Source organism: Bradyrhizobium genomosp. I (2014), from assembly GCF_000261685.1.
In the GTDB taxonomy this organism is placed as follows: domain Bacteria; phylum Pseudomonadota; class Alphaproteobacteria; order Rhizobiales; family Xanthobacteraceae; genus Bradyrhizobium.
In genome coordinates this window covers 1-44,045 of the sequence record NZ_AJQE01000281.1, presented here as the reverse complement: position 1 = coordinate 44,045, position 44,045 = coordinate 1, and the positions used below count along the sequence as shown (strand labels likewise).

Annotated in this window: 36 protein-coding genes and 3 pseudogenes; 19 read left to right on the top strand and 20 right to left on the bottom strand. The window is 57.9% G+C overall.

Translation table 11 applies throughout. The features are described 5' to 3' along the window. Nucleotides 1–4: 4 nt before the first annotated feature. From IC50_RS38500 to IC50_RS43285, 7 genes and pseudogenes are all read right to left on the bottom strand, one after another. Nucleotides 5–292 carry a Nif11-like leader peptide family natural product precursor gene (locus tag IC50_RS38500; RefSeq protein ID WP_039145714.1) on the bottom strand — a complete coding sequence of 96 codons (288 nt, stop codon included), beginning with the start codon at nucleotides 290–292 and terminating at the stop codon, nucleotides 5–7. A 1,089-nt stretch (nucleotides 293–1,381) separates the two neighbouring features. Beyond that, a complete protein-coding gene (locus tag IC50_RS43300) occupies nucleotides 1,382–1,618 on the bottom strand; it encodes a hypothetical protein (protein ID WP_232208683.1) in 237 nt (78 codons plus the stop codon). A 17-nt stretch (nucleotides 1,619–1,635) separates the two neighbouring features. Next, the gene (locus IC50_RS43295; RefSeq protein ID WP_071916585.1) at nucleotides 1,636–2,286 is read right to left on the bottom strand and encodes an NAD(P)/FAD-dependent oxidoreductase; all 651 of its coding nucleotides are present in this window, start codon (nucleotides 2,284–2,286) and stop codon (nucleotides 1,636–1,638) included. Further along, a complete protein-coding gene (locus tag IC50_RS43750) occupies nucleotides 2,243–2,473 on the bottom strand; it encodes an FAD-dependent oxidoreductase (protein ID WP_245289550.1) in 231 nt (76 codons plus the stop codon). The genes IC50_RS43295 and IC50_RS43750 overlap by 44 nt, the downstream gene beginning before the upstream one ends. A gap of 34 nt (nucleotides 2,474–2,507) precedes the next feature. Further along, nucleotides 2,508–2,994, bottom strand: a pseudogene (locus IC50_RS26035) (sugar phosphate isomerase/epimerase); the annotation flags it as partial. 913 nt (nucleotides 2,995–3,907) lie between these two features. Then, nucleotides 3,908–4,207, bottom strand: coding sequence for a hypothetical protein (locus IC50_RS43290; RefSeq protein WP_223153739.1), 300 nt, complete (start codon nucleotides 4,205–4,207; stop codon nucleotides 3,908–3,910). After that, nucleotides 4,204–4,473 (bottom strand): hypothetical protein, encoded by a 270-nt coding sequence (locus IC50_RS43285; protein WP_223153738.1) that lies wholly within the window; start codon nucleotides 4,471–4,473, stop codon nucleotides 4,204–4,206. Before IC50_RS43285 ends, IC50_RS43290 begins: the two co-directional genes overlap by 4 nt. 139 nt (nucleotides 4,474–4,612) lie before the next feature. Between IC50_RS43285 and IC50_RS26025 the strand changes: the two genes are divergently transcribed. The 9 genes and pseudogenes from IC50_RS26025 to IC50_RS25995 form a co-directional block, all read left to right on the top strand. Beyond that, nucleotides 4,613–5,866, top strand: coding sequence for a Tm-1-like ATP-binding domain-containing protein (locus IC50_RS26025; RefSeq protein WP_080703795.1), 1,254 nt, complete (start codon nucleotides 4,613–4,615; stop codon nucleotides 5,864–5,866). Beyond that, nucleotides 5,853–6,650, top strand: a complete 798-nt coding sequence (locus tag IC50_RS26020) for a phosphoenolpyruvate hydrolase family protein (protein WP_028160572.1) — start codon at nucleotides 5,853–5,855, stop codon at nucleotides 6,648–6,650. The genes IC50_RS26025 and IC50_RS26020 overlap by 14 nt, the downstream gene beginning before the upstream one ends. 61 nt (nucleotides 6,651–6,711) lie before the next feature. Continuing rightward, nucleotides 6,712–8,469: an FAD-dependent oxidoreductase gene (locus IC50_RS26015; protein WP_050991092.1), complete on the top strand. Its 1,758-nt coding sequence runs from the start codon at nucleotides 6,712–6,714 to the stop codon at nucleotides 8,467–8,469. A 329-nt stretch (nucleotides 8,470–8,798) separates the two neighbouring features. Further along, nucleotides 8,799–9,275 carry an Lrp/AsnC family transcriptional regulator gene (locus tag IC50_RS26010; RefSeq protein ID WP_038950841.1) on the top strand — a complete coding sequence of 159 codons (477 nt, stop codon included), beginning with the start codon at nucleotides 8,799–8,801 and terminating at the stop codon, nucleotides 9,273–9,275. Nucleotides 9,276–9,348: 73 nt separating this feature from the next. After that, nucleotides 9,349–9,636 (top strand): pyruvate kinase alpha/beta domain-containing protein, encoded by a 288-nt coding sequence (locus IC50_RS39345; protein ID WP_310473378.1) that lies wholly within the window; start codon nucleotides 9,349–9,351, stop codon nucleotides 9,634–9,636. A gap of 1,186 nt (nucleotides 9,637–10,822) precedes the next feature. Further along, a complete protein-coding gene (locus IC50_RS26005; protein WP_035711408.1) occupies nucleotides 10,823–11,926 on the top strand; it encodes a hypothetical protein in 1,104 nt (367 codons plus the stop codon). 40 nt (nucleotides 11,927–11,966) lie between these two features. Next, a complete protein-coding gene (locus tag IC50_RS26000) occupies nucleotides 11,967–12,176 on the top strand; it encodes a hypothetical protein (RefSeq protein ID WP_028143530.1) in 210 nt (69 codons plus the stop codon). A gap of 431 nt (nucleotides 12,177–12,607) precedes the next feature. Then, the gene (locus IC50_RS43745; RefSeq protein ID WP_277996257.1) at nucleotides 12,608–12,742 is read left to right on the top strand and encodes a hypothetical protein; all 135 of its coding nucleotides are present in this window, start codon (nucleotides 12,608–12,610) and stop codon (nucleotides 12,740–12,742) included. A gap of 45 nt (nucleotides 12,743–12,787) precedes the next feature. Further along, nucleotides 12,788–13,654: pseudogene (locus IC50_RS25995) on the top strand (IS1595 family transposase); the annotation flags it as partial. A gap of 198 nt (nucleotides 13,655–13,852) precedes the next feature. Here the strand turns inward: IC50_RS25995 and IC50_RS25990 are convergent. Next, nucleotides 13,853–14,713, bottom strand: a complete 861-nt coding sequence (locus IC50_RS25990) for a DUF3800 domain-containing protein (RefSeq protein WP_049802019.1) — start codon at nucleotides 14,711–14,713, stop codon at nucleotides 13,853–13,855. A gap of 11 nt (nucleotides 14,714–14,724) precedes the next feature. On the opposite strand from IC50_RS25990, the gene IC50_RS42055 reads away from it, so the two are divergent. Beyond that, entirely contained in the window at nucleotides 14,725–14,874 is a 150-nt protein-coding gene (locus tag IC50_RS42055; protein ID WP_162130977.1) for a hypothetical protein, read from the top strand. Here the strand turns inward: IC50_RS42055 and IC50_RS38495 are convergent. Next, nucleotides 14,871–15,650: a KilA-N domain-containing protein gene (locus IC50_RS38495; protein WP_038974990.1), complete on the bottom strand. Its 780-nt coding sequence runs from the start codon at nucleotides 15,648–15,650 to the stop codon at nucleotides 14,871–14,873. The genes IC50_RS42055 and IC50_RS38495 overlap by 4 nt on opposite strands. A gap of 224 nt (nucleotides 15,651–15,874) precedes the next feature. Here IC50_RS38495 and IC50_RS25980 point away from each other — a divergent pair, with 224 nt between their 5' ends. Next, complete coding sequence (locus IC50_RS25980) at nucleotides 15,875–16,252, top strand: hypothetical protein (RefSeq protein WP_035711406.1); 378 nt, start codon at nucleotides 15,875–15,877, stop codon at nucleotides 16,250–16,252. A 46-nt stretch (nucleotides 16,253–16,298) separates the two neighbouring features. On the opposite strand, the gene IC50_RS25975 is transcribed toward IC50_RS25980, so the two are convergent. Further along, nucleotides 16,299–16,859: a hypothetical protein gene (locus IC50_RS25975; RefSeq protein ID WP_131233132.1), complete on the bottom strand. Its 561-nt coding sequence runs from the start codon at nucleotides 16,857–16,859 to the stop codon at nucleotides 16,299–16,301. Between the two features lie 35 nt (nucleotides 16,860–16,894). Here IC50_RS25975 and IC50_RS25970 point away from each other — a divergent pair, with 35 nt between their 5' ends. From IC50_RS25970 to IC50_RS43915, 6 genes are all read left to right on the top strand, one after another. After that, nucleotides 16,895–17,359 (top strand): hypothetical protein, encoded by a 465-nt coding sequence (locus IC50_RS25970; RefSeq protein WP_028143526.1) that lies wholly within the window; start codon nucleotides 16,895–16,897, stop codon nucleotides 17,357–17,359. Between the two features lie 223 nt (nucleotides 17,360–17,582). Further along, the gene (locus IC50_RS39340) at nucleotides 17,583–18,173 is read left to right on the top strand and encodes a DUF6088 family protein (protein WP_081492515.1); all 591 of its coding nucleotides are present in this window, start codon (nucleotides 17,583–17,585) and stop codon (nucleotides 18,171–18,173) included. Beyond that, entirely contained in the window at nucleotides 18,166–19,191 is a 1,026-nt protein-coding gene (locus IC50_RS25960; protein WP_028143524.1) for a nucleotidyl transferase AbiEii/AbiGii toxin family protein, read from the top strand. The genes IC50_RS39340 and IC50_RS25960 overlap by 8 nt, the downstream gene beginning before the upstream one ends. Before the next feature lie 610 nt (nucleotides 19,192–19,801). Next, a complete protein-coding gene (locus tag IC50_RS25955) occupies nucleotides 19,802–20,446 on the top strand; it encodes a type IV toxin-antitoxin system AbiEi family antitoxin domain-containing protein (RefSeq protein ID WP_028143523.1) in 645 nt (214 codons plus the stop codon). Next, nucleotides 20,439–20,858: a nucleotidyl transferase AbiEii/AbiGii toxin family protein gene (locus IC50_RS43920; RefSeq protein ID WP_310473377.1), complete on the top strand. Its 420-nt coding sequence runs from the start codon at nucleotides 20,439–20,441 to the stop codon at nucleotides 20,856–20,858. Before IC50_RS25955 ends, IC50_RS43920 begins: the two co-directional genes overlap by 8 nt. Then, nucleotides 20,855–21,235: a nucleotidyl transferase AbiEii/AbiGii toxin family protein gene (locus IC50_RS43915; RefSeq protein ID WP_369427631.1), complete on the top strand. Its 381-nt coding sequence runs from the start codon at nucleotides 20,855–20,857 to the stop codon at nucleotides 21,233–21,235. The genes IC50_RS43920 and IC50_RS43915 overlap by 4 nt, the downstream gene beginning before the upstream one ends. Nucleotides 21,236–21,307: 72 nt before the next feature. On the opposite strand, the gene IC50_RS41485 is transcribed toward IC50_RS43915, so the two are convergent. After that, nucleotides 21,308–21,484: a hypothetical protein gene (locus tag IC50_RS41485; RefSeq protein WP_154694112.1), complete on the bottom strand. Its 177-nt coding sequence runs from the start codon at nucleotides 21,482–21,484 to the stop codon at nucleotides 21,308–21,310. Nucleotides 21,485–21,710: 226 nt separating this feature from the next. Between IC50_RS41485 and IC50_RS25945 the strand changes: the two genes are divergently transcribed. Further along, nucleotides 21,711–23,285 (top strand): hypothetical protein, encoded by a 1,575-nt coding sequence (locus IC50_RS25945; protein WP_035711403.1) that lies wholly within the window; start codon nucleotides 21,711–21,713, stop codon nucleotides 23,283–23,285. Here the strand turns inward: IC50_RS25945 and IC50_RS25940 are convergent. The 9 genes from IC50_RS25940 to IC50_RS25890 all read right to left on the bottom strand — a co-directional run bounded on the left by IC50_RS25940 (nucleotide 23,268) and on the right by IC50_RS25890 (nucleotide 42,828). After that, nucleotides 23,268–23,690 (bottom strand): hypothetical protein, encoded by a 423-nt coding sequence (locus IC50_RS25940; RefSeq protein ID WP_028143521.1) that lies wholly within the window; start codon nucleotides 23,688–23,690, stop codon nucleotides 23,268–23,270. The genes IC50_RS25945 and IC50_RS25940 overlap by 18 nt on opposite strands. Then, on the bottom strand, nucleotides 23,687–23,929 hold the full coding sequence (locus IC50_RS25935; protein WP_028143520.1) for a hypothetical protein: 243 nt from the start codon (nucleotides 23,927–23,929) through the stop codon (nucleotides 23,687–23,689). Before IC50_RS25935 ends, IC50_RS25940 begins: the two co-directional genes overlap by 4 nt. Before the next feature lie 297 nt (nucleotides 23,930–24,226). Continuing rightward, nucleotides 24,227–24,520, bottom strand: a complete 294-nt coding sequence (locus IC50_RS42050) for a hypothetical protein (RefSeq protein ID WP_161966256.1) — start codon at nucleotides 24,518–24,520, stop codon at nucleotides 24,227–24,229. 237 nt (nucleotides 24,521–24,757) lie between these two features. Beyond that, entirely contained in the window at nucleotides 24,758–28,075 is a 3,318-nt protein-coding gene (locus tag IC50_RS25925; protein WP_028143518.1) for an HD domain-containing protein, read from the bottom strand. Between the two features lie 749 nt (nucleotides 28,076–28,824). After that, on the bottom strand, nucleotides 28,825–30,192 hold the full coding sequence (locus IC50_RS25920) for a hypothetical protein (protein ID WP_035711401.1): 1,368 nt from the start codon (nucleotides 30,190–30,192) through the stop codon (nucleotides 28,825–28,827). Next, entirely contained in the window at nucleotides 30,189–36,461 is a 6,273-nt protein-coding gene (locus IC50_RS25915) for an AAA domain-containing protein (protein ID WP_035711399.1), read from the bottom strand. Before IC50_RS25915 ends, IC50_RS25920 begins: the two co-directional genes overlap by 4 nt. Nucleotides 36,462–36,471: 10 nt before the next feature. After that, nucleotides 36,472–37,116 carry a 4Fe-4S single cluster domain-containing protein gene (locus tag IC50_RS25910; protein ID WP_035711416.1) on the bottom strand — a complete coding sequence of 215 codons (645 nt, stop codon included), beginning with the start codon at nucleotides 37,114–37,116 and terminating at the stop codon, nucleotides 36,472–36,474. Between the two features lie 2 nt (nucleotides 37,117–37,118). Continuing rightward, nucleotides 37,119–38,948: an AAA family ATPase gene (locus IC50_RS25905; protein ID WP_035711397.1), complete on the bottom strand. Its 1,830-nt coding sequence runs from the start codon at nucleotides 38,946–38,948 to the stop codon at nucleotides 37,119–37,121. A 1,027-nt stretch (nucleotides 38,949–39,975) separates the two neighbouring features. Further along, complete coding sequence (locus tag IC50_RS25890) at nucleotides 39,976–42,828, bottom strand: TrlF family AAA-like ATPase (RefSeq protein ID WP_081492514.1); 2,853 nt, start codon at nucleotides 42,826–42,828, stop codon at nucleotides 39,976–39,978. A gap of 880 nt (nucleotides 42,829–43,708) precedes the next feature. Between IC50_RS25890 and IC50_RS25885 the strand changes: the two are divergent. Further along, nucleotides 43,709–44,045, top strand: a pseudogene (locus IC50_RS25885) (transposase); the annotation flags it as partial.

Below are 44,045 nucleotides of genomic sequence, written 5' to 3'. Positions count from 1 at the left end.
TCACTCAGCTCTGATTCCGGGTACTAGCCAACGCAGTGGTATGCACAATGCTGCTCAAGCCCGCACCGCTTAAATCCTGCCTGCCGCCGACAATCGCGTCGACCTGCATCAACTCGTGTCGGCCTGGCGCTCGGATGCTGCTCCTAATCTCGTCAACCGTGAAATCGTAGCCGTGACTTCTTCCGACCGCTACAATCGGTGCAAGACCTGTAGCACTCTGCTTAAGGTTTTCGAGCAGACTACCCTCTTTCGTTAGATCCTTGACAAACCGTTCTACCTCAGCCTGCGACATAGCCGGGCCTCTGCTGTTGCTACCTATCCGTCGCCTTGGAAGCGATCGGTGATCATGCCGTAACAAAGCAATCCGCATACCAAACTGAAGTTGCCGCTTTTGCGCTTTGTCCGACCGTGCGTATCGTCAACTTGCCGACATTGGTCTCGAACCTAACAAGCGCTCAGTGTCGAAGTCGCCGCTGAAATGTCCGCTTCCTCCAAGCTCGCCCTGACACGAGCGCCATCTGCATCACGCTGAGCGTCAATAGCAGCCGGGACAAAGTTGGCCGTTCGTATTGCCTCGCCTGAGATGAAACACGCCGCTTGATCGATGTAGCTCCGGTTGTCAGTCGGAGGTTGCATCATGACGCGCAGGATCGGAGGCGCCGGGGACGTCGCGAAGTGCCCATTACACGCAGTGGCAGCCGCAGTCCCGGGATCACCGGCACGGCCGCTCCTTTAGCCGTACGCGGGATGATCGGCTCGGCCGCTTTGCGTCTGAGCGATTTCGTTCTTCATCTAATTAGGTGAACAGTTCGCTCCGCGCTTGCCGGAACTCTCACGTAGGTCGCGCTCTCGTCTGTTCTCGCGCTGGCGCGACTATGATTAGCGGCCCGAGCATGGCTCAAATTGTAAGGCAGAACGACTGGTCGCGAGTAGAGATCGAAATTCACATGTTCGGTGCAAGACTGGGTCTGGCCGCGGTCCGCATCGCCTGGACCTCCTAACCAGCTTTACCGCCAGATGAATGCGATGCACGACGCAAATCTGCGCGCCGACTGCGAGGTCGGGCGGAATGAGACGTTGCTCGGAGATGATCGCATCAGACGTGGCAGATGCGGCCGCCGGTTTATCTCCCTTGCTTGACCTTTGTCAGCTTCTCGAAAGCCAGCCTCTTTAACACTCGAACTTGGCCTCTCGATGACGAAGCCACCCATGTCTGAATTCGTGACGAACTTCAGCTCACTCCCTGGGGGAGATCTTCAAGTGGCCTTTGTTCTCATAATAGAAAGGGGAGCTTTATGGATCCGAACCCGATCGATAATGCCCGTTCACCAGAATCACCAACGGCGCACGTCTGGACACAGGAAGATCATGATTTGTTCAGTCAGATCATAAATGAAGCTGGACCGATCATCATCTGCCGCACCTGAGGAAGCGGTAGATGTCTCATTTGCCGGGACTGAAGATAGTTGCCGCTCTCGTTGTGGAGCAAACAGTTCTCCGGCTCCGCCAGCAGATCGGGCACCGTCTGGCAGCCATGATTTCCAGCGGCAACACTCAGACCGAGCACCTCTTCGAAAGTCGTGCCCGGAACAACGAGCTCAGGCGAAAGATCAAAGATCTCACGGAAGCGCCGGTTTACAACTCGCAGCCGCCCCCACTATCGTAGAGGCAGAGACCCTGAGACATGTGCGTCAGCGCCGCATCCAGTCTCAGGTTCGTCGCATGCAACTCGGCTTTCTGATGCTTCAAACTGGTGATATCGCTATAAACGAGGATAACGCGCCCCTCTTGGGTCGGACTGCGGCTGACTCGTAGCCACCGTCCATCTGGGAGTTGAGCCTCGCTCGCCAATCCTTCGACGTCGTCAAAGACCTCACGTTGGGTAATTTCAGCTGCGGTTGATTCATCGCTCGGTACCTGGTCGGCTCGCAAAAGATCGGAATGGATAAGCTGCGAGGAGCAGCCGATGAATTCGCTCGCTCGGGAATTGATCAATGCTATCTGTCCGTTCGCATCTGTTTGTAGGAGCGTAGCCTGCGGGCCCAAGGTATCGATGCCCGAATCATGGCAGTCAGCAGCAGCCGCTCTGGAGCATGAGACGACAGATGTCCGCAGTGTCGCCGCATTGGCTCCTTCGGCGATCGGGATGCTCAATTTCCGAGGTCGGGCTCCCGTCGCCAGCATGAGCCGGTGATACGCTATTGCTGATCCGTTTGAGAGCGTGACAATACTGGCCGCGCGATCAATTGAAATCACTTCGCTGCCCTGGCGATAATCGATCCCCAAGCTCGGCAAGGCGTTCCGACGTGACAATCAATTTTGGTCCAGGGTTGACCTCGTCGCTCAGGACCGCCTTCGACAGAGGTGGGCGCTCATACGGCAGCGTACTTTCATTGCCGATGACCACCATGCCAGCAGCCTCCCGCAGAGCGACGGCAGCGGCGTTACCAGCTTCGCCCGCCCCAACGATCACTATCGTGGATTGGTTACTCACGCGACTAAACGATTTACGGGTGACGACTGCTCATCGTTCGCCGCCTCCTCAAACAGATTGCGCGCACCAGGGATTTGAGCAGGACAGCTTCCTGCCAGCGGTCCGTGGTGTCGTTGCCCAGCCGATCGCTAATTGCGTAAGGCTGTGGGCCAAGTTCGCATGCGAAGGTGAGGCGGGCATCCGCAGCAGCGCGTCTTCCAGCTCTTGAATCCGTATTTCGACCATCCAAGAAATAGGTCCAGCCAGATCTTGTGTTGAGCGAACGTGATCTCGACCTGTATCTGCTCGCGAGACGCAACACGGCCATGAAATGCCCAAGTGCGATCGAGCACTCGCCGCACCAGCGCTTCGTCCTCGTCCGAGATCGGATACCAGAATTCGCAGCTCACCAAGAAGTGCGAGAGATCGGCAAGCAGGCGCATCTCCGGAACCTGATCCATCAGGTCGAGCGTGAAGAGGAGATCCGTCGTCATCCTGTTGCGATGCGTTTCGAAGTAGATTACCCAACTTTACCCGGATGCTGAGTTCGTGCGCTGTGACCAATCCGACATCTTTTGAATAATAGCGAGCGGGGGCCAGAATTCTGCTCTTATCTCTTCTCCGCTGGCAGACCGGTTCGTCTGCTTTCTCCCAAGACTTGAGCCGCTGCCGGAGAAATCCGGCGGCGGTCTTTTTTGGGGCGTCATCATGCCCACTTGGCAGTCGAGATATCGAGGTGATTGCAGCCGGTCCGATGGACGGATAGCGTAACGATAGTCGTGCCTGACACATCCCGCCCGTTGCGCCGTCTCATGTAACGAAAAAGACGGGCTACGAAGTAGATCATGGGACGGAGCAGCACCGGAAACGATGTGATAAGTGGTTCAGGCTCATCCGAGGCCCGAACGGCGAGTTCATCGAGCTGGAAGCGCGCGCTGTCGCGGCCTCCCGATGCCGTGCACCCCCGCTGCAAATCGCTCGGAAATCTGTAATCCCGTGGGGTTCTTCAGCGGCGTCACCACGATCGCCTCCATAGAATAGCAATTAGCGACGGGGCCGCATCCAACTTTTAGCTAATGCCTATTGCAACGCCAGCTGCGATTGATTCCGGCGATATCGACGAGATCACCTCGCGAGGCAGCCCAGCATTGCCAGTCCCGAGCAGGAAATGCACAAACTGCGCTGAATTCCCCCTAGATCGTGAACCTGCTGTTGACGCTCCCAGATACGCATATCAGGTCGTCCTGAGACCGCTGTTGAGCGCGTCCTCACCAGCCAAACGGAAAAATGCATTCTCTCGAGCGACAACGATTCACCGAAGGCTTGAACCCGCACAGACTTCATCGCGGAAAGGCGGCCAGTCTTCTGGGGTCGTCAAGACAAACCCATGCTCGGGAAGCTGCGGATCACAGACAGTCCCGCGCGTCACTTTGCTCAAGTTGGCCGCTTCGAAGTCGTCCCATCCAAAAGCGCGGCCATTGGAAATGACGATCCGTGCTGGCCAAGACTTACCAGCTCCATCTCCTCGCTCATCGTCCGTGTAAGAGCCTCTGCTGGTAGATGGATGAGTCCGTCCAGATGGGAGCCAAATCGCTTCTCCGCTGCAGTAATTTCAGAATCGCTCGCGACGGCAAACAACGCCTTGAAGCCAAGGCTTATGAACCATTCCTTCCGCCGAAGTTCGAGCTCCTGTCCGGCATCAACAGGTACGCCCGCCGCCGACCGCTCGATCATAGATGCGCGCGGAAATTGGCGACGCCGGTGATGCCGGCATCCTTCAACGATTCGGCCCTATCCTCCCAGCAGGCGAACGGGTCGATCATGATTATCGCCGCATAGAGAGCCGTCGTTGCCTGGTCGAGGGTTAGCAAGTCTCGCAAAAGACAGTCGTTCCAGTCCAGGATTGGCAGGGTCGCCATGACCAGCAGGAAGCCTTTTGGAAGGCTGCGCAAGGAGGGCGCGTAGACTTGCAATTGTGCGCCTTTAGCTATGTCCGACATCTGTGTAGCAAGTTTGCCGCGAACTCTCGCTCTCAACGTTTCTACCCAATATTACCCATTTGGCCGCCTCACCAATCTTATACCCGGGTAGAGCCGGGTCTAGACCACCTATAGTTAGGTATGATCTGGGAGGAAGATCGTGTCTCACCATTGTACGGACGACCAGAGGTCGGCCCGTGATGGTAACCTGTCCGAACTAGCGACTGGATCCGCGACTACGGATGCGGTCGCGATCGTGGCCACGCTGGATACCAAGGGCCGCGAGGCGTCTTACCTTGCGGACATTATCGAGGCGTGCGGCCGCAAGACCATCCTGATCGACGTCGGCACTGGGAGGGATGGCGGCGACAAACCAGCCGATGCGAAGACCCCCACGGAACTCTTGAAGCAGATTGCTGAAAGGACGCGCAGTAAGGTTGGTGACCTCCTGGGGGCAGGAACGATCAGCGCGATTGTCGGGGTTGCGGGGGGTAGGGCAAGCGCGGTTTTCGGCGAAGTTGTGTCTGAGCTGCCTTATGGCTTTCCGAAATTTCTGGTGAGCAGCGCAAGGCCTGCGCTACTCGCCGAATTGGCCACTCACAGCGACATCATCCTCTATCCGACGCTGGTCGATCTGTTCGGCATCAATGTCTTTACCAGTAGGGTGCTCAAGAACGCGGGGCGGGCCATTGCGGCCACGCACTATGCTCCCGTCAAGCTTGGACGAGACAAGAAGATCGTTGCGATAACGGCCTTCGGCGTGACCACGCCGGCCGCGAATCAATGCGTAGCGCGGCTTGCCGACGCCGGTGTAGACGCGATCGTCTTTCCGGCTAACGGGGCGGGCGGCCATAAAATGGAGCAGCTGATCGCGGCTGGTGAATTCGACGCCGTCATTGATTTGACCATAACGGAGCTCGGAGACGAAATCGTTGGAGGCACCGCAAGCGCCGGTCCGGATCGGCTCAAGGCAGCGTCGCGGCAACAGATTCCGCAAGTGATCGCGCCCGGTGCGATCGATATGGTCAATTTTGGCCTGCCATCGAGCGTTCCTGATCAGTTTCGGGGTCGCCAGTTCTACGCCCATACGCCTTACACGACGCTCATGCGCACAACTGCGTCTGAGAACGCGAGCATTGGCCGGCTTACGGCAGAACGGCTATCGCGTGCCAAAGGACCCACGATGGTCCTTTGGCCGGCGAAAGGCGTATCCGATTACGACCGCCAAGGAGGCATCTTCTACGATCCCGACGCCGACAAGGCTTGGCTGGATGCGGTCAAGGGACATCTCTCCGCGCACGTCATGGTCCGCGACCTGAACTGTCACATTAACGATGGCGAGTTCGCCGAGGCTGCCACGGCATGGATCCTGGAACAACTCACGCAAGAAGGTGCATCCCATGCGGATGTTTGACCGAACCGAAATTATTTCCAGGATCGAAGGACAGGTGACGGAGCGAAAAGCAATTCTCGCGGCAGGAAGTAGCTGCGGCCTGGTCGCGAAATGTGCCGTTCTTGGAGGTGCCGACATGCTGGTGGTCTACTCGACCGGCCTGTCGCGTCTGATGGGGCTTCCCACGAGCCGGATTGGCGATTCCAACGCACGCACGCTGGAGCTTGCGGCGGAAATTCGTAACGTGGTGTGTTCCGTGCCGGTAGTTGGCGGTATCGAGGCTTGGGATCCTCTCCGGCTCGACCTCGATGCTCTCTTGGACAAGTTCTGGGCTGCTGGGCTCTCCGGCGTCATCAACTATCCGACGATCTCAACCATGGGCGACAACTGGCGTGACCGCCGCGGCCGCGTCGGCCTTGGCTTTGAACGTGAGGTCGAACTGATCGCTCTCGCGCGAAAGAAGAATATCTTTTCGCTCGCCTATGTCGCAAGCCCTCAAGACGCCAAAGCGATGGCAAGTGCAGGGGCCGACTGCATCGTCCCACATGTCGGCGCAACGCGCGGTGGCCTTGTCGGTCATGAGGAGGGGCAATCCCTTAAGGAGGCGATCCGGCGCATCAATGAGATCAACGCGGCGGCGCGAAGCATCCGGTCGGACGTGCTCTCGCTTTGCCATGGTGGGGCAATTGCCGAGCCTGAAGATACGATCGAGGTCTATCGGACGACCGAGTGTGTTGGCTTTGTTGGCGCATCCTCGATCGAAAGAATTCCAATTGAGCGGGCAGTGAAAACAGCGGCGGCGTAATTCAAAGCTGTCCCGCTTCCGCAAACTCATTGATGTTCACTGCAACGTGCAGCGAGGCCGCATGAACGCACCAAATGACCGAGCTAAGCCGGACACGATCGCTTTCGCCTCAAAAGGAGGGACGAGAGCGGATCAGGACTGGGAGACAGATGTCCTCGTGATCGGAAGCGGTGCGGCCGGGCTGTCGGCGGCGCTCTATGCGGCAAAGGCCGGACTGCGCGTCATTGTATGCGAGAGATCTCCGCGACTTGGCGGAACGACGGCCCTTTCGAATGGCATGATCTGGGTTCCTTGTTCTGCTCAGGCGCGCGCGGCTAACATCGATGACACCATCGCCAATGCGAGGACATACCTGCAGCACGAACTCGGCGTTCATTATCGTGCGCAATTCATTGATGCTTATCTTGAAGACGGCCCGGCGGCGCTAACCGCGCTCGAGATCGGCACGAGTGTCAAGTTTACTCTGGCCACTACGCCCGATTATCACTCGAGCCAACTTGGGGGCGCTGATAAGGGACGGGCACTGAGCCCGGCCCCCTATGATGGGCGGCTTCTCGGCAAGGACTTCGATTTGATTGGTGATCCCATTCGAGTTGTGCTCGGGGGCATGATGATCTCATCGAGCGAGGTGAGAAGCGTTGCGTCGCTCAAACACGTCGTAACTCGCCTGAGTCGCTATGCGCGGGACCGGCTCAGCTTCAGGCGTGGTACTGAGCTCAGCGGTGGGAATGCCTTGATCGCGCGGCTGCTGGTGAGCCTGCACGAGTACGGCGTAGAAATTTGGCCATCTTCTCCAGCGGTCGAGCTCACGCAGGAAGGCGGGCGCGTCACGGGTGCCATTATCAAGCGGATCGATGTTGGCATCCGCGTGCGCGCCTCACGTGGTGTTGTTCTCGCATCTGGCGGCTTTGCCCGGAACGCGCAGTTGAGAACGGACGTCAGTGGTGCACACCAGCATGATGTTACGTTGGCCCACGCCGATGTTAACGGTGATGGCATTGGGCTTGCAACTACGCTCGGGGCCGCCATCGACAAAGATGTCGCATCGGCAGGCTTCTGGACGCCGGTTTCAATCCTGAAACGCGGCAGCGGCTCGCAGGTTGTGCCATACGGCTGGCTCGACCGGGGCCGTCCTGGGGTCATTGCTGTCGGTCCAAACGCCAGACGCTTCGTCAACGAATCGAATTCGTATCACGATATTTGCCTGGCAATGTTTGAAAACGGCTATCCAGCAGATAAGCGATTCTACTTCATCTGCGATCACCAGTTCGTTCGATTGAGGGGCATGGGGCACCTACTGCCATGGCCCTGGACGTTGAGTATCGGTAAATATGTCCGCCTTGGCTACGTCAAGGCAGGTGATACGATTTCTGAGCTCGCAAAGCAGCTGGGACTAGATCCCGCTGTGCTTCAAAAGACGATCGAGGAACACAACGCGCACGCTGCCCAAGGACGGGATCCCCTCTTTAAGCGTGGGGAATCGGCTTTCAATCGCACGCTCGGCGATCCGACCGTCGGAAAAAATCCAAATCTTGGACCAATCAAGAACGGACCATTTGTCGCGCTGCCGATCGTTCCGGCAACGCTTGGCACGGCGACTGGATTGGCGACGGACAGTTACGGAAACGTCCTGGATGCACAAGGCAATGCAATCCAGGGTCTTTATGCTTGCGGCAACGACATGACGTCGCCGATGCGCGGGATTTATCCCGGGGCTGGCATAACAATCGGTCCCGCCATCGTATTCGCATATCGCACCGTCAACGCAATAGTGCTTTCCGCTGATCAGGAGCAAAAAACCGTCGCCTCCAGAGCTTGACGATCTACCACACTCGTCTTGTGGCGGGGAATATGTGCTCGGTCCGGGGCGCGCATCGATAGAAACGTCGGCCCCGACCCGCGACATCCTCGAGGGACGGCCGGGTTCGAGTTTGGTGAGCCCCGGCGGAGGGGGAGATCGCCGCACCAACTGTCTACGATGTATCGCAAAGAGCTGGGCTCCCAACAGGTGTTCCAAGACATATGACAGCGCGAGAAATCGATCGTTCAACAGCTAGGCGGCGTAGTGAGAAGTCGAAAATGTCAGGACAAGCAGCGCAGGCGTCTGCTTCCCCGACGCGATCGCAATCCGCTGGCCGCGAGGCAGTGATGCAACTCGACAAGATCGATTTTCGTCTTCTTGATCTTGTCCAACGAGACAATCGCCTCTGTAGTGAACAACTTGGAGGGAAGGTCGGCCTATCCGCATCCGGAGTTCAACGTCGGCTGAAACGCCTTCGATCGACGGGTGTCATAGAGGCCGACGTTTCCATCATTTCTCCAAAAGCAATTGGCCGTAATGTGACCGCAGTGGTTCTCATTTCCTTGGAGCGCGCGCGTGCCGATACCGTTGATCGTCTAAAGAGGCAAATTCGCAACATGCCTGAAGTGATGAGCGCATTCTGCGTTACAGGTCTGGCTGACCTCGTCTTGCTCGTTACCGTAAACGATATGGAAGATTACGAGCGGTTTGCCCGGCGCCTTACAGACGAAAGTTCAGACATAAAGCGCATTGAAACAATGGTTGTCATGGATCGGTTCAAAGCAGGATTTACTTTGCCAATAGCCTCCATCGCATGGTGTTGAGCGACTGGCGAAGAGGACATTGGCTGGCTCAACTACCGTCGACCGCAGTCCGTAAGGGGCGGCTTTGGTCTTTATGACTAGATCGATGTATCGGTCGCTGATTGAGGCTTCTCGAGATGACGTGGAGAGTTCCCCTTCGCATGCCGTCGCGGCCGCGGGGGCAGATCTTGCCGCTAAAATTGGCGCCAAGGTCATCATCGGGTTCACGGCAGGCGGGACGACGGCTGCTCGGATCTCACGCAGCCGGCCGCCGGTGCCGAACCTTGCCCTTACCCCGGACGAGAAAGCGGCTCGGCGCATGTGCTTGTTATGGGGGGGCACAGTGCCGTGTCTAGCGGTCCTTCTGGTTATGAGGAGATGACGCGGATCGCCTCGGCGGCCGTGCACCACGAAGGCTATATTCGATTGGGCGACTTGGCTTTGATTGTCTCGGGAGTGCCGTTTGGACTTAGAGGCGCGACAAACAATCTTCGCGTTGTCGCTTGTTAAGACAATGCCCTTATCGCGCTGCAGAAGGCCACCCGATCGTCATATGGACCACCTCAGGATTCAGCTGTGACCGGGACCGATATTGCTTGAGTTCGAGGCAGCATCAGCCTTCCAAGCTGAATACGAGGGTTCGATTCCGTTCATACGCTCTAAAGCAATTCAATGAAAGCAGGCTGTTGCATACGCTTTTTGGGCGGATTTTGTTGCTCGCTCTCGATTTTCATACAACCACCGTACAACCGAGCCCAAATCGGCCGATTACTGTAATCGAGTCCTTGCCGCGTCGATGGCGATCCGACGCAGTCGAATCCTTGGCGCGCCGGTATATGGGGGGCGTGACGCGGCGCTCCGCGCGCCAATCCTGGCTGGGCGGATCGGGCTTTTTTGGTCTCTACCCGGTAGTCCAACGCCGGCGCGGACCATCAAAGCCAAGATTAACCCCCGCGGTTAGTCGCCGATTTCGCCGTTGACAGCTGGACACTCCTCTCAACGCAGAACTCTGGTGGCTCGCCGTAGCTGAAGACATGTCTGCAAAAACGAGACCCAAGAAGGCGGATAAAGGTTCTTCGCGCCCTTCTGCAAAACGGCGCCGACAGTGGCTTGCCTCCATCGAGCCCTCCATCGCCACGCTGGCCCCGCGCAACATTTCCCAACTGGACCATTGGCTCAGCTGGTCAAGGGTATCTTGGAGCGCATTAGTGAAATGGCGGGCGCGCTCGGGGCCTATGAGGCGCTTCTCGCAGTACTCATCCTCCCGGCATCGTTGCGTTGCAATACGCGAACGCGATAACGTTGCGGCCGATCTTCAGCTTGATCGCCCTCGGTGCCGTCCTGCCACTCGTTGCTCGGCTCATCAAGTCGCGAGATTGATCTAACCGGGATAGAGAGCAGTACGGCGTTTTTGACGAAACCGACCTGCGCTGCGCATTCTGGTCTGGGCGTCCCGCAGATGGCGTCAGGCCGTCGCGTGGCCTGGCCCTCAAGGAGTCGCGTCGCCAAATGTGATACGGTGACAACAATCCGGCAATTTGCCAGAGTGCAGATGTCGGAGGGGAATAATGCAATTGACAGTCGAAGTGGTTACGGTCATTGCCGGCGCGACGTCTGTGTTGGGAGTGCTCGCGCTCGTTGCGTATTTTTATCTTTATCAGAAGGTGCGTGCGCTAGAGGGGTCGGAATTCAGGTCTGTCCGACAGGTCGTGGAAGGCGACGGCATCTTCAACGCCGACCAGGTGATCGAGATCCTCCAGACGTTCGGTAGCGATAGCGCAAGGCTCGCTGCGCTCAAAGAACTCGCCAAAGTCCAGAAGCACTCGGCCGACGGCGCGTCGCGGGTTTACAGCAAGATCAAGAGCCAGATCAGCGTTACCGAGCTCGAAAAGCAACGTTTCACACATATTCGGCGTCTGACCGTCAGTGCAGCGCCGTTCTTCTTCCTGATCGCATTGAGCACTGTTACCTACGGCGCCTATTCCAACCCGGAGATTGCCACCGCGATCAGGGAGTTCATTTCCGGTAAGGGCGGAGGTTCGGGGCCGTCGCCGTCACCCAGCCCCAAATTGCAGCACCTCGGAACGGTCACTATCACCCCAAAAATCCTGGCGAAGTCCCAGGAGACCTCGACCCACCCCCGCGTTCAGGTGAGCGGCAAGGGTCAGAATTCGACTTATCCCGCGCACTTCGCCATCGCTCCCGACCTGGCCAAACAGGGATGGAAGATCGATGTCGAGAAACTGGTGGCCAATCGCGATTGGTGGACACAAGACAGGGGCGAGGGGGGTAGCAGTTGCACGGGTGTCGACCGCAACACGATCAAGGACACCGAGTTCACATTCAATATTCAGCTTGGACGCAACAAGGACATGTTTCACGAGTGGGACGCCTATCAGTACTGCAATCTCAACGCCGTGCCGCTCATTAGGACGATCGAACGCCAGGACGAAGCCAGTCCGGTCACGCGCGATTTGTCGTGGAATGCAGACGAACTTGTCGTGCTTCCGGATAATACCGTTTCGTACGTCATGAAGCTCGCCGTCGACGGCTATCCAGAGCGGATACTGAACGAAAGCTCCGCATCTCCCTTCGACTTCCTCGATATCAAGCGAGAGAACAACAGGATCCTTTTTCAACCCAAACCAGCCTCTAAGAACTCGAAGGGTTGACGACCCGTTTTTTCGACCTCTCTTTGAGGGCGCGATAAGCGTGATCTTCCGGCACGGTCAAGATTGCGGGCCGCTGATCGATGATTGCCGCGAGCTCGAATGTGACGGCATCGAACAAGTTGGCGAGAAGCGCATCGCCTATCATCCGAATCTCGGAAAGATTCTCGAAAAGGCCCGCCATCTCGCCGTGAGCAAGCTTGTTTCGGCCCTCGCGGTACACCCTGTTCACAGCATCTGCGACGCCAATTGAGCCTAGCGGAGTCGGATCAGGGAGAAGGACTCGATGAATTCTTCGTAATGACGGCGGCAGGCCGCCGGCCACCGATCGTTGAAGTTGCTCATAAATCGGTCGTGTCTTCGTTGGCAACCACAATTTTGTCTTTGCAATGAATGGAGTCTGAACGACTGAAGCGCTCGCCGTTCAGAAATGTTCCCGAATACTCCGCGGCTCCGTCCGAACCGGAGGACCTGATGTCCCGACCATGTCGTGGGCCTCAGCAAGCAACGGGATGAAACTATGAACAAGCGCATTGCATAGCTCTATCTAACCTCGGCAGCGATCTTTGGGTTGGTGCTCAACAGCCCTTCGGCGTTCGCCTGCGGAGGAATCTTTGATGCAGCCTGCAACACCGCCCATGGCGGCCTCAGTCAGACAACGTCGCGAAACAGACGGCGAAGGTCGTGCAGGATGCCGCCGCCACCACTGTCAAGGCGGTGGACGACACGGGCAAGACGGTCGAGAAGTCGGCCCATGACGGTGGTCACACGCTCGAAAAGGCCGCCCAAGTGGGGATTATGTACTTTACAAACCCATGAAACCTGATACCTTCAACTGAAAGGTTGAAGTTATTTGATTTTCCCATGTCTGTGCTCAGCAACCCTTACTTCCACCACGAGAAAGCGGCCTTCGCTCATCTCGAAAAGCTGTTGTGGATCAACGGGGTGGTTTGCCCGCACTGTGGCGTGGTCGATAAGGCTGGTCGCCTTAAGGGTGTAAAGGGCAAAAACGGCAAGGTCCGGCTCGGTCTGTGGAAGTGCTACGAGTGCCGTAAGCAGTTCACCGTGCGGGTCGGTACGGTCTTCGAGTCCGCCCATATCCCGCTGCACAAGTGGCTACAGGCGGTTCACCTGATGGCGTCCAGCAAGAAGGGCATTTCGGCCCATCAGCTCCACCGCACTCTGGAGATCACCTACAAGTCGGCGTGGTTTTTGGCTCACCGCATCCGCGAGGCGATGCGTGACGGGAAGCTTTCGCCCATGGGCGGCAATGGCAAGACCGTGGAAGTCGATGAGACCTACATCGGCCGTTTGCAGGGCGTTGCGAAGCCTCGCGGCGGCGGCGCGCATAAGAACATCGTCATGACGCTTGTGGAGCGTGGCGGCTCGGCCCGCAGCTTCCATATCGATGCCACCGCTCTCAACGAAGTGACCAAGATCGTTCGCGAGAATGTCAACCGCGAAACCGTCATCAACACCGATGAAGGCCGTTGGTACAATCAGATTGGCGCCCACTTCATGAGCCATGACGCTGTGAACCACAGCCGAGAGGAATACGTGCGCTACAGCGCCGGTGACACGATCACCACCAACACCGTCGAGGGCTACTACAGTATCTTCAAACGGGGCATGAAGTGCGTCTATCAGCACTGCTCAGAGAAGCAATTGCACCGCTATCTCGCTGAATTTGACTTCCGCTACAGCAATCGTGTCGCGCTGGGTGTGGACGATTAGGAGCGAGCGGAACTGGCAATCAAAGGTGCAGCCGGTAAACGCCTCACCTATAGGTGCCTAGTGAAGCCGGTATTGGGTCGTAAGTATTTGAAGTTGCGAATCAAATGATTCGTAAAAATCTTCTTGACGAATCAATGAGATAGCCTTATATGGTTTGTGGGGCATAGCCCGGGAGGTCGCCGTTACGGCGGCTGCTTAAGAGCCAGTCTTGCGACTGGCTTTTTTGCTTTTTGCCCTCTCGCGCGCTTTTTCGACCATTTCAAAGCAGCTGTATTTAATGCCGAGGTGTGGGGTTTCTTCTTCGGACAACAAGTCATCGATGAGCTTCTTGCTTGTTCTGAGCATTTGGTAGGGCGTGTAGTTCGGGTCGTACCCGCCCCGAGCCATGGGATAGAGATACACGTCGGCGATCTGCATCAGCGGTGACTTTTTCGTCCGGAATCTCAAATCGTAGAGGGTGTCGGCCAACTCTTCCTGTGTCATCGGCGCGTACTTCTTCATGTTGCCGGTGTCGAATGGCATCCCTTTGGTTCTGAGGTCGGAATAGTACTGCCGAACGTGGCCGTCGGCAGTCTTATCGCCCTCCTCGACAAAGACGCGCAATTTACAGCCCTCGGAGCGGGCCCGTTTCGCGGCTCTCTCGCAGATAACGCTAAAGGCAGTCTGGCAAAGCTGCCATGTCTGCCTTCCGTACTTCTCTCGATACCGTGCATTATACCCGGGCCGATCGATCACAGCGGCATACCCGATAACAGGAATGCCAGTTAGCAAGTCGCCCAACCCGCGCATGAACTTCCCGCGCTCCTCGGCGGAAAGCGTCCGAAGCCAGGAGAACCGCTTGTCCCACAGCCGAATGTCGTATGATCTGAGCGGGTATGTAATGCCCCAGGTTTCGCAGAACTTTGCGTGCTGGGTGACAATTTGGCCGTCATCCTCTTCCTTCATGAGAATGCCGCCCAATGCGAACCAGTCTTTGTACGTAAGATCGTCGGCAATCTTCTTGTCAGGATTCCGCGTTCCGGAATCATCCATATATAGGCACATTACCTTAGGCATCGGTGGATCTCGTGACCAAGAAGCAACTGGAAAAGTTCAAGCAAGCCGCCCGCGAGTTAGAGACGGACGATGATGAAAAGCGGTTCGACGAGCGACTCGGCAAAATCGCTCGGCAGAAGCCCGCCGAGCGCCCTAAGCCGACCGATAAGAACGGCGACTAGGTATTTGTGAGTCGGGGAGCCTTTCGCGCCTTCCGGTCGGCTTCAATGGCTTCGCGGATCGCTGAGGCGCTTCGGCCGCTCGCCTCGACGCATTCATCGTTTCCAAGCCTAAGCTCCTCTTCGATGCGCTCGGCAGCGAGGGCTTCGGCGGCCATGACGAACGAAAGCTCGGCGACCGAAAGGTTGTCCCGCACGTTCACCTTCGGAGCAAGGCCGCGTAACTCGCGGAGCTGGTAGGACTTGCCGCCCAGAAGCTTGAGGTAGACCGCTTCCGTACAGTCCATATAACCGCGCCCGGTCACGTAATGGGCCTTGAGGGTGTCCGTGTAGGTTACCCGCTGGGAGCGGGATAGCGCCCGCGCACCAGCCCAACGGTTTTCCTCCGCCGTCGCCCGTTCCAGAATCTCGTCAGCAAGCGTGGCATCGCCAGCACGGTAGCGAAGCCAAACTTCCCGAACCTCAAGTTCCAGCTTTGGGCTCAGGTAGCCAGCGTATGCGGCGGCAATGATCGGATGGGCGTAGGTGCCGGTACTGCCTCTCCCACGCTTGGAGTAAATAGCTGGAATTATTGTCTTATTTTCTTTCAAAGAAGAAATTCTGATCTTTTTCTCAAGCTCAATGATCAGAGCGCTGGCCATGCGGCCACGCCGCCATTTGGCCGGAACCTTACTGTCGGGAGCTTTGGCGGCTCGCCAGAGATCATCGAGACAAATAAGCCCGTATTCGTCCTCGAAAATCTTGCTGCCCCTGATCACGATAGAACGAGACTGATTCACCACGAATCTCCAGTTGCACTCAAACCCCCGAATGCAACTTACCCGATTCCTGCCCGGGTTCCTCAGTCAAACCGCGTGTATCCACCAAAATGGGTGTGCGAAGTACATAATCCCCACTTCCCACTGGCGGAGGTTGGCGCTGCGCACTATGCCGACGGCGGTCTCGTCGCCAATGCCCCTGACCAATGTGCCCTGCACGAGGCAACGCACTTTCTGAGCAAGATGTGTGTCAGATCTCGATCCTCAGCACCGGCACCACTTCGACCGGATTTTCCCTCAAGCGATCCCTCGGTCGCGATCTCGGCAGCGCGAAATGGATGATGCGAGGCCGGCTCTTGAGAACGATCGTTTCCTCACAGCAGCAGCTCGTCGATTACATGCTGCGCCACAACTGGGCGAACGCTATCTGCGAATCGATGCCACCCAATCGGAAGAGCAGCAGGCAGATTTGGCCCTGGATGTTGCTCGGCGCGAACGCTCAAGGCACGTTGCTTGGCCTGGCGGAAGGTAGCTTCCAGAAGGTTTCTGCTGATAATGCACTTCAAAAATTTCTGACTCACAAGCCCGATCCGCCCGACTTTCCCGGCGTGACCTCGGCTTAGATTGAACGGCGAGCGCTCTAAAGTCGGTACCCGGAAGACCAAGTTCTCATAGGCGTTTCTTGAGTTGGATCGATCCCTTGGTATTGCGATCGGTCCAGTAATGACCGCTCATCTTCTTCGGCGGCGTACCGATGACGCGGTAGCGGAATGCGCCATAGTGGATTTCGGTCTGCGTGCCGCGAGCGAGAATGTCGGGGTCGCTCTGGTAAACGCCAATCACTTCATAGACACCGTCATTGTGACGGATCAGCCGTCCAGCAAGCTGAAAGGATCTGTTTGTGTTGGGCTCTTCGCCTGTCACCAATCGAACCGATAACGATGTGTAGGTTTGCGTAATCGTGGCGGTGCCGGTGATCGTCTTGTTCTCTCGGCCACCCTGTTCGGCGTAGGAGGACAATAATTCAGCGCCCCACTCGCCGGAGAGGTCGGGTGTCTTGTGAAAAAGCCGGAACGGCCAGTGCCGCCACAGTACCCGGTCGAAGGCCGTCAAGAGGCCGGTAACGACCGCGACCGTGACCGAAAATGGCTTGGCGTAATCCCAGGATAGGTCTACTCCGAAGTACAGGAGTGAAATTGCCCAGACCGCGGCCGCAACGATGATGATCACTGAGATCGAAAAGCCTGAAGGCATGTCCGAAGCAAATGTCTGAGGAAATGGATATCGAAGCGCTGCTTCGGAAAGTACATTCTGAAGGTCTTCCTCGCTACCCTTTGCTGGTCGTGTTCTTCACCGGAAGCGAAGAGCCGCCGGATTGTGTTTCGATGCTTCGCGTTCCGATGCTGAGTGGAGGCTTTGTCTTTGGCGAGGACTTTGGCAGCCGGGTTCGGCAAGCGATGGCGGATAACGAGAGCGCCCACGATGGAGCGGTTGCGTTCGGCCGATCGAGGAAGTCCAGCTCCTATAAGTGCGCGGGCTGGTCTTACCGCATTGTCGCGACAACAGCATCTGGTGCGGCAGAGGCAAACAGGGGCGCGGCTTACAACAGCGCAATTTCGTTGTCGCTGAGCCGCGGTGTCGATCTCGTCTGCCTGTTTTCCCGGGATCTGGAGATCTTCGTGGGTGGGAGGCGGGCAATCCTCGTTGAAGGTCGGCAGTTCCTATCATAGGGAAGCGATTGCGGTTGCTCCGCCGATAACCAGGCCGTTCTGAATGGTCCCGGCCCCAGCACGTTGGACGGGGAGGGCAGGAACCGCCTTTTTGCCTCCAAAAAAAGGTCCGAATCGGTCTCAATTAGGGTAAATCCTTGATTTGACGTCGAAACCTTTTTGAAATCTAGCTCTTGCGGGGTGTCAGAAGTTCTCCTATGTTTCTGACACTGGAGTGAGAGCCATGATCGCCCTTAGCACCCGGATTTTGGAAGTCACCAAAGAACTGCCCGAAGGCGCACCGATTGCTGCCAAGGCGCTTTTGCACCTTGGAAAGCGTGCTGCTGTCGATCAGGCCCTTTCGCGTCTTGCCGAGCGAGGAAAGCTCCTGCGCGCGGGGCGAGGGGTGTATCTGCGTCCGGTCGAAAGCCGTTTCGGGGTTAGAGCTCCGTCGGTCGAAAAAGTCGTTGAGGAAACCAAGGCTCGCAGCGGTGAGACCATTGTTTCTAGCGGCGCGGCGGCGGCCAACCATCTTGGTTTGACAACGCAGGTACCTGTCCGTCAGGTTTACCTTACCTCTGGTCCTTCCCGCGAGCTCCACCTTGGCAAGCAAGTTGTCCAGCTCAAGCATGCGCCGCTTTGGCAGCTTACGCTGGCGAACCGTCGTGCTGGTGAGGTGGTGCGTGCGCTTGCCTGGCTTGGTCCCAAGACGGCAGAACGAGCATTGCGGTCGGTCAGTCAGAAACTGACACCGACCGAAGTGAGGGAACTTAAGTCCGCGGCGTCTTCATTGCCGACTTGGCTTGCCAGGCCGGTAAGCGAACTGCATGTCTGACAGGTTCCTAAACCTGTCTGACGCCGAGCGCCGAGAGGCGCTCGGCGTTGCTGCTTCCAATTCAGGACGTCCGGCACATCTCCTTGAGAAAGATGTCTGGGTTGTTTGGTGCTTGAACGCACTCTTTTCCTCTCCACTGGGAGAGCACCTCGTTTTCAAGGGCGGAACGTCCCTTTCCAAGGCGTACGGCGCGATCCGCCGCTTCTCAGAGGACGTCGACCTTACCTACGATATTCGGGCAATAGCCCCTGATCTCGTGAAAACAAGCGAGAGCAATCCTGTCCCTCAGACCCGAAGCCAGGGCAAAAAATGGAGCGACCAGGTCCGAGAGCGACTTCCAATTTGGGTGAAAGAAAAGGCGCTTCCCGTTATCAATCAGTGTCTGGAAAACGACAAGCTGAGTGCAAAGGCGGAAGCCGATGATGACAAAATCTTCGTCCGATACGCTCCCTTGGAGACGGGCAATGGCTATGTGAGCCCCGCCGTCATGCTTGAATTCGGCGCAAGATCCACCGGCGAGCCGAGCGAGCTTCACGACGTGGTTTGCGACGCGGCCCAGTATCTTGAAACTCTCGAGTTTCCCACTGCCCGGCCGAAAACCATGAAAGCGGAGCGCACCTTCTGGGAGAAGGCGACCGCCATCCATGTTTTTTGTGTCCAGGGCAAACTGCGAGGCGAGCGTTTTGCTCGCCACTGGTACGATCTGGTGAGGCTGGATGACGCGGGGATCGCGGACGCCGCATTAAAAGACCGAGAACTGGCTAACACGGTGGCAGAGCATAAAACATGGTTCTTCTCTGAAAAGGACCTTGCCGGTGCGATGATTGACTATCACAAGGTAGTCAATGGTGCATTGAAGCTCGTCCCTGAAGGGGAAGCGCGAGCCGTTTTGGAACAGGACTATCAACACATGGTCGACGACGGCCTCTTGCTGGATGAGCCAGAGATCTTTGATACGCTAATGCAACGGTGTGCGGACATCGAAAGCCGCGCGAACAGACCAGCCTTGAAAATCTAGAGATGGTCGGAGTTCATGCGCTGAGCTCGATCAGTTATCGTGCAGATCACCTAATTGGCTCCGCCGAGTGCGAATGTGATCGATGTCAATCAAATGCGCCTGCCGAATAGTCTCCGACGAGACGACGCCACGATCGGTGCCCTATCGGATCGCCGCCGGTTAGTTGGGAAAGATGTGGAGCATGCTCGGCAGGTTACCGACTCAGCCGTGCCTCGACCGGGCCGATCGCAGGCGCAAGCTTTAGAGCTGAGACAATCATAAATTGTAACGATTGTTGCGTTCCGGTCGCAGACTCTGCCCGCCTTCGGGCTCTAAGTTGGTGAAGCATATCAGGCGCGCGGGGCCTTCAGTCCGCGACATACGGTATCGCCGATCGTTTAATGGCAAGGCGCATCTAGATGGGTCGCCAAAATTGCCTCCACCGCCCAAACCTGCTGTGGCCCGAGGGCGGGACCGACGATGATTTCCTCGATGCCGCAGTTGTTGGGATGCGAGGTCGAATTGAATACATACCTGGGAACTGGGTTGTTTACCTGTTGCTAGCGAGGGGCGGGAATGATATGGAATGTATGATATATAGTAAGTATATCCGACAAATAAGATCAAAGCCGTGGCCAAGTCAATTTCGACACAACAGGCCCGTGCCATCGAACTCCTCAAGGCGCGCGGCATCGCGCGCCCCTCCGAGCTTGCCACGGCTGGCGTCACCGCCGCGACTATCGCGCGCATGAAGGAAAAGGGCCTCGTTGTCCAGCTCGGACGCGGCCTCTACCAACTGCCCGATGCGCCCATCGACACGCATCATTCCCTCGCAGAAGCCGCCAAGCGCGTGCCCAAAGGGGTCGTCGCGCTAACCTCGGCCCTCGCCTTCCATGAGCTGACCGACACCATTCCTTCGATGGTCTGGCTCGCCATCGGTCCCAAAGACCGCCAGCCCCGTCCAACCAATCCGCCCATGCAGTTCGTTCGCTTCAGCTCGGAACGCCTTCAGGAGGGTGTCGAGACCCATACGATCGAAGGTTGCGCGGTGAAGATCTTCAGCCCCGCCAAGACCGTCGTCGATCTTTTTCGCTACCGACGCAGCGCCGGGACACGCTATCGTCATAGTACCGGCCTCAACCTCGCGCTTGAAGGCATGCGTGAGGCCCTGCGAACCCCCAAGGCGAAGCCTTCGGAGATAGCGGATTTCGCGCGCAAGGCCGGGGTCTGGAAGGCCATGCAGCCTTATATGGACGCGATGATCGCCAATGGCTAACCCACCCAAGCATGTCGCGGCCTCGGTTCGTGCGCGGCTGCTCACGCTTTCCAAGGAGCGTAACCAGCCGTTCGACCTTCTCCTTACCCGCTATGTGCTTGAACGGCTGCTATATCGCCTTGGCTCGACGGATTACCGTAACCGCTTCGTCCTTAAGGGCGCGATGCTGCTTGCGACCTGGGTCGACAACCAGTTCCGGCCAACGCCCGACCTCGATCTTCTCGGCTCGGGCAATCCCGACCCCGACGCGCTGTTGGCAATCTTCAAGGAGATCGCCGCCGTCGACACAGCCGACGGCGTCATCTTCGACCGGCCAGCTTCACCGTCGACCGCATCCGCGACGAAAACGAATACGGCGGCGTCCGGATCAAGAGCAATGCAGCGGTCGATAACGCCCGCGTTCGCGTCGTGATCGACATCGCGTTCGGCGACGCCATCGAGCCCGGCGTGCAGGAGACCGACCTGCCGGTCCTGCTGGATTTCCCGGCGCCGAAGCTGCGTTCCTATCCGCGCGAGACCGTCATTGCCGAGAAGTTCCAGGCGATGGTCGCGCTTGGCCTCGCGAATAGCCGACTAAAGGACTTCTACGACGTCTGGGTGTTGATCCGCTCCTACAAGTTCGACGACGACGCCCTAGCCCGCGCCATCAAGGCGACGTTCACTTGCCGCAAGACCGAGATTCCGACCGCATTGCCGGACGCGTTCACCGCGGCCTTCACCGAGGACGCCGGCAAAAAGGATCAGTGGGCGGCGTTCACTAAGCAGGTCGCGGTCGACCCGGCCCGCTGAAGGATGTGGCAAAGACGCTCGCGGAGTTTCTGATGTCGCGCGCAGAGGAAGCTCGCACCCTGAAGGACGGGGCTAGGGAGACCTAGCTGGGTCGACCATGGTGCTGCTAATGACGCCGATCATCGTCATCGACACTAGCAGCACCAGCAGCACCAGCAGCGTGAGCATTGCCGTTCCCGTGATTACCGTGATCACCTTGATCGCCAGCAGCACCTGCTGGATGATCATGCCCATGCCGATCATCGGCATCACGCCAGCCGGTTAAAAAACCGCTGCCAATCGCGTGCTGAACTACCGGCTCCGCAACCGCCTGATCGCGATATCCACACCGTAATTCGGATAGCCAAAACGGCCAACGAGCCTGGTAGGCTGGATATCGAGAACAGATTCGCCGTAACCCTAATATCTCGAGGGATGCCTGACTGTGAGATTTCGGAATCTTGAAAAGTACCAGCGGGGCAAATCGGGTAGCACCATGCAGCTCGGAATTCCCTTGCCGCAAACGCCGGACGGCCGGGTGTATCGATACTCGCCCAACGAACACGCGCACCCGCGCCATTTCGTCATGGGCAGTCGAGTCGAGGGCTTCTCGTTGCCGGAGGCGATGACACCCCGCATGTCGCATCAACCGGGCGTTCCCGAAACGGTTTGCCCCTACAGCGGCGTTGTCGCGCCCGACAACGACTTCACGCATCCTGACGATCTCGCTGCCGCGAGAAAGATCGTGGAACATGCGGCGCGCGCAGACATGCAGGAAGCGATCCACGGGATGTTTGAAGATCTCGGGCGGAAGTTTTCGGGAAGCAAATCGATCAAGATCAAGGCTGGTCCCCGGCCCGTACACAAGCCGGTGCCCCGCTTCGTGCGCAGCGATTTGCTACGTGAATTGATCTGCGACGAGTGCGGCCGTGACTACGGCGTTTTCGCCATTTCGCTGTTCTGTCCCGATTGCGGCGCCCCGAACATCCATCTCCATTTCGCCCGCGAAGTGATGCTGGTGCGGGATCAGGTCAAACTGGCCCACGGCCTTGGCGAGGACCAGAGCGAGTTGGCCTATCGGCTCCTGGGCAACGCCCACGAGGACGTGCTGACCGCCTTCGAAGCGACGCTCAAGACGGTCTATCTTCACAAAGTGGCAATTCGACCAGCTGGTTCGCCGGACGCAAAAACGGTCGGCAACGCGTTTCAGAATATTGGCCGCGGGCAACAACGCTTCGCGGAGTTCGATTTCGATCCCTATGCCGTGCTCTCGCCGGCCGCGCTTGCGGTTTTGACACTGAATATTCAAAAGCGCCATGTCATCGGGCACAACCTTGGCGTTGCGGATGCAGCTTTCGCCGAGCACGCCGCTGATTCCCGGCTCGGCGAGACCGTGCCGCTCGTCGGCGACGAAATCCTGCAATTCGCTGAAATTGGTCAGATGGTCGTCAATGGTCTGGACGCCTGGCTGGCCAATGGCTCGCCGCCACCGGTGGAAAATTCGACGACGAAAGCCATCGTCGCGCCGCCTACAAGGGAGACTGCTGCAGTGAAAATTGGCGAGCTAGGACCGCTCGCGGTCAAGATCGGTCTGTGGATCGCCAAGGAATCGACCCACGGCTATAGCGATTTCATACCAGAGGACGAGTTGATTGCCGCGTTTCCTGATGCCTCGCTTGATGAGCTGGCTTTCGCCGTCGCTGAATTGTCGACGGATGACTTTATCAATACAACCTCGTTCGTCGCCAAACGGCTGCCGCGCATGACCAGCAATGCCAGCCTCTACATCACGTTCGATCCCTACGCCTTGGGGGGCGATCCTGCCGTCGACGTCGTGACTCTCGTCGATGCGGTTCTGGCCAAGAAGGGAACCGTCGGCGTTGAGGAACTGCACAAGGAAACGGGCTGGCCGCTCCGGCGCTTCAATCCGGCTTTCGCCTATCTCATTTCGCAGATTGAGGAGCGACGCGTCCTAAAGGGCGGCACGAACGAATATCCGGCCCGAGGCTTCTATCTCAACGATCAGGACCGGGTGGAGCTGCACCGTTTCGCTTCACGCATGCGGCCCTAAGCGGGCACCGGGCAGAGCGATCCGAATGGCCAATGCGCCGCTTAGGCTTTCGATGGCGGACAAAAAATGCCGGCTGACAAAGCGCGGACGCACGAAGAAACTCTCGCGTATGCCTCGATCTCCTCCGCGCTTTTTACGTAGGTCCTCCCGGTCACGCGGCCGCGCGACGTTGCGAGGCGGCCTGGAAACGCCTCTGCTCCCGATTGTGGCACTCAGGACGGCCTTGACCCAAAGAGCCAGGCCATCAGCCTTCAATCGAATGCGTTGCGAAAGATTGTAGTGCTGCTCGATGACTGGAGCGAGCCTCTCGCGCGCCTCCCGGCTGGAATCCGAGTTCGGTTGCTTGTGGGCAAGTATCGCGCTGGCGGCGCCGCCCAGTCTGCGGTCATCCAGGAACGTCGTCATCGTTGTCCTGCAATCGTGCGGGCTCCAGGGACGAATTCCAAAGCGCTCGAACAGGTTCGGCCTGACCTTCGCCGGGCGCGGTTTTGGTTCCGGACCTTTTCCAGGTCGCGGAGTTCGATGTCGCGCACCATCTTGTTGTTGATCGGTCCGAATTCATCAAGCCTGAGGTAGCGCTCGTACGCCTTGCGATAGCTGACCCTCAGCTTCAGCTGCTTCTGTTTCAGGGATTCGTCGGTCAATTGCTTCCATGTCCAGGACGGACGCCTTCGCCTTATCCTGGCAAGCCAGCAGTGGTCGAGCCTGGCCTCGACGTCACGATCGCGAAAATTGCTGCCGTCGCGAGCACGACAAATTGGAACGTATTTCCGACACTGGTGAGGCGGTCCGGATGGTTTGCGATCAAGCCATCCGAGATGCTCGTACCGAGCGCCTCGTTCAGCCATTGACCAAAGCCGATGTTGCCGCGCAGAAAAGGATGAGTTGCAGTTGCATAAGTCTCGGCGCAGGGGCAGCACGAAAATCGATGTCGGAGACGTTCAGGCTGAATCGACCCTATCGAAGGGAATCGGAATTTTGTTGGCATCTGCTGCGAGTGTGCCGGTCTCGTTGCCTTTGAGTGTAATTGTGTAAGCAGCTTGCCAGTCGATCAGGAAACGGCGATCGGTCCTGTGAAGAAGCTGTTCCCGGATGGCGTCGGCGAGTTCGCAGTGTATTGCGCCGATCAATCGGTCCCGAGGAAGTGCCTGCTGGCCGGTCAAGTCAGGCAGTTGAGTTCCGCAGGCCGCAAGTGAAAATGCTAGCAATAGCGAAAAGACTTTATCGCAATGCATGTATCAGCCCCCAATACTTCAGCTAGACGTTGAGTTGAATTAGGTAAAGAGCTTGCTTGGCATGGATGACGTCGCGGGCGGTATCGAACGAGTTCACGCGTTCTGCAGCCAATCGGACTGAAAAAGGGAGGCGGAGCGATCAGGTGTCGGATCCGCGAGAGTTGTTGGCCGGCCGCCGCTAGTCCCTCTTCCTGGGTTCGAAGGGCACAGCGATGCCGTTGGATCATGCAAGGTTCATCAGGAGGCGGCGGTTGTGGACTTCAATGGCATTTTTTCAATGCGGCGCCAGATCTCATCCGCGATCTCGCGAAGGACTGGATCTGAGATCCGCTCCTTATTGCCAGTGACGAACTGTCGTCGATTATCGAGCGTTGGAAAATGGTTGGCATAGACTAGCGCCTGGAAAACGGCGTCCAACTTGTCAAAATCGCGAGCCAAGCTCGCGCACCGATCGGCCCCTGTCTCAAACCTTTGAAAGTGACTGAACGAGGCGGCTAGGCCAGGTAAATGCTGATAGGTAGCTAGCGCGGCGATGCGATGCATCGTTGGTATCTCCTTTGACTTCGTCTCGCCGTCGGTAGGGCGGTAGTCGCCGATGTAGGCCTCTGCGATATCGTGATACAAAAGGATTCGGATGATCTGGGTTGTTTCTTTTGGATCGAGTTTCGGCGTCAGTCGTTCGCTCAGAAGGTCGACGAGAAGCATCGCACCATAGGCATGCGAAGCGACACTTTCCACAACCTGCTTTTCGGCCGTCATCTGGCGATCAACCCACCCGATCCGCGGTATTGCTTTCGTGGCAAATAGCTCAACCACCGCATCAAGGCTTGAGTAGAGTTCTCGCGAAAGTGCGTGTTCAACCATGATTAGAAAGGCTGAAAGCTCTGGGCCCAACGTCACGTTGCTGGCCATGAGCCTCTTTATGAGACCCGCCTCTTGTTCACGTTGTTCTGTTGATAATTTCGCGAGTTCATGACGATACCGAACCAGCGAAAAATACGTCAGAATGCAGATTCGATCGTATTCGCCCGTCGTTCCGCTGCTTATCGCGGCCTCTATCCGTCGTCCAAGCAACTGGCGAGTACGACGCCAATTACCTCCTCTGTCTTCATGGTCGAGCGCCACTGTGACGCCTGTGGCATTGTGATCACGGTAGTATTCGAGATGAAAGCTCCGGTTCAAGCGATCTTCATAGGGATCGCTGATGACGGCGGCGATGTAAGAGTCGGTTGCTTTCTTGTCGCCATTTAGCGAGCGGCTGATATAGAGCGAGCGTCTTGCGAGCCGCCAGAATTTGGTCTGTTCGCTCGGCGATATTGTGCCTGGATCCAGCAACACTTGAGCGGCTGTGTCGAAAGCTTTTTCGGCCCGAAGCCTGCCCCGTTCGGAGCGCGCACGTCCGAAAAGATACAAAGCATAGGAAAGTGAAGCGGGCTCAAGGGTGTCCGAGATCTTGTGCGCTGCGGAGAGCACTGCGTCCTCGACGCGCTGGTCGGCCATGAGATCCTTGACAGCGCTGTTGACGTCGTTGCCAAACACCAATGATAGAAAAAGCTCCTCGTTAATACCCGTAGACTTGAAGATCGCGCTGCTACTCTTGGGATTGTTGAATTCACCGAGGATATAGACGACAGCCTTGGCGATCAGTGCGGTTTGGACAATGCGTGGAAAAAGCGCGAAGTCGCTCTCGTATCGGTCATGCGCGGTCGCAAGCTCTGGAGATCCGGCACTTTTCACCAGGATCCGGCAGTAAGACCGCAGAGCTGCTACGCAAAGCAGATTGAACTGCCGGCTCGTGAAGCGGCCGTAGAGGTCGCCGTAGAGGTTTTGCATCGATTGGATCACAAAGGCCGAGCTGTTCTTGCCTTCGAACGCCATCTTCCCGGCATTGTGTAGATATATGGATACCACGAAATGATTGAGATAAAGAAACCCGAGCGTTCGAAGCGCAGCAATGATCGCCTCGGGTGACTCGCTCGTGCTCGTTCCGCTCGTTCGGACGATACCGCCAATAACCGCCGTTGCTAAAGCGTCATCGTTTACTGAGATCGCTTTCAAGTCGACCGTACGGTCGTGCTTTCTGTTGTGAAGGTAAGGCGTCGGAGGGTAATCATTTGAGTCCGCTTGGAGTTCATAATGATCAATTCCGAACGCGATCACCAGCGTTGGCTCGTTGCGCGCGAGCAGCTGGGAAAGCGCCTCGATGATCGGGCGCTCGCTGTCCGTTCCGATCAACCCATCCAGAAAAACGATAACGTTGTCCTTCGTGTCGATCAGGCCGGGAGCATCCCGATCGACACGTCTTCGAAGAACCGAAACGGCATCGGCCGATCCGGCTTCCTTGATTATTTTGCGGGCGTCGAGGAACACTGTTTTGGGTGCTTCGTGCGCATCATTAACTGAAAGCTGGAGGGCTCGCAGGAGTGCCGTCTTTCCGCCGCCGCCGCGCCCCTGGACCAGGAACGACCCGGCTCTGGGCTTTTCCAATATTTCGCTCAAGAGCTTCGAAAACCGAATTGGAAGAACGGTCTCACCATGATCTCTTTTCGAGACGGTAATGCGCATATTCGAAAAACGATCGTCGAAATCTGAAGTGGAGGGGGCGCCTAGTATTCGCTGTCCTGGATACTCTGGACTGTAGTCTTCCGGGACGCCACTAACTCCGCTCAGCTTTCGCTCGTCTCCAAAGAGACTAGGCTCAGCGATGAGTAATTTGACCGTATCCAGTGCATTCGACATCGCCCAGCGGCGGATAAGTCCGTTGCCGATCGCATCGTATTCCGGCTTCTGTGTTGTGGCCGGGTCACTGATAGCTCTGACTGCATAAAATGGCGGCGCCGGTGTCAATGTAAGTAGCCCATCCGCAATAAGCCCGCTTTCCATATCGGCGGCAACATAGTTGCGATCCGCGTTCTTCAATACGTGTTCTTTGAAGCGCGCTGATTTGATCAGCAGATTGCTGACTGCAAAAGGCCCGCTCACCACGGTCGGCGTCTTGGCGAGGTCCTTGACACCCTCCCATTCTTTCAGCTTCCGTCGCTCATTTGGGGTGAGGGTGTAACCCATTCGTTTGGCGAAATTGTCAATGCTGGGAAGCTTGTTCTTCTTCTTGAATGGGACAGAATTTACGACGTATCCGGCACTGATGCTCACGGGAGCCGGTTTGCCGCCGGGAAGTATTTCATACCCATTCTTTTCGTCGTCCTGCGCAGCCGCTCGGTAATCAATGACATTGATGTGAGTGGGGACGACGACGTCACCAACCCGAGCGTCCTTTATTCGGCCCGAAATGCCGACGTTCAACACCAGCTTGGGTGAGAATTTCTCCGAAAAGCGAAGCGCCGCATCCCGGATTCGCAGGCCGATTTCGCCCACGCTCACCAACGCGCCCCGCCGGGAGGTGCCGTTCGCGTCTTCGTATTCAAAGGAGTGATACTGAAAAATGCCCAGTCGAGGCGCCTCCTTCAGCTTATGAAACGGCAAATCGTGAAACGTCTCTGCTTCTTCCGTCAGCGCGATTAGAATCAGTACGTCTAGGGCTTCTGGTGAAGTCATGAAAAGGTCTCGACGGGAAATTGGGCAGGGGATCGCCGATTGAAGGCGCCACCTCGGCTATGAGTATTGAAAACTATTGGCGATGACTATTTGCAGCTTGAGAGCTTACGTGTGTTGATTGGTTCAATCAACTGGAACGACGCAATCGTCTTTCGAAAATTGGCGCAACTCTCTAGGGTTAGGAAGACCGCCGCACAGCCCATCATCCGATCTCACCTGGACAGGAGTGGTCGCCGCGTACCGGATGGCTCCACGTGCCGAAAATGCAGACCAACCCCACTGCCGATGGGTTACATTCTCTGCAATCCAGACATCCCTAATGCGGTGACACAGCTGCACGGCGGCCCATCGGCCACTTTCTTCCCTCTGAGGCCGAGAAGATTATTTCCCAGGTACGCCGAACTTGGCCGAGCTGGTGCAGCGGCGTCGCAATGTTCGGCGTGCTGCCAGGGGAGGGTGCGGAAAAAATGCGACCTCCTCACAAATTCGGGAAAATGGCGGCGCCGTGTCCTACTATTGCTTATGAGTGATCGCCGCCCATCTTTGGAAGTATCCTCCTGAGGGGCGCCGCACGCGGCCTATAGGAGTTTCTTAGATGATGAAGTCGCCCGAGCGGCGCTGTTCGATGTGAAGCAAACGACCGCCGCAAAAGCTCTCGGCTGCGCACAAGAAATGCTACGAGCTTTTGTGATCTTCGCCAGCATCCGCATGATCACCTTCCTCGTTAATGGCTGGGTACCTGCAAATTGCTAATGAGGGGGGCTGATTGGTCGTGCTCGACGCGATCTTTCAACAATCTCTGCTTCTTGGCTTGCACCCGGATCTGAGACGATCTTCAAAGGGAAGCGACCGACCGGCCTTGCGAATTCCATAGTAACATTCCCGCCTGCTTCTGCGACCAACGCCTTTAGGCGATCGAACTCGCCGCACCAGATCGTTTCCATGTCGTGGTCACGACTTGCATCGCGAGCTTCGGCCGAGCTGCCGATACCTACGGCACGCACCTGAAGGAGATCCGATCTGGGTCCGCCCAAGAGCTCTACTCCGTAGCCAGGATTGGCCGCCTTACGAATGACGATCTGGCCGTTCTGGACCCAGGCGGTCGCCATACCCTCGAATACCTCATATCCCAGGCCGGCAAGACCTTCGAGCACCGCACGCCTGCGCTCCTCGGCCGCCATCGCCTTGAATTCTTCCTCGATGAGCAGGTCTGCGCGCTTGACGAGTTCTTGCCCCTTGCTGGGCAATGGGGAGACGAGGGCTTCCTCGATTTCGGACACCAGCGAGATAGCCTCCGCTGAGTTCATAACGAAAAGCTCGGCGCGTCGCGCCCGAAGCTCGTCCGCTAGTCGCGCGCTGGCGCGGCCATCCTTCACGGCCGCGGCCAGGTCCAACAGAAGGCTATCTGCGATAAGCGATCTTCGAGCCGGCGGCTCTGCTTCCAAGAGCGCGACACGGTCCGAGAATGGGGAGGGATCGATGCCAAGCCCACGCAACTCGCCGAGAAGAGTATCGACGCGTCCCAAGGCGGGATCCTCCATCTCCTGAGCTTGCCCGGCAATCCATTCCTGCAGCGTGGCGCGGCGTTCGCCGGCGCCCAGGCGATTAGCAAGCTCGCGTTGGCGGTCTGTCGCGGTTTCCTGTGCCGCCTGAGAAGGAAGGAGCAGCAGCGCCTTTGCCATCGCCGCTTCCAGGCGCTCGGAAGATCTGTTCGAGCCACTGAGCTCGCTTCGAATGTCGGTGGGAATTTCGACTTGCAAGGCTTGTAGCCTCTGCAGCAGTGCCTCGGCCGCGGCTTTGGAGCGCCTCAAACCACGCTTCGAGCGGACCTCCATTTCGGCAGCCCTTTCGACCCGGCGTTCGGAGTCCGCCTGAAGGAAGGCGATCTCGGCGGCAACCTGCTTCTGGAGTTCGGTGAAACGATCTACCTCGAGCAGGCGATGAAGCGCGTCCCGCCGGGCTGTGACATTCTCGATGTCCTTCTGCTCGATCGTTCCGTTGCGCCTGCCGGCGGACGTCCAGCTTTCGATCGCGCAGTCAAGCCGCGCCAGGTTGCGACGACAGATGGCGATGATCTCTGCTCGGGTAACGATCCTGAATGCTTTGGGTCCGCTCATTGCAATCCTCCCCCTCGGAGCGCGTGCTCGACAGCGTTCTTGAGCCGGAGGCGTTCGGCGTCTCCACCATGAGTCCAAGCATACGACGAAACTCTATGGACATAAGGAACGGCTCTTTTCAACACATTGGGGCGCCAGATCTCGCGAGCACGCGCTCTTTGAAGCAATTGGTGTCGCGGCGCATCGCATTCCACGCCTATCGCGTAGAGGCCGGTCCGGGGATCGGTCACGGCAAAATCAAGGCTGAATGCGCCGCCATCGCGAGCCCGACTGGGCTTATAGCCATTCGCTTCCAGAAAGGCTTCGACGGACCTCGTGAAGCCGTCGTCCTCATGATGTCCAGCTTCGTGGTGGGGACGTGGTTCGGTTACCATCCGGTCCAGGAGCGTCTTTCCGGAGTCTGCAAGACCGTCGGATACCGTTCTGGCATATTCGAGGTATCCTTGGAGATAGTCGCGCGGCACCCTGGGACCACTCCGCCTCGTCAACAGGTCCGATATCTCCGATATCGGCATGGATGTGACGATGACCACCTTTTCTCTTGCACGTGTTACCGCGACATTCAGGCGGCGCTCGCCGCCGGCGTGGCCTAGCGCGCCGAAGCTCCTGCGAAAAACGCCGTGTTCGTTGCGGCCGAATGTCGTGGAGAAAACGATGATGTCACGTTCATCGCCTTGCACGTTCTCCACATTCTTGACGAAAAAGCCCATGTCCTCGCCATACTCGATACGTTCGCGCTCGCGCATCAATACCTCTCGGAACGCTGCGTCGTTTTCGGCGCGATCTTCCAAAGCATCTTCTATGGCGTCGGCCTGCTTGCGGTTGAATGTGACGACACCAACCGACGGTGGCGATGAATCCTCCCAAAGCTCCGATAGGTATTGTACGATTTCGCTGGCTTCCTTTTGGTTCGTCTGGGCCTTGTAAGTGCCGTCCGAGCGCACGACTTCGATCGGCTTGAGCCTGTGGATTGTCTCCAGGGGATGGCGAACCGGGACGCTAAGGCGGTTGGCGTAGAACGATGCGTTCGAGAATGATATCAGCTCTCGATATTTCGAACGATAGTGCACCTGCAGAGTACGGGTCCGAAGCACGGAGCGAGCGAGTTGGAGGAGATCGGGACAATCCTTGATCTCTCTGCGATTCCACGTCTCCGCGAAGGCTTCTCGTTCCTCCTCGCTGGCTCCTTCTTCTGGTTCTTCACCGTCGAATATTGCCGCTTCGTCGTTCTCGACCTTGCTGGCGAAGAAGGATGTCGGCGGCATCTGCTTTTCGTCGCCGCTGACGACGACGAGCCTGCTGCGAAACAGGGAGGGGAGCGCATACTCAACTGGCATCTGCGAAGCCTCGTCAAAGATGACGGTATCGAAGAGTCCCGCGCGAGGTTGCAGCACGCGGCTTGCGACATGTGGCGTCATGAGCCAGACCGGCCGGAGCGCGAAAAGACCGAGCGGAGCGGCCCGGTCGATGAATTCGCGCAATCTTAGCGCTCTTGGGCCACGCAGCTTGGTGATCGCGTCCCAATCGCTGGTCGGACGCACCTTTGCTGCATCGACACCTTGGACGAGAAGATCCCGGTTGTACTGCCGGATCTGCGCGTCGGCCTCCGCGAGCGATTTTACCTTCGAACTTAGCTCGTCGGCGTCGAACAAAACGTCAGGATTCGTGCCCTCCATATCGGTCTTCCACGCCAAACGGGCCTCGCGGCCTATAGTGCCGCGAATGCAGGCGTCGAGGTCTTCGGCAGCCAGTTCCGAAAGGCCGGACTCCCTGGACCTGAGTGCTGCGAAGATGGCAAGCTCTTTGTCGCCCAGTCGCGAAGAGCGAAGTCGATACTCCTGATAGCTGCTCAGCATCGGCAGAGCCTGCGCGATCTGGTCGATCGCGCTTGCATTAGAGCGACCATTCTCGATCGCCGAGCGTCGCGATCCGAGCCACAGTTCGTCGAAATAGGTCCTGAGCCGGTCCAATGCGGCACGGCTCTCCTCTCGCGTGTCATGCCTTCTGAGCGCGAGTTCAGCCCGCTGAAAGAACGTGCCGAGCTCCTCGGTCGTTCCGGCCGAGAGCGCTCTCTCGAGCTCAAGCCGGTCGGGGCACCGATCGATGAGCGAATTATGGCCTCCCAGACCATTGAGGAACGAGCCGAGGCGCTCGGCGAAATCGGCGAGCTTACCGGGCGACAAATCCAGATTGGGGGCACGGCCAAACAGGATCGTGAAATATTGCTCGAGTTCGTGCCGTGGCTGGCGTATGGCCAATTCGAGCTCGACCGCATAATACAACGAGCTGATGGCGTCGTTATCTTGTGGGAGCTGCAATGACGCAAGGAGTTGGCGTACACGGCGCGTGCGCAGCCAATGGAGCGGGTTGAGCCATTGTAGGGCGCTTGCCGGCAAGCGAACTTGGCCCGCGAGTTCCTCGGCAGAGCAGAGCTCTTCCTCATTGAAGGCGATGAGCTTGGAGCAAAAGTTCGGCTTGTAGGACGGGCCGTCGAGCGATGAGAGGATTTCTTTAATCGCTGATAGGCTCTTGAGAATGCGCGCAGCTTCCGATGTCCCATCCTCGACGTTCCGAAACAGCGGCCGCAATCGAGCAAGATTTGCGTAGACCGAATCGCTGATCGAGCGGAGCTCATCCGCTTCGGCGAGCCAGGACCGAAACTCCGCCGCATCCGATATTTTCAGACAGTTCGCCGTCTCAGCGTCGGTCTGCTCCCGCCGCGCGTCGGCTTGCAAAAATGCCTGCAGGTGCAAGGCCAATGCGGCCGCGGTTCCTCGATCCGGATTGAACGACTTCAGGGCCGACAGAGGATTGTCTTCAAATTTCGAGGGAAGCCAGAATTTCGCGAGCGGACCGCAATTCTCCTCGATCGTCGCCACGTCCGCTGGATGTAGATCTGCCAGCAAAGGGCGGAGTTCAGGAGCCTCAATCGGTTTCCGGCTCCCTTCCTCGATCTCGAGCAGTTCGCCGAGTAGCGTTCGATAGGACAATCCGGTTCGATCATCCACGGAATGAAGTGCAATCTGGCGACGGTCCAGCTCCGTCTCGAGCGTCTCGATGCGAGCGGCGAGGCGATCGCGCTCTCGCTTCCAGGCCGCAGACCCTCCGGGAGACAAGTTGTGCAAAGCCTGGACCTGCGAACGGATTGCGCCGACGATCGGCTCACGGTCGCGATGGGCATCGGTGATCATGACGAAGCGATCCGTCAGGCGTTCCTTATCCAAGCGCTTGCGGACCACCTCTAGAGCGGCTTGCTTCTGGCAGATCACGAGGAGCGATTTTCCCGTGCCGATCGCGTCCGCGACCATGTTGACGATGGTCTGGCTCTTGCCGGTTCCGGGAGGTCCTTCGATGACCAGGCCCGGGGCCTGACGCGCATCGAGGACGGCCGCTTCCTGCGAGGGATCACTATCCACAGTAAAGTACCGGTCGGCCTCTTTCACCGGTGGGGATGCCGAAGGCGTCGCCTGCTGTTCGTTCAGGCGCAGGGCGGCCTCCAGTGCCGTGGCCGTGGGCGGCAAGCCCCGGAGGGTCTCGAGATCCTTCATCACCGCCTGGCCCATGAAGGCCAGATGGAACAGCACGGCTGCTGGCACCAGCTGCCGTTCTTGCGCGCCGACTTCGACGTCCTTTCCGGGAAGAGCAGTCAATTCGTTGCCGATAGGCTTGGCCAATCGGCTGAAGGCGTCCATCACCGCCTGGACGGACAAGCTTGCATGGGTCAGGAGCTCGTTGGCCGCTTCCTGCCAACGTCTCGCCTCGGCAATTCCTACCATTCCTTCGAGAGCGGGATTGACGAGAACATGCTCGATCTCGGTATCGGGATTTCTCTCGCGCCCGTAACCTAGAGTGATATGACCGCGGTTTCCGACCTCCGGATTGACGCGCACCGGCCACAGCAGGACCGGTGCAATCCGCGGTTTCGCGTTCGGCCGATGATCGCGCATGATCAGGAACGGAAATCCCATGAACAGGCCATCGATGCCGGTATCGCGCCTGTAGAGCAATGCATGGGAATGCAAGGAGCGCAACCTTCGCTCAAGCCCGTCGTCGTCGGTGAAAGCCGCCGGATCGACGTTCACGCTTCGGTTCGTACGACCAAGCAGTTGGTCGAGAATCTCAGCTGCCGGCACTCTGGACGTATCGAGCTCGGTGAGATCGATCCTGGCCGATTTGCCGATCAGCATGCGTGTCAGCGGCCCGCGCAACACGCCGCCTGAAATCCGCTTGGCGAAGAAGTCCAAGATCGTCGACACATAGCCTTGCTTCGGAAGCGCTCTCCACGTCTCGGCGGGTACACAAAGAAGGGCGAGCGCGCGCCCTAAGGGCATCCGTCGGTCCAGGCGAAACTGGTCCGCCCACTCGTCGACGTCCTTGATGCCGCATCTGGCGAAGTTTTGAATGCGCTCGTCAATCGTCTGGTAGATCTCGCGACGTGGGCGGCCGAGAAGCGTTGTGGCCTCCTCTGCCGAAAAGTTGCCGAGCCCGGCCGTCGACGCTTCCTTTTCTGCTTCTTCGATGACCTCGGCGACCGAGCGGAACTGGTTCGAGGTCGCGCTGAGCAGGATGACGAGGTCTTCTTCCGCCGAAATGCGGCGCTCAGTGAGCGCTGCTACGCCGGCATGGTCGGTATCGGGGAAAAGCTTTCGCCGTTCTTCCCAGAGCGCGGCCAGGCGGGCCATAGAGGTCGACAGCAGGTGAACGCGCAGAGCATCCTCGTCGACCGCGATTTCGAGTTGGTCCAGTCGTTTACGAACGGCGTCCGAGCGGACCTTCAGGCGCCAGAGCCAATCGTCCGGATCAATCTTCCGCAGCAGGTCGGGTGCAGGACCCGTGATCAGGCTGTAACCGTCGCTCGGGTGGTCGAGCAGCCAACCCGGTGTGACGATATTGCCTCTGACGATCAAAGGCATCGACGGATTGAGGGTTTTAAGGGAGATGGAGAGCTTCAAATCCTCCTGAAGGTCCTCAGTCCGTAGAATTTGCCGAAGACCTGCCGCAACAGCCGCTTCGAAGCCGGCCTCCGAAATCCAGCTTGCAATGGCGCCTCTGAGGACAAGCGCCTTGGCTTGGTCCCAGTTCGCAGCTTCCGCGGCTGCCAATGCGAACATGTCTGCAGATCGATATTGTTTGCCGCCCAGCGAAATCGAGCTCCCGCCTTCCGTGTCGGCTGCTGTATCGGGCGCTGGCGCTGATACGCTTTCTCCGCGTAGCCACGCCTGAACTTCCTTCCACTGCCAACGCTGACGTCTGTCACGCGCCAACAGGCCGCGCAGCAACGTGTTGGTCCGCTCATCCAGACTTTCGGGGAGGTGTACGCCGTTGGTGAGAATGTGGATCAGAAAGGCCTGCTCATTGATGTCTGCGAAGCAGGCGCCTTGGGTGATCTTCTCCAACAAGATCATCCCCATGCTCCACCAGTCGGAAGCCGGGGCGACGCCGCCGGCGATCGCCTCGGGCGCCATATAGCGAGTGGTTTCAAGCGGAGACACGATATCGAGGTCGAATTCGGAGAGCCGTGCCGAGCCGAAGCCCCCAACGACGAGGTCAAGTGGCTCTTTTGACCGCACGAAGACCACGGAAGGGCGCAGATCCCTGTGTCGCAATCCGGCTTCGGTGAGAGCGTGAACGGCCTTGGCGAGCTCGCCGACCAACGTTGCAAGAGAGGCCGGATCGGCTGGATCGACGGGAAAATCCGCCAGAGTGCCGTCCTTGAATTCCTCCGCGACCTCGTAGGCGCGATCTTGCCAGCGACCGGTTGCGAAGAATTCCGGGACGTGATCTCGAGGAAGCTTTAAGAGCAAATCGTAGATCGCTTGGTCTGGTTCCGAGCCTATAGCGTAAAGCGTGAGTATTCCTCGCTGTCCGTCTGAGGCGCGCGTGGCGACGAAGCGCTCGCGAACTGTGCTGGACGAGGCGATCCGATCCTGCAGATGCCAACCGTCCACGACCGTTTCGTGGCCGGGCGCTGGCGCGGGCTGTGGCGTCGGAATGGGCTCGGTCGGTGAGGACGCCTCGTCCCCTCCGATCATCGGCTCGCCGCATAGGCTGCAGATCAGGTCGCCAGGAGAGCCCTGATGACCGTTTCGGCAGGTCGGGGCGCTCGGAAGAGGAATTACAGCAGGATTTGGTCTTGGTCTCGCCGATCCGGCCGGCGTTATATCGACCGCCGACAGGTCCCAGCCGCAGGTTTGGCCGTTCAACGTGCCTTCGCAAAAGATCTCGCTGACGGGGCGTTCGGTATTGCAGTTCGGGCAAAGTCTGATCATGAGCAAAATTCTAAACCGAAAGGAAACGTGTATCTTCCGAAATTCCCAGCGTCGATCCGCCGCCTTCGAGCATATTTCGCAGGCGCCGGAAGTCGCCGCGAGCCGGAATGCCCGCAAGCCAGACGTCGCCATTATCGTCGAACATGACGTCGAAGGTGCGGTCTCTTTCGTCGATCGGCCGGTCGAAACTCGCGAACCGAGCGCGGCCCAGGGGCGTCATGAGGTGCAGCTCCTGATTGTCGCTGCCACGAAGCGCGAGGGTTTGCTTGTCATCGATATCGAACGGCCCGGAAACGACCGCGTCGATAAGAGATGGCGATGTGGCCAGCGCTTCGCAGATCGCGGTCCACGGGTAGCCGGTAAAGACCAGGATGTCCGCCTTGGTTCGAGTTCTAAGTCGTGCCAGAAGATCGAACAAAGCCTCGCGCTGATCGAAGGGCTCGCCACCCGAAATCGTGATCCCGTCGGCGGTGGAAAGCCATGGCGAGACTGCCTCGACGACTTCCTCTATGGTCGTCGTTCCTCGTCCGTGCGCCCAGGTGTCCATGGAGATGCATCCTGGGCACCGGATCGAACAGCCTTGAAACCAGATCCCGATCCTTCGGCCGGGCCCCAACGTTGTGACCGGGAAATGGATGCGCGACAGATTGACCATCCTCATGGGGACTGCTCGCTCACGAGATCGATCGTGGTCGATGGCCCAGCTCGAATCTGTTCAATCCTGTATCTGTGTCCGGCTTGCGCTCCGCGATCGAAGAGACTGCGAGACAGCGGGTTGATAAGGTGAGATTCAACCTGATTGCGGATGCCGCGGCCGCCGTTTGAAAGATCAGAAAGGCACAGGCCGCGAAGGACTTCGCGGGCAGCTCCGGTCAAAGTCACGCCGTAGCCGAGCGATTTAACGTCCCTGAGCAGGTTGTCGACCATCTGATCGAATATATCGTTGGCAACCTCGGGCCGGATGAAGTCGAAAACGATGACGTTCTCTCCGATCCGGTTCAATATCTCGGGCCGGTTGAGTACCTGTTTGAAGTGCTTTTCGATCTCGCTTCGGACCTTTCTCCGCACGCCTTCGAAGGTCTCTTCGGGTGTGACGTTGGCAATCCTCTCACCAGATGGCCCCGGTACGTAGATGCCCAAATTCGAGGTGAAGACAATGAAGGCTTCGGAGAAATAGACACGATCGCCTCGTCCCGAGGTGAGGACGCCGTCGTCGAGGACTTGCAGGAACTTGTCTAGAATCCTCGGATGGGCCTTTTCGATCTCGTCGAACAGAACGACGCTGAACGGCTTTTCACGGATCGCGTTCGTGAGCTCGCCTCCGACGTCATACCCGATATAGCCGGGCGGTGCCCCGATCAGCCGCTGGTCCGAGTGCTCGGCACTGAACTCCGACATGTCGAAGCGGATATACGCAGATTCATCGCCGAAAAGCAGGCTGGTGATGGTCTTGGCGAGTTCCGTCTTGCCGACGCCGGTCGGCCCGGCAAGAAAGACGACACCTCTTGGCCGACCGCCGCGCGGCGATTGTCCGATCCCCGTCACCGCCCGCTTGACAATATCGAGCATATGCGTGACTGCGTGAGACTGTCCCTTGACGCGGCGTCTGACGAATTCTTCACCCGAATTGATCTTGTCGCGACTGATCTTGCGCCAGGGATCCTCAGTCACGCCCACTTTGAAGCGCCGGACGGCATCCCCGATCCGATCGAACTGCACGCCTTCGCTGCGGGCGAGCTGCGCGACCGCGCTGACGTCGAGCAACTGAAGCCCTTCAGTCTCGTCCACGAATCCTTGAGTACACTTTTCTAGGTCGGATTGATCCGCATTCTGCGCGCCAGGTAGACTTCGGACAAGGGAGCGGATCATGCTCCTTCTCGCAAGATGATCCGGTCGCCCGATGGGCACATGCCTGATTTTCGGGTTTCCGATCAGGAACCAATCGGGCAGGTCACCCTCCTTGTCGACGACCCAGACGACCGTATTGAAGAAGGGTAGCCGCTTATCACCCGCCGGACGCGCCCGCGCCGCATGAGACAGGATCAACGCCCGGGAGAAAAGCTGGTGCTCGGCAGGTGATAAGGCATCGTTTCGCGCGACCAGTCTTGAGGCAAAGTCGACGATGAGGGCGGAGGGCTGGCCTTCCGCCATGACGTGCCGTTCGAGCGTCGTCGACAACAGATCGATCCCGCCCGCCGCTGTGCCAGCAGTCGGCACTAGACCCAGTTGAGTGAGGTAGCTTCCGTCGGCCGGCTCGACGTTCCGAAATCCGTTCAGGAGATCGAACCATGCGATCCGCCCATAACCAGCTGCCTTTAAAACGTCCGGCAGGACCCTCGATAGCGGCGCTGCGGTGAACTCGCCCGGACTGACCTCGTAGATCTGAAGGTCCCGCGTATTGCCGGAGAGCACGAATTGGCTGCGCAGAGGCAAAAAGCGCAGCAAATCGCGGAGCCATCTGGCTTTTTCCACCGAACTGTCGTGCACCGAGAAGCCCCCTTGGACGCGTACCGCGCGACTATAAGCCGTCCTACTCGCCGATTTCGAGAGTATTTCTCAAGAATCCATAGGGAAATGGGATAAGACGACGAAGGACGAGAAGGGCGGCGTCGATCGAGATGAGGGTGTCCGCAGAGCATCGGGGAGTCCGCTCGGCCAAAGGCTTCAGCTCGTGTGCGACGGCAACCGCTATCTCTGGGAGATCGTCTTTCGGCCAGGCGGCGAGTTTTCGAAGGCAATCCGCACCCGTAAAAAGAGAAGCCCACCTTAGACGCCGTGAGCGATCGGAAGGCAGGTCGAACAGGATCTTTTGCGCTTCTTCACGCATAATTTAAGGACGGTGAAGCGACGCATTCGATGAATAACACAGCTTGCCCAAAGCCTGAATCCAGGGCGCTGGCGAGGGAGACACCCGGACGTGACGAGCGCGCCGCGCGTTCAGAAGCAGGTCGTCTTCATGGAAGCTCCGCCCAACCAGGGAGCTTCGGTCGCGGATTTGGTGGTCGCGGATTTGGTCCACCGGTCGCCCGCGAGCCGCATCGAACAGCTGTTGGGCTTCCACTTTTCGCGATCGGCAGGCCTTTCGATAATCTATGTGCTTCTTAAAGCGATTTTTTCCTGCTCATCGATCGCCGGATTGTGCTCGCTCCGAGAGGCCTGCCGAAGCGCGAGGTCGTAGCCCCGGGTGGCAAGTCCCAATCGACCGTGAATGACAATTGTACTGCCGAATTCTGGGAGCTCAGCGCAGCCACAAATCGGCCGAAACCTTTCGAAGGACGTGGGCCCGGCACCCCGGAGACGCCAGCGATCTAGGATGAGTCTGCTTCGTCGCGCCAACAGCTCCGTCTTGGCGTGACCGCAATCGACCCAGCACTATGCGCGTGACGCATTCGTTTCGGCGCCTGCCGATCTGAAGGGACATGGTCAGCTTGCACTTCTTTATTGGCGCTCGCGTTCAGGGGAGTGGAGGGAAGTGCCAACAACTAAGGTTGTAACTGCGGCACCTATTCGAGATTCAAGAATAAAAATCAAATCGGTACTTGCGGCTCCTAAGATCAAACGCTTCCCGCCCGCCCTCCATGATCGATGTTATAGTCTCGCTGACCGCAGGCGTCTCGATCGCCCCGTCGCAATCGAGCTGCACGCGAGGGGCGTTGTTGTTCGGGATTGACGAGGGCTCAGGCGACTTTAGTGCGACGATCTTATCGGCATCCCCGTTGACGACGATGTTGGCATTGTGCGTCGTGAATATGAGCTGGCGGGTCGATTTCGAGGTTCGTAACAGCTCAACGATTCGCATGATCACGCGGTTGTCAAGGTCGTCTTCCGGCTGATCGATGATCAGAGTCCCCGCGGATTGCTTGAGCAATAGCTCCAATAAAGCTGATGCCTGCTGACCAGGCGAAGCCATTTTGAAATCTATCGCTCTGCCCTCATCAACATAGGACATGTTGATGGCGTCATTCGGCGCCGCGGCCACTATTCCTGCAACTACGGGGTCCGCCAGACTTTGATAGATGCGTCTACGCTGACGATCCGTCAGTTGTCGGCTGCCGTTGAAAATGACTGCCTGTAGTGAGGAGAGCAGTCCATCGCTTGCCTCCGGCGGTGACCCGGCCATGATTTTGGTCTCATACAGGTCCAAGAACCGCTGTCGCAGTTTCGCCCAGCCTTTATTTTCGTCTGCCTCGAGGATAGCCTTAATCCAATCGGTGCAGCTTTCCTCAACTGATTGGGTGCCTGAACCCTCAAAGAGCTTATATAGGGCAGCGAGATATTGCGCCGGCATGCGATCTCTCTTTAGTCGGGCTCTCAACATATTACTTGATCTTCCCGCAACCTTGTCGGCCGCTGCCTTCAAGATCGCTCGCCGCCGTTCGATTAACCCGTCTAAACTCTCGAGCGCATCCCGGTAGTTTCTTTCGGCGTTAACATGGGTCTGGCCAGCGCTCCTCGCCTTTACCTGCGACGCCTCCGCGGTTTGAAGCTCGGTATTTAGGCGAGCGACCTCATCGACAAGATTGCTGTGTTTGCTCTGCTCCTCGACCGCGGCGGTGTACGTCAACAGGAAGGCATCTCGCTTAGCAGCGAAGCGTTCTTTGGCGTCATTTTGTTTAGTTGCAAGTAGCTTGAGAGCTGCCTGCGCTGACGAAAGCGAGGACGTCAGCATAGCTTTCGCCTCAACGACGGCTTGTTGCAATTCGCTAACTTCTTCGAAATCGGCGGCGCCCTCGTATGCTGCTACTTCGGCGGTCACAGCAATCGCCTCAAGCTCGTCGAGTTGTGCCCTTGCGTGCTCTGCTTGGCTGCCCACTGTTGCGATGTACTCGCCTGCACGTCCGTACTTCGGACGTTCCTCAATCGTGCGTAAGGCCGCCGCCGACAGGCCCTCATCCTCGAGCCGTTTCGTCAGCGCAGCAATGCGCGCCCTGAGATCCGCCACCTTCTCGGTTGTCTGTCTAAGGTCGACCCGGGATTTCCAAAGCGCCACCAGGTTAATAAGGGCCGCGCCGACGCTGCGTTGCGTGTTTTCAATGTCTCGGTCGATGGTCCGCCGCTGGTCTATCTCTTCGGCAGCGGCGATATTTGTAATCTGATCCGATGCAGTAGCCGGATCATTCATCGTGCTTGAGAGACCCTTCTGCCGGAATGCTCTTGATCGGAACCTCTCCCGCGTGACGCTCGTTGTCAGTTGAAGCGTCCGCTCCCCCACAGCAACCGTTATGATCTCACTATTCGAAAGGACTCTCCTCCATGTCTCTCGGACGCCTTCCCGTTCGAGGACGACCTCGACGTAACCGTCGCCCGCCAAGGTTTCGCTGATGAGCTTGGCTTCGCGGCTTTGCTCGGGATCAAGCTTTGCATTGAAATCCTTGTCAGTACGACCCAAACCGAAGCGCAGGTATTCTAGGAAGGCGCTTTTGCCGGAGCCTCGCCCGCCGATGATGGCATTGAAGCCGTCGTTGAAGCTGATTGTCACGGCTGCAGGACCGGTGAGACTGCTCTTCACTCGAAGTTCGACCAGGTATTCCGTGGGGCACGTCGGCGGTTCAAAGGCGATTCTGGCTTCGTCGGCAAGCAATGCTTGTCGGAGCGCTTCAATCGAGTGTTCGCCTAGTTTGATCCAGCAATCGTTAACCCCCAGGCGGCTCCAGTCGGCCGTTCGGTTGTCGCCCGTGGCTAGGATGGCGCGCCGTCGCTTCCCCCAATCGTGGATTTTGCCGCGTATTTTCTCAATGGTTGTTACATCCAAAGAGCTGTAGGCGCGCTCGATATAGACGCCGTCAATCGGGAGGCTGGCGAAGCGGGGATGGTGACCCCGCTCATTAAGATTCTTGTGATCCTCTTCCATACTGAAATGAGGCAAGATCACGCTGGTATCGCGTAAATGTTGCTGGCCTTGGACTGCCTCAACAAAGCCCGACACGGTTTGTCGAGCTGGCAGAATGTCGCAAGTTTTCGCGTCGGAAGCTGGCGCCATGAGAATGTTGCCGGCGGCGCCCAACGCAAGTTTCTGTGTGTCTATGGTTGCGCTTGGATCGAAAATGACAATGCATTGGGCGTTGTCGGAGCATGTGATCTCCACAGCCGGAAAGACAAGAACATTAGATTGCAGTCGTGCTGCTGCCTCCAACGCATACGCCGATAGGCAAATATCGTGATGATCTGAGATGGCCACGGCCTGCAGCCGGGCCGCTTCAGCTGCCCGTATAAACTTTTCGGCCCATGCCCGTCGTGCGAGCTCCGCCGCGTCCTCGCCACCTGGCAGATCGGGTGAACCGCTCCACGCCCTGTCGCGTGGCGTGTGGCATTGCAAATCGCACTTATGCCACGTCGTACCTGGATGAAGCCCCACTTCGTAAATCATTTCCTGCGTCTTTCTTCCGAACCAAACTTGCCTAGCATGTGGGCCAATGCAAACTCCCAGCGAATCAATCCATTGCACTAGGCCGCATCCTGCCCAAGCTGCGGCCGACACTCAATTTTCTGCGGCGAACATTGGCTAAAACGTTGGTCCATAAAAGTGAAAGGTCTGTCCGTAGCGTACAAAGTGCGCCTTCAATTCCGCGGTTGAAATCGCAGCGCGTCACTCTCGGTCGAATCGTGCCAATGGCATTACCTGCGCTCGACGTGATTAGATGGACTGTTCTGAATAGCTCAGCCGGCGAGCTGCGGATCGACATTCAAACAATCTGTGCGAGGTCGAACCCTATCGATCGATAGGGCCCCACGTGGCTCTTAGCGTCTTCAGGCTTTATCGTTTCGCCGATAATTTTGAGGAGCTAATTTCGATTTGAAGCGCCAAAAAAGACAGCCCTCACCTGTGGCGCAGTTATCAGCTGTTCGAACATTAGCGGCACACTCGCCTGGAGTGACAAAGGCCATGAGGTCATGGCTTTGAGGCGCGCGGTTATCCGGGGCGCACTGGCGCTCATCAACGGACTGTGCGAGCTTAACGGTATTCTCTCGATTGGACGGGCGAGAAGATCCTGCATGATGGTTTGTGATGTGTCCACGATTTGAGCAGCTGCTCGGCGCCTGATGGTGTGGGATCGCCTTTCAAGGCCGGTGGGCCGGGGTGAGGAGTTGTCACATCGCGATCGACCGGAAAGCATGCCGACGCTGAAGGAAGTGCACAGGGCGCGGGCGTGGAGTGAGAAACCAACCAGACCTTGGGAAGGTAATGACCTGCCACTGCGTATTTCCTCCAGATGGAGTTAGAGTCCGGCCTGAAGAAGGACGGACAGATGAAGCGAGCAAGGTTCACGGAAGAGCGGATTATCGCGGTGCTGAAGGAGCATGAGGCCGGGGCAAAGACGGCTGACCTGGCTCGCAAGCATGGAATCTCCGAGGCGACGATCTACAATTGGAAGGCCAAATTCGGCGGCATGGATGTTTCCGAGGCCAAGCGGTTAAGGGCGCTGGAAGAGGAGAACGGGAAGCTGAAGAAGCTCCTGGCCGAGCAGATGCTCGATGCGGCCGCCCTTCGCGAGCTTCTTTCAAAAAAATGGTAGGGCCCGCCGCCAAGCGCGCTGCGGTCGCGCATCTGCAGGCCGTCATGAGCCTGTCGGAACGGCGGGCCTG

What these genes read in the sequence shown, in the direction of transcription:
- IC50_RS42050 (WP_161966256.1), bottom strand. Translation starts at nt 24,520, where the DNA reads ATGCATTGCGATAAAGTCTTTTCGCTATTGCTAGCATTTTCACTTGCG.
- IC50_RS39345 (WP_310473378.1), top strand. Translation starts at nt 9,349, where the DNA reads ATGACTAGATCGATGTATCGGTCGCTGATTGAGGCTTCTCGAGATGAC.
- IC50_RS26015 (WP_050991092.1), top strand. Translation starts at nt 6,712, where the DNA reads ATGAACGCACCAAATGACCGAGCTAAGCCGGACACGATCGCTTTCGCC.
- IC50_RS25910 (WP_035711416.1), bottom strand. Translation starts at nt 37,116, where the DNA reads ATGGTCAATCTGTCGCGCATCCATTTCCCGGTCACAACGTTGGGGCCC.
- IC50_RS25940 (WP_028143521.1), bottom strand. Translation starts at nt 23,690, where the DNA reads ATGACGACGTTCCTGGATGACCGCAGACTGGGCGGCGCCGCCAGCGCG.
- IC50_RS25890 (WP_081492514.1), bottom strand. Translation starts at nt 42,828, where the DNA reads ATGATTTACGAAGTGGGGCTTCATCCAGGTACGACGTGGCATAAGTGC.
- IC50_RS38500 (WP_039145714.1), bottom strand. Translation starts at nt 292, where the DNA reads ATGTCGCAGGCTGAGGTAGAACGGTTTGTCAAGGATCTAACGAAAGAG.
- IC50_RS25990 (WP_049802019.1), bottom strand. Translation starts at nt 14,713, where the DNA reads ATGCCTAAGGTAATGTGCCTATATATGGATGATTCCGGAACGCGGAAT.
- IC50_RS25970 (WP_028143526.1), top strand. Translation starts at nt 16,895, where the DNA reads ATGTCTGAGGAAATGGATATCGAAGCGCTGCTTCGGAAAGTACATTCT.
- IC50_RS41485 (WP_154694112.1), bottom strand. Translation starts at nt 21,484, where the DNA reads ATGCCGATGATCGGCATGGGCATGATCATCCAGCAGGTGCTGCTGGCG.
- IC50_RS25920 (WP_035711401.1), bottom strand. Translation starts at nt 30,192, where the DNA reads ATGAGCGGACCCAAAGCATTCAGGATCGTTACCCGAGCAGAGATCATC.
- IC50_RS25925 (WP_028143518.1), bottom strand. Translation starts at nt 28,075, where the DNA reads ATGACTTCACCAGAAGCCCTAGACGTACTGATTCTAATCGCGCTGACG.
- IC50_RS43285 (WP_223153738.1), bottom strand. Translation starts at nt 4,473, where the DNA reads ATGTCGGACATAGCTAAAGGCGCACAATTGCAAGTCTACGCGCCCTCC.
- IC50_RS25915 (WP_035711399.1), bottom strand. Translation starts at nt 36,461, where the DNA reads ATGATCAGACTTTGCCCGAACTGCAATACCGAACGCCCCGTCAGCGAG.
- IC50_RS26005 (WP_035711408.1), top strand. Translation starts at nt 10,823, where the DNA reads ATGCAATTGACAGTCGAAGTGGTTACGGTCATTGCCGGCGCGACGTCT.
- IC50_RS43920 (WP_310473377.1), top strand. Translation starts at nt 20,439, where the DNA reads ATGGCTAACCCACCCAAGCATGTCGCGGCCTCGGTTCGTGCGCGGCTG.
- IC50_RS43290 (WP_223153739.1), bottom strand. Translation starts at nt 4,207, where the DNA reads ATGATCGAGCGGTCGGCGGCGGGCGTACCTGTTGATGCCGGACAGGAG.
- IC50_RS26010 (WP_038950841.1), top strand. Translation starts at nt 8,799, where the DNA reads ATGCAACTCGACAAGATCGATTTTCGTCTTCTTGATCTTGTCCAACGA.
- IC50_RS25945 (WP_035711403.1), top strand. Translation starts at nt 21,711, where the DNA reads ATGCAGCTCGGAATTCCCTTGCCGCAAACGCCGGACGGCCGGGTGTAT.
- IC50_RS25960 (WP_028143524.1), top strand. Translation starts at nt 18,166, where the DNA reads ATGTCTGACAGGTTCCTAAACCTGTCTGACGCCGAGCGCCGAGAGGCG.
- IC50_RS26020 (WP_028160572.1), top strand. Translation starts at nt 5,853, where the DNA reads ATGCGGATGTTTGACCGAACCGAAATTATTTCCAGGATCGAAGGACAG.
- IC50_RS39340 (WP_081492515.1), top strand. Translation starts at nt 17,583, where the DNA reads ATGATCGCCCTTAGCACCCGGATTTTGGAAGTCACCAAAGAACTGCCC.